This window comes from Pseudomonas carassii, assembly GCF_036324045.1.
Classification (GTDB): domain Bacteria; phylum Pseudomonadota; class Gammaproteobacteria; order Pseudomonadales; family Pseudomonadaceae; genus Aquipseudomonas; species Aquipseudomonas peradeniyensis.
In genome coordinates this window covers 1-57,671 of the sequence record NZ_JAZDCT010000004.1, presented here as the reverse complement: position 1 = coordinate 57,671, position 57,671 = coordinate 1, and the positions used below count along the sequence as shown (strand labels likewise).

Annotated in this window: 50 protein-coding genes and 1 pseudogene; 23 read left to right on the top strand and 28 right to left on the bottom strand. The window is 64.0% G+C overall.

The window, feature by feature from the left end; genetic code table 11:
- Positions 1-117: 117 nt before the first annotated feature.
- The gene (locus tag V0R62_RS04190; protein WP_028690221.1) at positions 118-318 is read left to right on the top strand and encodes a hypothetical protein; all 201 of its coding nucleotides are present in this window, start codon (positions 118-120) and stop codon (positions 316-318) included.
- A gap of 312 nt (positions 319-630) precedes the next feature.
- Positions 631-2,103 carry an inorganic phosphate transporter gene (locus V0R62_RS04185; protein ID WP_280083021.1) on the top strand — a complete coding sequence of 491 codons (1,473 nt, stop codon included), beginning with the start codon at positions 631-633 and terminating at the stop codon, positions 2,101-2,103.
- A gap of 106 nt (positions 2,104-2,209) precedes the next feature.
- On the opposite strand, the gene V0R62_RS04180 is transcribed toward V0R62_RS04185, so the two are convergent.
- Entirely contained in the window at positions 2,210-3,685 is a 1,476-nt protein-coding gene (locus V0R62_RS04180; protein WP_330102875.1) for a helicase HerA-like domain-containing protein, read from the bottom strand.
- Positions 3,686-3,857: 172 nt separating this feature from the next.
- On the opposite strand from V0R62_RS04180, the pseudogene V0R62_RS26740 reads away from it, so the two are divergent.
- The 4 genes and pseudogenes from V0R62_RS26740 to V0R62_RS04165 all read left to right on the top strand — a co-directional run.
- A pseudogene (locus V0R62_RS26740) lies at positions 3,858-4,874 on the top strand (HAMP domain-containing protein); the annotation flags it as partial.
- A gap of 93 nt (positions 4,875-4,967) precedes the next feature.
- The gene (locus tag V0R62_RS26735) at positions 4,968-5,732 is read left to right on the top strand and encodes a methyl-accepting chemotaxis protein (RefSeq protein WP_371263123.1); all 765 of its coding nucleotides are present in this window, start codon (positions 4,968-4,970) and stop codon (positions 5,730-5,732) included.
- Between the two features lie 159 nt (positions 5,733-5,891).
- A complete protein-coding gene (locus tag V0R62_RS04170; protein WP_330102874.1) occupies positions 5,892-7,013 on the top strand; it encodes a glycosyltransferase family 4 protein in 1,122 nt (373 codons plus the stop codon).
- Positions 7,006-7,770 carry a DUF2334 domain-containing protein gene (locus V0R62_RS04165; RefSeq protein WP_330102873.1) on the top strand — a complete coding sequence of 255 codons (765 nt, stop codon included), beginning with the start codon at positions 7,006-7,008 and terminating at the stop codon, positions 7,768-7,770. The genes V0R62_RS04170 and V0R62_RS04165 overlap by 8 nt, the downstream gene beginning before the upstream one ends.
- A 33-nt stretch (positions 7,771-7,803) precedes the next feature.
- On the opposite strand, the gene V0R62_RS04160 is transcribed toward V0R62_RS04165, so the two are convergent.
- A complete protein-coding gene (locus tag V0R62_RS04160; protein ID WP_330102872.1) occupies positions 7,804-8,034 on the bottom strand; it encodes a hypothetical protein in 231 nt (76 codons plus the stop codon).
- A 15-nt stretch (positions 8,035-8,049) separates the two neighbouring features.
- Entirely contained in the window at positions 8,050-8,901 is an 852-nt protein-coding gene (gene purU, locus V0R62_RS04155) for a formyltetrahydrofolate deformylase (protein WP_028690228.1), read from the bottom strand.
- A 300-nt stretch (positions 8,902-9,201) separates the two neighbouring features.
- Between purU and mvaT the strand changes: the two genes are divergently transcribed.
- Positions 9,202-9,579 (top strand): histone-like nucleoid-structuring protein MvaT, encoded by a 378-nt coding sequence (gene mvaT / locus V0R62_RS04150; RefSeq protein WP_028690229.1) that lies wholly within the window; start codon positions 9,202-9,204, stop codon positions 9,577-9,579.
- 75 nt (positions 9,580-9,654) lie between these two features.
- On the opposite strand, the gene sbcB is transcribed toward mvaT, so the two are convergent.
- The 3 genes from sbcB to V0R62_RS04135 form a co-directional block, all read right to left on the bottom strand.
- Positions 9,655-11,085 carry an exodeoxyribonuclease I gene (gene sbcB, locus V0R62_RS04145; protein WP_330102871.1) on the bottom strand — a complete coding sequence of 477 codons (1,431 nt, stop codon included), beginning with the start codon at positions 11,083-11,085 and terminating at the stop codon, positions 9,655-9,657.
- A 61-nt stretch (positions 11,086-11,146) separates the two neighbouring features.
- On the bottom strand, positions 11,147-11,506 hold the full coding sequence (locus tag V0R62_RS04140; protein WP_023631126.1) for a PilZ domain-containing protein: 360 nt from the start codon (positions 11,504-11,506) through the stop codon (positions 11,147-11,149).
- A 123-nt stretch (positions 11,507-11,629) separates the two neighbouring features.
- Positions 11,630-12,016, bottom strand: a complete 387-nt coding sequence (locus V0R62_RS04135; protein ID WP_050703897.1) for a tetratricopeptide repeat protein — start codon at positions 12,014-12,016, stop codon at positions 11,630-11,632.
- A 181-nt stretch (positions 12,017-12,197) separates the two neighbouring features.
- On the opposite strand from V0R62_RS04135, the gene pyk reads away from it, so the two are divergent.
- Positions 12,198-13,652, top strand: coding sequence for a pyruvate kinase (gene pyk, locus V0R62_RS04130; RefSeq protein ID WP_050703896.1), 1,455 nt, complete (start codon positions 12,198-12,200; stop codon positions 13,650-13,652).
- Between the two features lie 91 nt (positions 13,653-13,743).
- Here the strand turns inward: pyk and V0R62_RS04125 are convergent, their stop codons facing one another.
- Positions 13,744-14,664: an iron-sulfur-binding ferredoxin reductase gene (locus V0R62_RS04125; RefSeq protein ID WP_330102870.1), complete on the bottom strand. Its 921-nt coding sequence runs from the start codon at positions 14,662-14,664 to the stop codon at positions 13,744-13,746.
- Between the two features lie 332 nt (positions 14,665-14,996).
- On the opposite strand from V0R62_RS04125, the gene V0R62_RS04120 reads away from it, so the two are divergent.
- Positions 14,997-16,520: a fumarate hydratase gene (locus tag V0R62_RS04120; protein WP_280083034.1), complete on the top strand. Its 1,524-nt coding sequence runs from the start codon at positions 14,997-14,999 to the stop codon at positions 16,518-16,520.
- Between the two features lie 64 nt (positions 16,521-16,584).
- On the opposite strand, the gene V0R62_RS04115 is transcribed toward V0R62_RS04120, so the two are convergent.
- The 7 genes from V0R62_RS04115 to V0R62_RS04085 all read right to left on the bottom strand — a co-directional run bounded on the left by V0R62_RS04115 (position 16,585) and on the right by V0R62_RS04085 (position 22,265).
- On the bottom strand, positions 16,585-17,175 hold the full coding sequence (locus V0R62_RS04115) for a GNAT family acetyltransferase (RefSeq protein ID WP_330102869.1): 591 nt from the start codon (positions 17,173-17,175) through the stop codon (positions 16,585-16,587).
- A gap of 330 nt (positions 17,176-17,505) precedes the next feature.
- Positions 17,506-18,084 (bottom strand): DJ-1/PfpI family protein, encoded by a 579-nt coding sequence (locus V0R62_RS04110; RefSeq protein WP_062572944.1) that lies wholly within the window; start codon positions 18,082-18,084, stop codon positions 17,506-17,508.
- 74 nt (positions 18,085-18,158) lie between these two features.
- Positions 18,159-19,316 carry a phospholipase D-like domain-containing protein gene (locus V0R62_RS04105; RefSeq protein WP_330102868.1) on the bottom strand — a complete coding sequence of 386 codons (1,158 nt, stop codon included), beginning with the start codon at positions 19,314-19,316 and terminating at the stop codon, positions 18,159-18,161.
- Position 19,317: 1 nt separating this feature from the next.
- On the bottom strand, positions 19,318-19,899 hold the full coding sequence (locus tag V0R62_RS04100) for a YceI family protein (protein WP_330102867.1): 582 nt from the start codon (positions 19,897-19,899) through the stop codon (positions 19,318-19,320).
- A 44-nt stretch (positions 19,900-19,943) separates the two neighbouring features.
- Positions 19,944-20,240, bottom strand: coding sequence for an amidase (locus tag V0R62_RS04095; RefSeq protein WP_330102866.1), 297 nt, complete (start codon positions 20,238-20,240; stop codon positions 19,944-19,946).
- On the bottom strand, positions 20,237-21,313 hold the full coding sequence (locus V0R62_RS04090; RefSeq protein WP_330102865.1) for a serine hydrolase domain-containing protein: 1,077 nt from the start codon (positions 21,311-21,313) through the stop codon (positions 20,237-20,239). The genes V0R62_RS04095 and V0R62_RS04090 overlap by 4 nt, the downstream gene beginning before the upstream one ends.
- A 64-nt stretch (positions 21,314-21,377) precedes the next feature.
- On the bottom strand, positions 21,378-22,265 hold the full coding sequence (locus V0R62_RS04085; RefSeq protein ID WP_330102864.1) for an acyl-CoA dehydrogenase middle domain-containing protein: 888 nt from the start codon (positions 22,263-22,265) through the stop codon (positions 21,378-21,380).
- Positions 22,266-22,398: 133 nt separating this feature from the next.
- Here V0R62_RS04085 and olsB point away from each other — a divergent pair, with 133 nt between their 5' ends.
- Both olsB and V0R62_RS04075 read left to right on the top strand, forming a co-directional pair.
- On the top strand, positions 22,399-23,154 hold the full coding sequence (gene olsB, locus V0R62_RS04080; protein ID WP_330102863.1) for an L-ornithine N(alpha)-acyltransferase: 756 nt from the start codon (positions 22,399-22,401) through the stop codon (positions 23,152-23,154).
- Positions 23,154-23,936: a lysophospholipid acyltransferase family protein gene (locus V0R62_RS04075; RefSeq protein WP_330102862.1), complete on the top strand. Its 783-nt coding sequence runs from the start codon at positions 23,154-23,156 to the stop codon at positions 23,934-23,936. The genes olsB and V0R62_RS04075 overlap by 1 nt, the downstream gene beginning before the upstream one ends.
- A gap of 10 nt (positions 23,937-23,946) precedes the next feature.
- On the opposite strand, the gene V0R62_RS04070 is transcribed toward V0R62_RS04075, so the two are convergent.
- Positions 23,947-24,531 carry an acyl carrier protein phosphodiesterase gene (locus V0R62_RS04070; RefSeq protein ID WP_330102861.1) on the bottom strand — a complete coding sequence of 195 codons (585 nt, stop codon included), beginning with the start codon at positions 24,529-24,531 and terminating at the stop codon, positions 23,947-23,949.
- Positions 24,532-24,682: 151 nt separating this feature from the next.
- On the opposite strand from V0R62_RS04070, the gene V0R62_RS04065 reads away from it, so the two are divergent.
- Complete coding sequence (locus V0R62_RS04065; protein ID WP_084941921.1) at positions 24,683-24,985, top strand: ArsR/SmtB family transcription factor; 303 nt, start codon at positions 24,683-24,685, stop codon at positions 24,983-24,985.
- 24 nt (positions 24,986-25,009) lie between these two features.
- On the top strand, positions 25,010-26,059 hold the full coding sequence (locus tag V0R62_RS04060) for an alkene reductase (RefSeq protein WP_330102860.1): 1,050 nt from the start codon (positions 25,010-25,012) through the stop codon (positions 26,057-26,059).
- Positions 26,060-26,073: 14 nt separating this feature from the next.
- Here V0R62_RS04060 and V0R62_RS04055 read toward each other — a convergent pair whose 3' ends face one another.
- The 6 genes from V0R62_RS04055 to V0R62_RS04030 form a co-directional block, all read right to left on the bottom strand.
- The gene (locus V0R62_RS04055; RefSeq protein ID WP_330102859.1) at positions 26,074-28,221 is read right to left on the bottom strand and encodes an autotransporter outer membrane beta-barrel domain-containing protein; all 2,148 of its coding nucleotides are present in this window, start codon (positions 28,219-28,221) and stop codon (positions 26,074-26,076) included.
- Between the two features lie 123 nt (positions 28,222-28,344).
- Complete coding sequence (locus V0R62_RS04050) at positions 28,345-30,483, bottom strand: hypothetical protein (protein WP_330102858.1); 2,139 nt, start codon at positions 30,481-30,483, stop codon at positions 28,345-28,347.
- Between the two features lie 135 nt (positions 30,484-30,618).
- Complete coding sequence (locus tag V0R62_RS04045; RefSeq protein ID WP_330102857.1) at positions 30,619-32,817, bottom strand: hypothetical protein; 2,199 nt, start codon at positions 32,815-32,817, stop codon at positions 30,619-30,621.
- A gap of 299 nt (positions 32,818-33,116) precedes the next feature.
- Entirely contained in the window at positions 33,117-33,938 is an 822-nt protein-coding gene (locus V0R62_RS04040) for an ATPase (RefSeq protein ID WP_330102856.1), read from the bottom strand.
- Between the two features lie 87 nt (positions 33,939-34,025).
- A complete protein-coding gene (locus V0R62_RS04035) occupies positions 34,026-35,021 on the bottom strand; it encodes an NAD-dependent epimerase/dehydratase family protein (protein WP_330102855.1) in 996 nt (331 codons plus the stop codon).
- 49 nt (positions 35,022-35,070) lie between these two features.
- Positions 35,071-35,961 carry a LysR family transcriptional regulator ArgP gene (locus V0R62_RS04030; RefSeq protein WP_330102854.1) on the bottom strand — a complete coding sequence of 297 codons (891 nt, stop codon included), beginning with the start codon at positions 35,959-35,961 and terminating at the stop codon, positions 35,071-35,073.
- Between the two features lie 125 nt (positions 35,962-36,086).
- Between V0R62_RS04030 and V0R62_RS04025 the strand changes: the two genes are divergently transcribed.
- The 9 genes from V0R62_RS04025 to V0R62_RS03985 all read left to right on the top strand — a co-directional run bounded on the left by V0R62_RS04025 (position 36,087) and on the right by V0R62_RS03985 (position 49,843).
- On the top strand, positions 36,087-36,686 hold the full coding sequence (locus V0R62_RS04025; RefSeq protein WP_062572928.1) for a LysE/ArgO family amino acid transporter: 600 nt from the start codon (positions 36,087-36,089) through the stop codon (positions 36,684-36,686).
- Positions 36,687-37,038: 352 nt separating this feature from the next.
- Positions 37,039-37,635 (top strand): superoxide dismutase, encoded by a 597-nt coding sequence (locus V0R62_RS04020; protein WP_050703881.1) that lies wholly within the window; start codon positions 37,039-37,041, stop codon positions 37,633-37,635.
- Positions 37,636-37,956: 321 nt separating this feature from the next.
- Positions 37,957-40,008: a putative bifunctional diguanylate cyclase/phosphodiesterase gene (locus V0R62_RS04015; RefSeq protein WP_050703880.1), complete on the top strand. Its 2,052-nt coding sequence runs from the start codon at positions 37,957-37,959 to the stop codon at positions 40,006-40,008.
- A 159-nt stretch (positions 40,009-40,167) separates the two neighbouring features.
- Positions 40,168-41,505, top strand: coding sequence for an imelysin family protein (locus V0R62_RS04010; protein WP_050703879.1), 1,338 nt, complete (start codon positions 40,168-40,170; stop codon positions 41,503-41,505).
- Positions 41,506-41,818: 313 nt separating this feature from the next.
- Positions 41,819-43,240, top strand: a complete 1,422-nt coding sequence (locus V0R62_RS04005; protein WP_330102853.1) for a di-heme oxidoreductase family protein — start codon at positions 41,819-41,821, stop codon at positions 43,238-43,240.
- A 19-nt stretch (positions 43,241-43,259) separates the two neighbouring features.
- On the top strand, positions 43,260-44,324 hold the full coding sequence (locus V0R62_RS04000; protein WP_330102852.1) for an imelysin family protein: 1,065 nt from the start codon (positions 43,260-43,262) through the stop codon (positions 44,322-44,324).
- Between the two features lie 2 nt (positions 44,325-44,326).
- Complete coding sequence (locus V0R62_RS03995) at positions 44,327-45,424, top strand: DUF1513 domain-containing protein (RefSeq protein ID WP_330102851.1); 1,098 nt, start codon at positions 44,327-44,329, stop codon at positions 45,422-45,424.
- Between the two features lie 224 nt (positions 45,425-45,648).
- Entirely contained in the window at positions 45,649-46,791 is a 1,143-nt protein-coding gene (locus V0R62_RS03990) for an efflux RND transporter periplasmic adaptor subunit (protein ID WP_330102850.1), read from the top strand.
- Between the two features lie 13 nt (positions 46,792-46,804).
- A complete protein-coding gene (locus V0R62_RS03985) occupies positions 46,805-49,843 on the top strand; it encodes a multidrug efflux RND transporter permease subunit (protein WP_330102849.1) in 3,039 nt (1,012 codons plus the stop codon).
- 868 nt (positions 49,844-50,711) lie between these two features.
- Here V0R62_RS03985 and V0R62_RS03980 read toward each other — a convergent pair.
- The 5 genes from V0R62_RS03980 to colR form a co-directional block, all read right to left on the bottom strand.
- Complete coding sequence (locus V0R62_RS03980) at positions 50,712-50,942, bottom strand: hypothetical protein (protein WP_050703873.1); 231 nt, start codon at positions 50,940-50,942, stop codon at positions 50,712-50,714.
- Positions 50,939-51,640, bottom strand: coding sequence for a lipopolysaccharide kinase InaA family protein (locus V0R62_RS03975; RefSeq protein WP_110739823.1), 702 nt, complete (start codon positions 51,638-51,640; stop codon positions 50,939-50,941). Before V0R62_RS03975 ends, V0R62_RS03980 begins: the two co-directional genes overlap by 4 nt.
- A gap of 6 nt (positions 51,641-51,646) precedes the next feature.
- Complete coding sequence (locus V0R62_RS03970; RefSeq protein ID WP_330102848.1) at positions 51,647-52,327, bottom strand: class I SAM-dependent methyltransferase; 681 nt, start codon at positions 52,325-52,327, stop codon at positions 51,647-51,649.
- Between the two features lie 107 nt (positions 52,328-52,434).
- Positions 52,435-53,763 (bottom strand): sensor histidine kinase, encoded by a 1,329-nt coding sequence (locus V0R62_RS03965; protein WP_330102847.1) that lies wholly within the window; start codon positions 53,761-53,763, stop codon positions 52,435-52,437.
- Positions 53,753-54,436: a two-component system response regulator ColR gene (colR, locus tag V0R62_RS03960; protein WP_028689695.1), complete on the bottom strand. Its 684-nt coding sequence runs from the start codon at positions 54,434-54,436 to the stop codon at positions 53,753-53,755. Before colR ends, V0R62_RS03965 begins: the two co-directional genes overlap by 11 nt.
- A 179-nt stretch (positions 54,437-54,615) precedes the next feature.
- Here colR and V0R62_RS03955 point away from each other — a divergent pair, with 179 nt between their 5' ends.
- Entirely contained in the window at positions 54,616-55,350 is a 735-nt protein-coding gene (locus tag V0R62_RS03955; protein WP_330102846.1) for a phosphatase PAP2 family protein, read from the top strand.
- 131 nt (positions 55,351-55,481) lie between these two features.
- Here V0R62_RS03955 and groL read toward each other — a convergent pair whose 3' ends face one another.
- Positions 55,482-57,122, bottom strand: coding sequence for a chaperonin GroEL (gene groL, locus V0R62_RS03950; RefSeq protein WP_186714038.1), 1,641 nt, complete (start codon positions 57,120-57,122; stop codon positions 55,482-55,484).
- Positions 57,123-57,170: 48 nt separating this feature from the next.
- Entirely contained in the window at positions 57,171-57,464 is a 294-nt protein-coding gene (locus V0R62_RS03945; RefSeq protein ID WP_028689692.1) for a co-chaperone GroES, read from the bottom strand.
- Positions 57,465-57,671: the final 207 nt, after the last annotated feature.

The window sequence follows — 57,671 nt, the reverse complement described above, 5'->3', positions numbered from 1 at the left end:
TCGCCCTCCCACACCCAGTCATTGCAGTGCAACGATGTGTACGCATTGCCGATATTTCCACATCCTGCGTGTGTATTTAACGGCCGATGCCCAACTTCAACCTATTCAGGTATTACTGTGACGAAAGAAGAACTGCGCGCGGAACTCGAGCGCCAGGCTGAACGTTACAAGGATGTTTACGGTGGTGAAGTCACTACCTATGCCGCACAACCCGACCCGGAACGCAAACCCTGGCGTAAACGCGCGAGCATTCTCGACCAGGCCTTCGCCCAGGAAATCGAGAAGATCGAAAAGGAACTGCGCAGCGACGGCGACTGAAGCAGAACGATGCTATCGCGCCATCATGCAGCGGCGGTTGTAGCGAGGCATTCGGGGCAAAAATGCTCGATATGAAATGGAATCACACAAATTTCATACGACCGTTTAAATTGCGACTGTCTTGCAAAAATAGCCTCAAATCGCTGATTTTTCTGAAATTTATCGATTTTTTACGGCGATTTTGCGCTAAAGATCAACAGCACGGTGCGCGTGCAGGGTCGACATTTCCCTGCCATCGGTCAGTGGCGGGTGCATCGATTGCCATGGTTTTCTGGCATAATCCGCCCCCCCTAAGACCGCCAGACAACCTTCATGATCGATTTATTCAGCGGACTGGATGCCTGGGTTATCGTGAGCCTGACGCTCGCTCTGACCTTCGTGCTCGCATTCGAGTTCATCAATGGCTTTCATGACACCGCCAACGCGGTAGCCACCGTCATCTATACCAAGGCCATGCCACCGCACCTGGCCGTGTTCTTCTCCGGTGTGTTCAACTTCCTCGGCGTTCTGCTCGGCGGTGTCGGGGTGGCCTACGCCATCGTCCACCTGCTGCCTGTCGAACTGCTGATCAATGTGAACACCGGTCACGGCCTGGCCATGGTCTTCTCGCTGCTGGCCGCGGCCATCACCTGGAACCTGGGCACCTGGTACTTCGGTATCCCTGCCTCCAGCTCGCACACCCTGATCGGCTCGATCCTCGGCGTCGGCCTGGCCAACGCCCTGATCAGCGACATTCCGCTGGGCGACGGCGTCAACTGGCAGAAGGCGATCGACATCGCCATGTCCCTGGTGCTCTCGCCCATGGCCGGCTTCGCTGTCGCCGCCCTGGTGCTGATCGGCCTGAAATGGTGGCGCCCGCTGTCGAAGATGCACAAGACCCCGGACCAGCGCCGCAAGCTCGACGACAAGAAGCACCCGCCGTTCTGGAACCGCCTGGTGCTGGTGATCTCGGCCATGGGCGTGAGCTTCGTGCACGGCTCCAACGACGGCCAGAAAGGCATCGGCCTGATCATGCTGGTGCTGATCGGCATCGTCCCGGCCAAGTTCGTCCTCGACCTGAACAGCACCACCTACCAGATCGAGCGCACCCGCGACGCCACCCTGCACCTGAGCCAGTTCTACCAGCGCAACGCCGCCACCCTGGGCGAGTTCCTGGCACTGGGCAAGGCGCAGGCGAGCGACCTGCCGGAACAGTTCAGTTGCAACCCGCAGCAGACCGAGCCGACCATCGCCGCACTGCAATCGTCGCTGGCCGGGGTGACCGACTACCGCGCCCTGAGCGCCGAGAAGCGCGTCGAAGTGCGTCGCTACCTGCTGTGCCTGGATGACACGGCGAAGAAGGTCGGCAAGCTGCCGGGCCTACAGGCCCGTGAAAAGGCCGACCTGGAGAAACTGCGCAAGGACCTGACCGCCACCACCGAGTACGCACCGTTCTGGGTGATCGTCGCCGTCGCCCTGGCCCTGGGCCTGGGCACCATGGTCGGCTGGAAGCGCGTGGTGCTGACCGTCGGCGAGAAGATCGGCAAGCAGGGCATGACCTATGCCCAGGGCATGTCGGCCCAGATCACCGCGGCCTGCGCCATCGGCATGGCCAACGTGTTCAGCCTGCCGGTTTCCACCACTCACGTGCTGTCGTCGGGTGTCGCCGGTACCATGGTCGCCAACAAGAGCGGCCTGCAGGGCGGCACCGTGAAGACCATCCTGCTGGCCTGGGTGCTCACCCTGCCGGCAACGATGGGCCTGGCCGCCGGCCTGTTCTGGCTGGCCACCAAGGCCATTGGCTGAGTGGTACCGCAATAGAAGAAGGCGCCCTCGGGCGCCTTTTTCGTGGGTATTGTTCGGGCACCGGCCTCTTCGCGGGTAAACCCGCGAAGAGGCCGGGACAGGAATATCAACGCTTCCTGCCCCCCAACAACGACCCCATCAACCCACGCACCAACTGCCGCCCCAACTGATTGGCCGCTTGGCGCACCGCCGACTTGATGGCCTGCCCCGCCGCGCTCTGCAGGAACTCACCGGCCTTGTCGGCGAAGCTGTCTTCGTCGGCCTTGGCCTGGGGCACCGGCTCCACCGGCTCGCCCTTGCGCTGGTTGAGCATTTCATAGGCCGACTCACGGTCGATTGGCTTGTCATAGCGCCCGGCCAGGGGCGATGCCGCAATCAGCGCCTGCCGCTCGGTCGCACTCAACGGCCCGATCCGCGACTGCGGCGGCGCGATCAGTACCCGCTGGACCATGGCCGGCGTGCCCTTCTCTTCCAACGTCCCGACCAAAGCCTCACCAATGCCCAGCTCGGTCAGCACCCCCAGGCTGTCGAACGCCGGGTTGGGGCGGAAACCATCGGCCACCGCGCGCAGCGACTTCTGCTCCTTGGCGGTGAATGCCCTCAGGCCATGCTGGATACGCAGGCCCAGCTGCGCCAGCACCGCATCCGGCAGGTCGCCCGGCGACTGGGTGACGAAATACACCCCAACGCCCTTGGAGCGGATCAGCCGCACCACCTGCTCCAGACGATCCTGCAACGCCTTGGGCGTACCGTTGAACAGCAGGTGCGCCTCATCGAAGAACAGCGCCAGCACCGGCTTGTCGGCATCGCCGCGCTCCGGCAGCTGCTCGAACAGTTCAGCCAGCAGCCACAGCAGGAAGGTCGCATAGACCTTGGGCGCGTCATGTACAAGGCGGCTGGCGTCGAGCAGGTGGATACGCCCGCGTCCGTCGCCTTCAGGGCGCAGCAGGTCCTCCAGTTGCAGCGCCGGCTCGCCGAACAGTGCCTCGGCGCCCTGCTGTTCCAGGGTCGCCAGTCGGCGCAGCAAGGCCTGCGTGGAAGCGCTGGTCATCAAGGCGCTGTCCTCGCCCAACAGCTGGGGGTTGTCCTTCAGGTGCGCGAGCAGGGCCTTGAGGTCTTTCAGGTCGAGCAGCAGCAGGCCTTCGCGATCGGCCACCTTGAACGCCGCATACAAGGCGGCCTGCTGGCTGTCGGTGAGCTCCAGCAGGTTGCCCAGCAGCAACGGTCCCATTTCGCTCAGGGTGGTGCGCAACGGATGCCCCGATTGCCCCGCGATATCCCAAAGACTTACCGGATAAGCCTGGGGCTTGTGGTTCAGCCAGGGCATGCCGGCGATCCGCTCGGCCACCTTGCCCTGGGGCACCCCGGCCGCGCCGAGGCCGCACAGGTCGCCCTTCACATCCGCAGCGAATACCGCGACCCCGGCATCGCTGAACAACTCGGCCAGGTGTTGCAGGGTGACCGTCTTGCCGGTGCCGGTGGCGCCGGCCACCAGGCCATGCCGGTTGGCCAGGCGCATGGACTGGGATACCGGCTGACCATCAGGACCTGCTCCTACTACCATTCGTAAGGAATCTGACATCTTCTTTCATCCCCTGCTCAAGTTCCGTCGCGTGACAGCCGATATTTCAAAATGATTCTACCCAGAAAGACAGTAACAACCCGAAAAGGACCCACGGGAATTGTTGCACTGTTTTCCAACCGTGCTTTGTGCGAACGACCCGATAAAAAACCTTAGCGGACACGATCACGTTATGAATAAAAGCCTTCGTTTCAGCCACAAGATTCTTCTGGCGGCATCACTGATCGTGATACTCGCCTTCAGCCTCTTTACCCTTTACAACGACTACCTCCAGCGTAACGCCATTCGCGAAGACCTGGAGAACTACCTGGCTGAGATGGGCGAGTCCACCTCCACCAATATCCGCAACCTGTTCGAAGGGCGCATCAAGCTGGTCGAGAACGTCGCCCAGAACATTGCCCAGTACCCACAGAACACCGGCACCCTGCTTGGCCAGAACGCCCTCACCTCGAGCTTCCAGACCATCTACCTGGGCCAGCCCGACGGCACCTTCACCGTGCGCCCGGACACCAAGATGCCCGACGGCTACGACCCGCGCGTGCGCCCCTGGTACAAGGACGGCCTGAACGCCAACGGCCCGATCCTCACCGAACCCTACATCGACATGGCCACCAACGAGCTGGTCATCTCGATCATCAGCACCGCCTCGCGCTCGGTCGGCGTGGTCGGCGGCGACCTGGCCCTCGACGGCCTGGTGCAGATCATCAACTCGCTGAACTTCGGCGGCATGGGCTACGCCTTCCTGGTCAACGACCAGGGCAAGATCCTGGTGCACCCGGACAAGAACCTGGTGATGAAGACGCTGTCGGACCTGTTCCCGCAGAACACGCCCAGGCTGTCCAGCAACCTGACCGAAGTGACGCTCAACGGCGAAACCCGCCTGCTGACCTTCACCCCGGTCAAGGGCCTGCCGTCGGCCAACTGGTACATCGGCCTGTCGGTGGACAAGGACAAGGCCTTCTCGATGCTCAGCACCTTCCGTACTTCGGCGGTAATCGCCACGTTGGTGGCGGTGGTGATCATCATCGCCCTGCTCGGCCTGCTGATCCGCGTGCTGATGCAGCCGCTGCACACCATGACCCGTGCCATGTCGAACATTGCCGAGGGTGAAGGCGACCTGACCCGCCGCCTGGAAATCCACAACCACGACGAGTTCGGCATCCTCGGTACCGCCTTCAACCGCTTCGTCGAACGCATCCACGGTTCGATCCGCGAGGTGTCCTCGGCCACCGAGCAGGTCAACGAAGTGGCACTGCGGGTCATCAGCGCCTCGAACTCGTCGATGAGCAACTCCGACGAGCAGTCCAACCGCACCAACAGCGTCGCCGCCGCCATCAACCAGCTCGGCGCCGCTGCCCAGGAGATCGCCGGCAACGCCGCCCAGGCCTCGCAGCATGCCAGCTCCGCGCGGCTGCTGGCCGAGGAAGGCCAGCAGGTGGTGCAACGCAACATCGATGCGATGAATCGCCTGTCGGACCTGATCGTCACCTCCAGCGAGCATATCGAGACGCTGAACAACAAGACCGTCAACATCGGCCAGATCCTCGAAGTGATCACCAGCATTTCCCAGCAGACCAACCTGCTGGCGCTCAACGCCGCCATCGAGGCAGCCCGAGCCGGCGAGGCCGGACGTGGTTTTGCCGTGGTCGCCGACGAAGTGCGTAACCTGGCGCACCGCACCCAGGAGTCGGCGCAGCAGGTGCAGACCATGATCGAGGAGCTGCAGGTCGGCGCCCGCGAGTCGGTCGACACCATGGGCCAGAGCCAGCGTCACAGCCAGGACAGCATGGACATCGCCAACCAGGCCGGCGAACGCCTGGGCAGCGTCACCCAGCGCATCGGCGAGATCGACGGCATGAACCAGTCGGTGGCCACCGCCACCGAAGAGCAGACCGCCGTGGTCGACTCGATCAACATGGACATCAACGAGATCAACATGCTCAACCAGGAAGGCGTCGAGAACCTGCAGGCCACCCTGCGTGCCTGCTCGGACCTCGAGCAGCAGGCCGGCCGCCTCAAGCAACTGGTCGGCAGCTTCCGCATCTGATCCGCCGCCCGCTCCCCTCGCGGGAGCGGGCTTGCCCCGCGACAGGGCGCCCCGCCAAAACCCGATCGAACAAACTATCCTTCAGGTAGGTCAACCCTCAGGCGCGTCATCGCCGGTTCATAACCGCCGAATGACTCACCCGAGGACGATCCCGGAGGGATGCTGATCGTGCACATCGCCGACATCACCATGTTCTATGCCCCGGCCAGCGGCGGCGTGCGAACCTACCTTGATGCCAAACACCGCCGCCTAGACGCCATGCCCGGCGTTCGCCACAGCCTGCTGATTCCCGGTGCCAATGCCAGCCAGGTCGATGGTATCTACCACGTACCTGCTCCACCCCTGCCCTTCGGCAACGGCTATCGCTTCCCGGTGCGCCTGGCGCCCTGGTGCAAAGAACTGCGCCGCCTGCGGCCCGACCTGATCGAGGTCGGCGACCCCTACCTCACCGCCTGGGCGGCCCTGGAGGCGCGGCGCAAGCTCGATGTGCCGGTGATCGGCTTCTATCACTCCGACCTGCCCCTGCTGGTGAGCAACCGCATGGGCAACTGGTTCACCCCCAATGTCGAGGCCTATGTCAGCAAGCTCTACGGGCATTTCGACCGGGTCCTGGCACCCAGCCAGGTGATGGCTGACAAGTTGCGCAGGCTGGGCGTGGAGAACGTGCACGTGCAGCGCCTGGGCGTGGACCTGGCGCTGTTCAACCCCAACCGGCACGATCCCGGTCTGCGCGCCGAGCTGGGCATCGCCGATACCAGCCGCCTGCTGGTGTTCGCCGGCCGCGGCTCGCGGGAAAAGAACCTGCCGCTGCTGCTTGACTGCATGCACGCGCTCGGCCAGCCCTACCACCTGCTGCTGGTGGGCTCGAACATGCCGGCCAGCGTGCCGGGCAATGTCAGCGTGATCGATCACTTCTGCCCGCCCACACAAATCGCCCGTCTGCTGGCCAGCGCCGACTTGCTGGTGCATGCCGGCGACCAGGAAACCTTCGGCCTGGTAATCCTCGAGGCCATGGCCAGCGCCACGCCCGTGGTGGCCGTGCGTGCCGGCGCCTTCAGCGAAATCGTCGACGAACGCTACGGCCGGCTGTGCCCGCCCAACGATGGCCAAGCCATGGCCAAGGCTGTGCGCGAAGCGTTCGACAGCGGTGTGGACCAGTTGGGCCGTCAGGCACGCCAACACGTGGAGCGCCATTACAGCTGGGACACCGTGGTCAACGGCCTGCTCCAGCATTACCAGGCGGTGCTCGGCCACCCGCTGCCGGTGCGCGCCCATGGCTGAGGGCCGGGCCGCCACGCGCAGCCTGATGCTGGTGCTGCACGATATCGCGCCGGAAACCTGGCCGGACTACCAGCCCTTCGTCCAGGCCATCGACGCACTGGGCAGGGTGCCCATGACCTGGCTGGTGGTGCCGGACTTCCACCACCGCAACCCCCTGACGCGTTCACCCACCTTCTGCCGCTTGCTCGAGCGACGCCTGGCCCGGGGCGATGAACTGGCCCTGCATGGCTACTACCACGCCGACGATGGCCCCCCACCGCGCGGACCGGGCGAATACTTCCTGCGTCGGATCTATACCCACGAAGGCGAGTTCCATGGGCTGGACCAGGCAGACGCCCTGCAACGCCTGCAGGCCGGGCTGGCACTGTTCGAGACACAGGGCTGGCCGGTGGCTGGCTTCGTCGCCCCCGCCTGGTTGATGAGCGAAGGCACGCGCCAGGCACTGAGGCAGTTGCCACTGCGCTACACCAGCTCCCCGCGCCACCTGTACCGGCTGCCGGACTTCAACGCCTTCGAGGCCCCGGGACTGGTGTGGAGTGCCCGCAGCGCCTGGCGCCGCGGCCTGTCGAGAGTAGTCAGCGACTGGCAATGCCGCCGCTGGCGCGAAGCCGACACCCTGCGCCTGGGCCTGCACCCTGTCGACATGCGCCACGCCAGCGCACGCAATTACTGGCTCGATACCCTGCACCAGTTGCTGGCCCAGGGCCGTGAGCCACTGACCAAGTCCGCCTGGCTGGAGCGCCAGACCGGCCCATGAAGCGCCCGAGCTGGCGGACCGCTGCCAGCGCGCTTACCTGTTGACTCTATCTGCTGGCGGACGGACTGGTGTTCCTGTACCTGCTGGCGCGTCCTCGACTTGAGCGTCGTCGCCAGACGGGTTGAGTCGCCCCCAAAGCTCGGCGGCACCGGGGAACTCGGTGCCGTCGTCATCGCTCAACACCTCGGGGTCGAAGCGGGCCAGGCAGCCTTCGCCCAAGGTGGGTGGCGCCGAGGCGCCGGCCTTGTCACGCGGGTCTGCCATGCCATGGCCCTCGACTCAGTTGAACACCACGGTCTTGTTGCCGTGCACCAGCACGCGGTCTTCCAGGTGATAGCGCAGGCCACGGGCCAGGACCATCTTTTCCACGTCACGGCCGAAGCGCACCATGTCCTCGATGCTGTCGGCGTGACTGACACGCACCACGTCCTGCTCGATGATCGGGCCGGCGTCCAGCTCCTCGGTCACGTAGTGGCAGGTAGCGCCGATCAGCTTCACGCCGCGCAGTGCCGCCTGGTGGTACGGCTTGGCACCCACGAACGAGGGCAGGAAGCTGTGGTGGATGTTGATGACCTTTTCCGCGTATTCCTGGCACAGCTGCGGCGGCAGAATCTGCATGTAGCGCGCCAGCACCACGGCGTCGGCGCCGTACTCGGCGACCAGGCGCGAGACCTCGGCGAACGCCGGCTGCTTGTCCTTGGGGTCGACCGGCACATGGTGGAACGGAATGCCGTGCCACTCGACCATGCTGCGCAGGTCATTGTGGTTGGAGATCACGCAGGGAATCTCGCAGTCCAGCTCGTCGGTGTGCCAGCGGTGCAGCAAGTCGGCCAGGCAGTGCGACTCACGGCTGGCCATCAGCACCACGCGCTTCTTCTGCGCCGAGTCGGTGATCCGCCAAGTCATGGAGAACTCTTCGGCGATCGGGGCGAACGCCTCGCGGAAAGCCTCGATACCGAACGGCAGGGACTCGGCGCGGATCTCATGGCGCATGAAGAACCAACCGCTCTGCTCGTCGGAGTGGTGGCTGGCTTCGTTGATCCAGCCATTGTAGAGGGCCAGGAAATTACTGACTTTTGCCACGATGCCGACGCGGTCGGGGCAGGCAATCACCAGTCGATAGGTGCGCATGAGGGAGACTCCAGAACTTCGCAAAGGCGCATATTCTAGCGGCCTGCCGGGAAAAACGCAGTAAGCATCTACACCCTCGCATCCTCAGGTTCGAGGACACCGTCGCACAAGCCTATTCCCTTCTTCCCAAGGGGAAATGGCCAGTGGCCCAGACAAATTGTAAATTTTTCTTAACCTAATGACTGCGCAGTCAGTGCCTACTATTAAATGAGTGATCAATATTAAATTGTTTACTTGAGAGTTTCGCCTGTCTATTATTGCCCCACTGTCTCTCTCTGAACATGCATTAAGGAACACACCATGTCCCTGATCAACGAATACCGCGCCACCGAAGAAGCCATCAAGGAACTTCAAGCCCGCCTGGCCAACCTGTCGCAAGACGGCAAGCTGCAAAAAGAACTGGAGTTCGAAAAGAAGCTGCGCGAACTGATGGCCGAAAACGGCAAGTCGCTGCGTGACGTGATCGCCCTGCTCGACCCGGAAAGCAAACTGAGCAAAGCCCCGCGCGGCGCAGTCAAGACCACCGGCACCAAGCGTGCACGCAAGGTCAAGCAATACAAGAACCCGCACAACGGCGAGGTTATTGAAACCAAGGGTGGCAATCACAAGACCCTGAAAGAGTGGAAAGCCAAGTGGGGCGGCGACGTCGTCGAAAGCTGGGCTACCCTGCTGGACTGATTCGCCTGAAAGGCGCGTTGGTTTCAACATGAAAAACGCCGGCACTTGCCGGCGTTTTTTGTTTATCTGCACATTTCAAAGCTGGTACTGCACTTTCAGTTGCCGGACATGGGTTTGCCAGGCCTCCAGCACCTGCCGTCCCGCTTCGCTGGCGTCGCTCCAACTGCTCTGGCATGCCTGCTCGAAGTCCGCCAGGGTATTAGGCGCACCGCAAGTAGGATCAGTAAGCCGCTGCTGACAGAATGCATGCCAACGGGCGCGCTCTTGTTCATCAAGGGTGTCGGAAAAGTTTCGCGCGCGATAGCGGAACAGCAGTTCCGGCAGCCTCGGGTCATCGAACATCCATTGCCCATGTGCCAATTGCGCCGGATCCACACGCCGCACTTGTTCGCTCAGGCGCTTGTCCCGGTCACCGATAAAACCGTCATACAACTGTTGCTCCGGGTCTTCGCTGGGGGCAAAGCCTTCTTCCTGATAAATGATGTCCAGCTTGTCTCCCCAAATGGCCTGCTGATTGGCCAATTGCTCCGCCCGGGCCTGCAATGCCGACAACTCGAGCCCCAGGCGTTGTTGGTCGGCCGGGCGCAATACCGACAGTGGCGCCAATACCGGGCAGCGGTTGATATGCAGCAACTTCAGCGGTACCGGTAGTTCGCCCTGGGCCATGTCTTCGTGCCGCGTATACAGGCGCTGGCGCAATGCTTCTGCACTTTCCTGGAGCAGCGGCGAAGCATCTTGTTGCAAGTCGCAGACAATCAGCGCGTTGCGGTTGCGCGGATGCCAGGCCAAAGGCAGTACCACGCCGATATAGTTGCGCTGGGCCGAGAAACGTCCGGATACATGTACCAGTGGCTGCAATAGCCGAACCTGTTCCATGACCTTGTGCTTGCTGCGCAACTGGAACAGCCAGTCATACAACCGCGGCTGTTTCTCGCGGATCAAGCGGGCCAGGGCAATGGTCGCCCGCACGTCGGAAAGCGCCTCGTGGGCATGGCCGTGGTCGATACCATTGGCCTTGCTCAGCAGTTCCAGGCGCAGGCTGGTGCGCCCGTCCTGCTGTGGCCAGACGATCCCCTCGGGGCGCAGCGCATAGGCGGTGCGGACCACATCGATCAGGTCCCAGCGGCTGTTGCCGCCCTGCCATTCCCGGGCGTAGGGGTCGAAGAAGTTGCGGTAGAGGCTGTAGCGGGTGACCTCATCGTCGAAACGCAAGGTGTTGTAGCCCGCAGCGCAGGTGCCGGGACGGGCCAACTGATCGTGCACCCGGGTCATGAATTCGGCTTCGCACAGGCCCTGGTCGGCCAGTTGCCGGGGGGTTATGCCAGTCACCAGGCAGGCCGCCGGATGCGGCAGGATATCGTCGGAGGGGCGGCAGTAGAGGCTGATCGGCGCCTCGATCTCGTTGAGGTCAAGGTCGGTGCGCACGCCGGCCACCTGCAGCGGGCGGTCGCTACGCGGATTGATGCCGGTGGTTTCGTAGTCGTGCCAGAAAATGCTGGAGCTCACGGGGTCTTCCTGTATCGAGGTCGACCAGAGTCTAACGGCACGTGGCAGGGCTGGGCCAGCCTCAGGCGGAGGCGTTCATGGGCCGGAAGCTGAAGAAGTCGCGCAGGGAACGGACGAACTCATCGTATTCCTGCGGTGCCTGCAGCAGCATGAAGCCGGCATCGAAATGCCCCGGCGTCTCATCCTCGCGGCACCACAGGCAACTGGCCGTCAGGTTGATAAATTGCAGGCCACCGCCGGCGAGGGGTACCCGCAATTGCAGCTCGAAATCCGGCCCCACCAGCACCGGCAACTGGCTGATCAGCATCAGGCCGTCTTCCGAGGCGTTGCCCAGATAGCCGATCTGCTGGTCGGTGCAGCGGTTGAACACCTTGAGCACGCAAGGCAGCTGATGACGTTGTATGTGTCGCTCGATAAACATGATCGCAGTGAAATCCTGTACCCGGGGCCAGGAAGACAAGGTACTGGCGATGATCGTGACAACTCTCTAACAGATTAGCCCAGTCCGACGGACGGACTACATGAAATCATCGACACATTAGGATTAACGCCAAGGTGTAGTGTTCACGGGACTGGCCACCGTCGCCTCGCTGCCGCGCAGGTGCCCGAGCTTTTCCAGCGTCTGCAGACGGGCCTGGGCGCGGTAGGCGTACTCGTTGCGCGGGTACTGCTGGATCAGGTACTGGTAGGTCTGCGCCGCGTCGACGAAGAGCTTCTGCCGCTCCAGGCACTGGCCACGCAGCAGCGACACCTCTGGGTGGATGAACGGACGGGCGCGGCTGGTGCGGTCGACCTGCGACAGCTCCAGCATGACTTTCGCGCAATCGCCACGGTCGTAAGCGCGGTAGGCGTTGTTCAGGTGGTGGTCCATGGACCAGCGGGTGCAGCCGACGACACTGGCCGCCATGGTCAAAACGATCAGGGTGCGCATGGGAATTCTCCTTTGATGGGCAGTGTATCGGCCTTTCACGGCAAATCTTCACCGCCATTTGCAAGCATACCCGCACCGTTCAAACGCAACCCTCCTTCGTGCGTGGGTAGTGCAACGGAACAATGACTACAGCGCAATTGAGGAGTAGCCTTTCGCTGCGCTTCACTATAGGAGTCTGTGCATGACCATCCGCCGTACCAAAATCGTCGCCACCCTTGGCCCCGCCAGCAATTCGCCGGAAGTGATCGAACAGCTGATCCTCGCCGGCCTGGACGTGGCACGCCTGAACTTCTCCCACGGCACCCCGGACGAGCACAAGGCCCGCGCCCGCCTGATCCGTGACATCGCCGCCAAGAACGGCCGCCATGTCGCGCTGCTGGGCGACCTGCAAGGTCCGAAGATCCGCATCGCCAAATTCGCCAACAAGCGCATCGAACTGAAAGTCGGTGACAAGTTCACCTTCTCCACCGCCCACCCGCTGACCGAAGGCAACCAGGACATCGTCGGCATCGATTACCCCGACCTGGTCAAGGACTGCGGCGTCGGTGACGAACTGCTGCTCGACGACGGCCGCGTGGTCATGCGCGTCGAAACCGCCACCGCCGATGCCCTGCACTGCGTGGTGATCATCGGTGGCCCGCTGTCCGACCACAAAGGCATCAACCGCAAAGGTGGCGGCCTGACCGCGCCGGCCCTGACCGAAAAAGACAAGGCCGACATCAAGCTGGCCGCGGAAATGGACCTGGACTACCTGGCCGTGTCGTTCCCGCGTGACGCCAGCGACATGGAATACGCGCGCAAGCTGCGTGACGAAGCCGGCGGCAGCGCCTGGCTGGTGGCCAAGATCGAACGCGCCGAAGCGGTCGCCGACGACGAGACCCTCGACCAGCTGATCCTCGCTTCCGACGCCGTCATGGTTGCCCGTGGCGACCTGGGCGTGGAAATCGGCGACGCCGAGCTGATCGCCATCCAGAAGAAGATCATCCAGCACGCCCGCCGCAACAACAAAGCGGTGATCGTGGCGACCCAGATGATGGAGTCGATGATCCAGAACCCGATGCCGACCCGCGCCGAAGTGTCCGACGTGGCCAACGCCGTGCTCGACAACACCGATGCGGTGATGCTGTCGGCCGAAAGCGCCGCCGGTGCCTACCCGATCGAAGCCGTACAGGCCATGGCCCGTATCTGCTCGGGCGCCGAGAAGCACCCGACCAGCCAGAAGTCCAGCCACCGCCTGCACACCACCTTCGAGCGCTGCGACGAGTCCATCGCCCTGGCGGCCATGTACACCGCCAACCACTTCCCCGGCGTCAAGGCGATCATCGCCCTCACCGAAAGTGGCTACACCCCGCTGATCATGTCGCGCCTGCGTTCGCACGTGCCGATCTTCGCCCTGTCGCCGCACCGCGCCACCCAGGCCCGTGCCAACATGTTCCGCGGCGTCTACCCGATCGCCTTCGACCCGGCCTCGCTGCCGGCCGACAAGGTGAGCCAGGCGGCGGTCGACGAGCTGCTCAAGCGCGGTCTGGTCGAGCAAGGTGACTGGGTGATCCTGACCAAGGGCGACAGCTACCACACCATCGGTGGCACCAACGGCATGAAGATCCTGCATGTCGGTGATCCGCTGGTCGGCTGATCCCTCGGCAGTCCCTATCGCGGGGCAAGCCCGCTCCCACGCCGGTGTCGGCATTGTGGGAGCGGGCTTGCCCCGCGATACTTTTCAGCCCTCAAACATGCTCGGTAAATACGTCCGCAAATATCTGATTACGTGGCACCCCAGCAATGAACAGCCGTCGGGCAAAGCGCTCCACGCTCCCAGGTGACCCGCACACCAGCGCCATGGTCTGACGCGACATCAGCTTCAACCCAGCCAGCGCTTCATCCAGCTGCGCCGCCAACACCCACTCGACCGTCACTCCGTCCAGCGCCTGTAACGACTGCGCCAGATAGTGCCCCTCAGCGGTGTGTGCCATGTGCAGCACCCGAATTTCCCCCTGATGCCCCTGTCGCAACGCCTCACGCAGAATGCCCCATAACGGCGCCAGCCCGGTGCCCGCCGCCAGCAGCCAGAGCGGCCGCGCCTGCCAGTCCGGGTCGTAGTGCAACGCACCGCCCCTGAGTTCACCGAGCCTCAGCACATCCCCCAGGCGAAGCTGCCTTGCCTGGTCGCAGAACGCACCGGGACGGCGGCAGTCCAGGTGAAACTCGAGGAAGTCGTCCTCACCCGGCAGGCTCGCCAACGAGTAGGGGCGCGCAACGCCGCCGCTCCACAGCACCAGGTGCTGTCCGGCCTGGTAGCGCAGCGGCCGCTCCGGTCGCAGCCTCAGGCGCAGCACATCAGCGAACCAGTCCAGGCCGATTACCGTGGCCGGCAGGCCATCGCTTCGGGGGTCGAACAACGCCACCCGCAAGTCGCTGGCGACCGAGCACTGGCAGGCCAGGCGCCAGCCCTGCTCGCGCTTTTCCGCCACCAGCGCCTCGGGTTTCGCGTCGACGGGGATACCGTCCAGGCAACGCACCAGGCAGGCGTGGCAGCTGCCGGCGCGGCAGCTGTAGGGCACACTAAGGCCTGCCTCGTTTAGGGCATCCAGTAGGTTGCTGCCGCCAGGCACTGTCCATTGACGCTCGCCCACGCAAAGTTCGGGCATCCTCGGTTTTTCTCCGCACGCATTGTGGACTCCGGGGGCGCTTCGCACCCCTTTCGCGGCACAAGGCCGCTCCTACAAGGGTACGCGATCTCATGCAGGAATGGCCTTGCGCCGTGAAAACGGCTAAGGCTTTACAGCAAAAAGGATGCCCTTCCCCTGCCGACCTTGGTCCAGACCACGTGCAGGTGTTTCCGAAGGCGCGGCACGGTATACTGCCGCGCCTTTTTGTGCCGGCCCGACCAGCCGGCGCCTTGCCAGGCGTTCCTGACATACCGGTGTGCACTGTCGGAATGCCTTTTCGAATGTTCCCGTCTTTAAGAGGAGCGCGCTGCATGACCGTGATCAAGCAAGACGACCTGATTCAGAGCGTCGCCGACGCCCTGCAATTCATCTCGTACTACCACCCCGTCGACTTCATCCAGGCGATGCACGAAGCCTACCTGCGTGAAGAGTCGCCAGCCGCGCGTGACTCGATCGCCCAGATCCTGATCAACTCGCGCATGTGCGCCACCGGCCACCGCCCGATCTGCCAGGACACCGGTATCGTCACCGTGTTCATTCGCGTCGGCATGGACGTACGCTGGGACGGCGCCACCCTGAGCGTCGACGACATGATCAACGAAGGTGTGCGCCGCGCCTACAATCTGCCCGAGAACGTCCTGCGCGCCTCGATCCTGGCCGACCCGGCCGGTGCCCGCAAGAACACCAAGGACAACACCCCGGCCGTCATCCACTACTCCATCGTCCCCGGCGACAAAGTCGAGGTCGATGTCGCGGCCAAGGGTGGCGGCTCGGAGAACAAGTCGAAGATGGCCATGCTCAACCCGTCCGACTCGATCGTCGACTGGGTGCTGAAGACCGTCCCGACCATGGGCGCCGGCTGGTGCCCGCCTGGCATGCTCGGCATCGGCATCGGCGGCACCGCCGAGAAAGCTGCGGTCATGGCCAAGGAAGTGTTGATGGAGTCCATCGACATCCATGAGCTGAAGGCCCGTGGCCCGCAGAACCGCCTCGAGGAAATCCGCCTGGAGCTGTTCGACAAGGTCAACCAGCTGGGCATCGGCGCCCAGGGCCTGGGCGGCCTGACCACCGTGCTCGACGTCAAGATCATGGACTACCCGACCCACGCCGCCTCGCTGCCGGTGTGCATGATCCCCAACTGCGCCGCCACCCGTCACGCCCACTTCGTGCTGGACGGTTCCGGCCCTGCCGAGCTGGAAGCGCCGTCGCTGGACGCCTACCCGGAAATCGTCTGGGAAGCCGGCCCGAGCGCCCGTCGCGTCAACCTCGACGACATCACCCCGGAAGAAGTCGCCAGCTGGAAGCCGGGCGAGACCATCCTGCTCAACGGCAAGATGCTCACCGGCCGCGACGCCGCGCACAAGCGCATGGTCGAGATGCTCAACCGTGGCGAAGAGCTGCCGGTCGACCTCAAGGGCCGTTTCATCTACTACGTCGGCCCGGTCGACCCGGTCGGTGACGAAGTGGTGGGCCCTGCCGGTCCGACCACCGCAACCCGCATGGACAAGTTCACCCGCCAGATCCTCGAGCAGACCGGCCTGCTGGGCATGATCGGCAAGTCCGAGCGCGGCCCGACCGCCATCGAGGCGATCAAGGACAACAAGGCCGTGTACCTGATGGCCGTCGGCGGCGCTGCCTACCTGGTGGCCCAGGCCATCCGCAAGTCGAAGGTCCTGGCCTTCGCCGAGCTGGGCATGGAAGCGATCTACGAGTTCGACGTGAAGGACATGCCGGTCACCGTCGCGGTGGACAGCAAGGGCGAGTCGGTGCACATCACCGGTCCCGCGCTGTGGCAGAACAAGATCGCCGAGAGCCTGGCGGTGGAAGTGAAGTAAGCCTTCCGCTGTAGCAACGACGGCCCCATCGCGGGGCCGTCGTCGTTTCACAGCCCCCTGAATCTCAAACAGGCAGCGCCTTGAGCCAGAACGACATGATCTTGGCCGACTGAGCCTGCTCATCGAGGTCCCGCCAACGGTAGGCGGTACGCAGCGACGGCTCATGCAGAAAACCTCGGTTGCGCCAGAAACCCTGCAATGGCTTGTAGTCCGCCGGACGCCGCGGATGCCCGGAAGGGCGCTCCACCGCACAGAACGCGCAGCAGTCAAACTCGGCCAGCTTGTGCGCATAGGACTCGCGCTCGATGAAAAAGCGCACGCCGAGCCCCTGTCCACGGTAAGCCGGCAGCAGCACCGACTCGCCGAAGTAGTAGACCGACGCCGGATCGCGCCCCTGGGCGAGAAACGGTTGCTGCAGCTCGGGATCGACATCCACCAGCGGCAGGCCGGTGGCGGCGCCCACCACCTGGCTGCCGTCCAGCGCCAGCACCACCAGGCTGCGTCCGGACTCGGCGTAATTGGCCAGGTAATCGGCCTGGTGGCTCAGGGAACTGTCCAGGAGATAGGGAAACTCGCGAAACAGCGTCAGACGCAAGCGTGCGAGGTCATCGATGTAAGGCGCGATGGCGGCGCCATGGAGCAGACGTATTTCCATGCGGGGCGGTCGTCCTGTCGATGGGCATGACTGAGCTTCACCCTAGCATCCCCCCTACCCCACGGCCTTTCCCCTGCGCGACAGGTATTTCTCCATGACCGCTACCGAATGGCCGGCAACTACACGATCCCTGTAGGAGCGGCCTTGCCGAGGCGTCGGACCGGTCGGAAAGGGCCGCAAGGCGGCCCCGGCGATCTTTGCGTTAAGGCTGAAACCCTGGGGCCGCTTTGCGGCCCTTTCGCGACACAAGGCCGCTCCTACAGAGGGACAGTTTCCTTTGCGACAACGCAGCCCGGCTGGGCGATCTCCTACAAAACTAAACCATGACAATCAGGAGATACGGGTACCCAGCACTTTCAGAAACGCCGCCAGCCAAGCCGGATGCGCAGGCCAGGCCGGCGCGGTAACCAAGTTGCCATCCACGTGAGCCTGGTCCACCGCGATATCGATGAACCGCCCACCCGCCAGCCGTACCTCGGGCGCACAGGCGGGATAGGCGCTGCACTCGCGCCCTTCGAGCACGCCTGCTGCCGCCAGCAACTGGGCCCCATGGCACACCGCCGCAATGGGCTTGCCGGCCTGGTCGAAGGCCTTGACCAGCTCCAGCACCCTGTCGTTCAGGCGCAGGTATTCCGGGGCGCGGCCACCGGGGATCAGCAACGCGTCATAGCTTTCGGCACGCACCTGGACGAAGTCGTAGTTCAGGGCGAAGTTGTGCCCCGGCTTCTCACTGTAGGTCTGCTCGCCCTCGAAATCGTGGATCGCCGTGCGTACCGTCTGCCCGGCAATCTTCTCCGGGCACACGGCATGGACGGTATGGCCGACCATGGCCAGGGCCTGGAATGGCACCATGACCTCGTAGTCCTCGACGTAGTCGCCCACCAGCATGAGAATCTTCTTCGCCGTCATCGCATCCACTCCTTCGGTTGTCTGGGAACAATCCCTGCACGATAGTCCGCTTTGCCCGAGCGCGATATACGCGACTAGTCGCGTCGATCCAACAGGTTGGCCACCACCCGGTCGAGCCAACCCCACAGGCGCTGCTGGATCCGCCGCCACAATGGTCGCGCGTGCCAGCGCGCCAGGTCGACCTCCAGGCTCTGGGCGAAGTCGCGCTCGAAGCTGGCGGCCACCGCGGCGGTCAGCGGTGGGTCGAGGGCCTCGACGTTGGCCTCGAGGTTGAAGCGCAGGTTCCAGTGATCGAAGTTGCACGACCCCACGCTGACCCAGTCATCCACCAGCACCATCTTCAGGTGCAGGAAGCACGGCTGGTACTCGAAGATGCGCACCCCGGCGCGCAGCAGTCGCGGGTAGTAGCGGTGCCCGGCATAACGCACCGCCGGGTGGTCGGTGCGCGGGCCGGTCAGCAGCAGGCGCACATCGATGCCCTTCTGCGCGGCTCGGCGCAGCGAGCGGCGCACGCTGAAGGTCGGCAGGAAGTACGGCGTGGCCAGCCAGATACGCCGCTGCCCGCTGTTCAGGGCGCGGACCAGCGCATGCAGGATGTCCTTGTGCTGGCGGGCGTCGGCGTAGGCCACCCGACCCATGCCCTGGCCCTGAGCCGGGACCTGGGGCAGACGCGGCAGGCCGAAGCCCTCGGGTGGACGCCAGGCGGTGCGGCGCTGGTTGGCGTGCCACTGGCGATCGAACAACAGCTGCCAGTCGGTGACGATCGGCCCCTGCATGCGCACCATCACCTCGTGCCATTCGCTGGCCTCCTCGCCCGGCGTCCAGAATTCATCGGTGACCCCGGTGCCGCCGACCACCGCCAGTCGTTCATCCACCAGCAGCAGCTTGCGATGATCGCGATAGAGGTTGCGCAGGCCCCGGCGCCAGCGCAGGCGGTTGTACCAGCGCAGGTAGACACCCGCCGCCAGCAGACGCTCGCGCAGGGCCGTGGGGAAGGCCAGCGAGCCATAGTCGTCAAACAGGCAGCGCACCCGCACGCCGCGTCGCGCCGCCTGCTCCAGGGCCTCGACCACCGCCTCGGCGCAGGCGCCGCCCTCGACCAGATAAAGCTCCAGGTCAACCTGGAACTCGGCGCGCACGATCGCCAGCAGCATGCGCGGAAAGAACTCGGGGCCGTCGATCAGCAGTTCGAACTGGTTGCCATCCCGCCAGGGGAAGACCGGCCCCGGCATGTCAGCGAGCGGTGAAGATCAGCACCGCGCTCACCGGCACCGAGGGGTTGATCGACTTGAGCCCGGCCAGCTTGCGCAGGCTTTCCAGGCCCGGCAGCAGGCCGAAGTCCGAGGCGCGCAGGATCAGCGGCTCGAGGGTCACCACCTGGAAGCGCCGCTCGTCCAGGCGCGTGGCCAGCAGCAAGGTGTTGTAGCTGCGGGTCTGGCCATGCAGGCTGACGCTGACCGGCAGGCGCAGCTCCAGCTGCGCGCCATTGGCCAGGTCGTTGATCGGACGCAGGTCGATCTGCGCCTGCACCGTGGCCTCGGGGAACTGCTCGAAGGCGAACAGGTTGTCGCGCATGCGCTCGTCGCGCAGCGGGATACCGCTGCTGACGGAGTCCATCTCGATGCTCACTTCGGCCGCGCCCTTGCGGTCGACCTTGCCGTGCAGCACCAGGAAACGGTTGACCTCGGCGATATTGCCGTTCTTGCCGGTGACGAAGGACAGGCGCGAGGACTCGCCGTCCAGGTGCCAGTTGGCGTGAGCGGGCAGGCACAGGGCGAGCAGGAGGGCGGGCAGCAGGTGGGACGGCTTGAACATGTGAAATCCTGTAAATCAAGGCCGTCAACCTTACCCGCACGGTTTCACGGCAGCAAGCGGCAGCCCTCGCGCGCGCCCTGCCAGGCGGCCTGGTTGCGCCGGCCCAGGCCCTCGGCGGTGACCAGGCGCCGGGAGCCGTCCTCCTCCAGCAGGCCCAGGGGCAGGTACTGCTGCACATAGCCTCGGCAGTAGGTTTCAGCAAAGCCCATGACGAAGCGGCACGAGCAGTACTCCTTCGCCGAATAGGCCGAGAGAATGCCCGGGAAGTCCGCCAGCGCCTGGCGCTCATGCCAGGCCCAGGCCAACCCGGCCAGCAACAGCACGAGCACGACCCGCTTCATGCGCCCTCCCCGGCCACGGCGGCCAGCACCCGCTTGAGCAGTTCGTTGTGGCTGAAGCTGGCGTCGCGGTCATCGGCGTAGCGCACGATCACCAGCTTGCGCGAGGGCAGCACATAGAGCGCCTGGCCCCAATGGCCGAGCGCGGCGAAGGTGTCCGTTGGCGCATCCGGCCATGGCGCCGGCTGCCCGGGCAGCGGCTGGTTGAGCCACCAGTGGCCGCCGGGGTTGGCTTCGCCCGGCACTGGCTGGGCGGCGCTGAACAGGGTGCGGTTGAACGCCACCCAATCAGCCGGCAGCAACCGCCCCTCGCGCCAGCGTCCGTTGCGCTGCATCAGCAGGCCGATGCGCGCCAGGTCACGGGCAGTGAGATAAAGATAGGAGGAACCGACATAGGTTCCCGCGCCATCCCGCTCCCAGACCGCGCTGTCGATCCCCAGCGGGGTGAACAGGGCCTGCCAGGGGTAGTCGGCATAGCGCGCGGGGTCGAGCATGCCGCGCAGGCTGGCGGCGAGCAGGTTGCTATCGCCGCTGGAGTAGACGAAATGCGTGCCGGGGGCGCTGGCGGCGGGCATGGCCGCCGTGTAGGCCGCCATGTCGGCGCGGCCGCGGGTATAGAGCATGGCCACCACCGACGACTTCAAGGGCGCGTATTCGTAGTCCTCCTGCCAGGCCAGGCCGCTGGCCCAGTGCAGCAGGTCGGCCAGGCGCAGCCCGGAATGTCGCTGCAGGGCCGGGTAGTAGCGGGCAGCCGGGTCATCGAGCTTGAAGCGCTCCTCGCCGTAGGCCCCCCCCATGACCGTGGCCAGCACGCTCTTGCTCACCGACCAGGTCAGGTGCGGCGTGTCGGCGCGGGTTGGTTCGGTATAGCGCTCATGCACAATGCGACCATCGCGGATGATCAACAGTGCGTCGGTGCGAATGCCTCCGCGTTCGGCAGCGCGCGGCGCGAAGGCGTAGGTGTCGACGGCCTGCCAGTCGATGACGGCGTTATCGACTGGCCACTGCGCTAAGGGCCAGTCTTCGGCCAAGGCCGAGGCAGCGGTCATGGCCAGGGCAAGCATCACTGCCTTCATGGGGAGTCCTACAAAGGGCTGCTGTGCAGCCCAGATTCAAATATTTCCCCAGTTTCTCAGGCTTTCATGACAGTCCGGCGGCACTCCAGGCCTTGGCCAGGCGCTTGTCACGGGCCACGCCGGCCAGCGCCAGCAGACCCTGGTCGCGCTGCCACAATTGCGCCCAGTGCTCCGGCCCTGAGGCCAGCGCCTGGTCGATCTCGCTCCGCAAGGCCTGGAACTGGGCAAACAGGCCACCCAGCAGCACGTGGCAGGCCACGCTGTCCGGACATTGCCGGCTGCCCTCGGCACAGCCGGCCAGCAGCCCGATCAACCGCAGTCGCAGGTCCTGCGGCCAGGCGCATTCCTGGGCCACGCCATGCAGCCAGGCCACCAGCGCGGCGAGCACATAAAGGTCTTCAAGGGAGCGGAAGGGTTTGACGTAGGCGTCCCAGCCATCGCCGGCAAGCAACTCGCACGCAGCCTCCTTGAGCAGCAGCCGACCATGGCCGACTTCGGGCATCAACGGCAGGGTCGGCAAGGCCTCGAGGCTGACACCGGGCTCCCCCGGATAGACCACCGCCAGTTGCAACCGCGGCGCCTCGCCCGGCCCTTCATGGCGCGCCGCCACCAACAGCCATTCAGCGTCCAGCCCGGCGGTGACGAAGTCCTTGCTGCCGGTCAGGCGCAAGCCATCGAGGCGGGTGTGCATGTCCGCCGGGCGCACGCTGCGCCGCTCGGTGGCGCACAACGCCCCTAGGCTGGCGGGCGCGCTGGGCCACAGCACGCGCAGCGCCGCCTGGTAACCGAGCAGGAAGGCCAGGCCCGGCGTGGCCATGGCGCGCCCGCCCAGTACCGCCAGCTCGAACGGCGCAACCGTGCCCAGCCGTTCGAGCACCACCGCGTAGCTTTCTCCCAGGGTCGCCGCCAGCGGGTGGCGCAAGGGGTCGTTGAGTCGTTGCAACCAGGCCATCGCAAGCTCCTTGTGGGGGTGTCACGCAAGCATCACCAAAGATTCACAGGGGTGACACCGGGCGTACCTAGGCTGACTTTGCACAACAAAGCCGACCGGCCGCAACCCTTTGGCTGGCTTATGGAGACTCGCAATGACTCGGATCGCTCGCTCTGGCGACAACAGCACTGAACGCCGTCTGCAAGCCGAACGCCTGGTCGGCGCTGCGGCCCTGCAGGAAGCACAGGCCCTGCGTTTCAGGGTGTTCAGCGCCGAATTCAAGGCCAAGCTCAAGGGCGCCGAACACGGCCTGGACATGGACGACTACGACATCCACTGCCGCCACATCGGCGTGCGCGACCTGGCCACCGGCCAGCTGGTCGCCACCACCCGCCTGCTCGACCACCAGGCCGCCAGCAGCCTGGGCCGCTTCTACAGCGAAGAGGAATTCCGCCTGCACGGCCTGTTGCAGCTGCAGGGCCCGATCCTCGAACTGGGCCGTACCTGCGTCGACCCGGCCTACCGCAACGGCGGCACCATCGCCGTGCTCTGGAGCGAGCTGGCCGAAGTGCTCAACGAAGGCCGCTACAGCTACCTGATGGGTTGCGCCAGCATCCCCATGCAGGACGGTGGCGTGCAGGCCCACGCGATCATGCAGCGCCTGCGTGAACGCTACCTGTGCACCGAGCACCTGCGCGCCGAACCGAAGAACCCGCTGCCCAGCCTGCCGCTGCCAAACAACGTCATCGCCGAGATGCCGCCGCTGCTCAAGGCCTATATGCGCCTGGGCGCGAAGATCTGCGGCGAGCCTTGCTGGGACGAGGATTTCCAGGTCGCCGACGTGTTCATCCTGCTCAAGCGCGACGACCTCTGCCCGCGCTACGCCCGTCACTTCAAGGCGGCGGTCTGATGCCGCGCCTGCGGGCCACTGCCCGCCTGCTGCGGCTGCTCCTGGTACTGGCCCTGGGGCTGGCAATGGCCAGCATCATCGCCCTTGGCGAACGCCTGGGCCTTAAGACCTCCATCGAACGCCGCCAGCGCTGGACACGCCTGTTCATGGGCCGCCTGGTGGCCGCCCTGCCCTTCGACGTCAAGGTCAGGGGTGAACTGCCACAACGGCCGATGCTCTGGGTTTGCAACCATGTGTCGTGGACCGACATCCCGCTGCTCGGCATGCTCACGCCGCTGTCGTTCCTGTCCAAGGCCGAGGTGCGGCACTGGCCGGTGGCCGGCTGGCTGGCCGAGAAGGCCGGGACCCTGTTCATCCGCCGTGGCGGTGGCGATGCCCAGCGCCTGCGCCAACAGATCAGAGAACAGCTAGGCGAGCAACGTCCCCTGCTGATATTCCCCGAAGGCACCACCACCGACGGTCGCACCCTGCGCACCTTCCATGGCCGCCTGCTGGCCGGGGCCATCGACCAGGGCACGCCGCTGCAGCCGGTGGCGATCCAGTATCTGCGCGCGGGCCAACCCGATCCGATTGCGCCATTCATTGGCGAGGACGACCTGGTATCCCATCTGATGCGGCTGTTCGGGCAAGACCGAGGTGAAGTGGTGATCCAGCTGCTGCCTCCGATCGGCAGTGAAGGCCAGGAGCGCGCGGCGCTGGCGTTTCAGGCGCAGCAGGCGGTGCGTCTGGCGTTGTTCGGCATCGAGGATGTCGAGCCGCGCCGCCAGGCCAAGGCAGCTTGAACAGTTGACGTCAGCTGGACCGGCCTCGTCGCGCTGCCGCAAATGCCTGCAACTGCGGATAGAACTCGCGGAAGTCTGCCAGCAGTAGCTCGTACAGGCGCTCCAGCTCTTCCATCACCCCGTCCATCCCTTCGGGCCGCGACAAGCGCCGGGCAATACCGCCAAACACCTGCTCCAGGGTGGCGAAGTCGCCATAAGCTCCCAGCCAGTCATCCGCCGCCATGAACGGCGCGATCCGCGCCAGCCGGCCCGGCAGCTGCGGCTCGGCCAGCAGCACCTTGTAGAAGTCGCCGGTGAACTGCGCCAGTGGCTGCTCAGCGTACTCCCCCCAGTGCCTGGCCAGGCAATGATCGAAGAACACATCCAGCACGATCCCGGCGAAGCGTCGACGCTCGCGCGGGAAACGCGCCAGCGCCGCCAGCACCAGCGGGTGGCTGTCGGTGTAGCTGTCGATATGCCGGTGCAGCCGGATCGAAGCCTCCAGCGCCGGCGGAAAACGTCCCTCCAGCGTGCCTTTGACGAAGTCGCCATACAGGCTGCCGAGCAGTTGTTGCGGCGCCGGGCCGCCCAGGTGAAGGTGCGCGAGGTAGTTCATGGCGCCAGTCTAGCACCGCCGGCGCCTGTATCGTCATGAGCCGATATAGCCAATGACGCGCGCCTCAGAACCCTTTCATATTTGTATATCGCGATGCAGCGATTTATATTTCGCCCCATCGCGATATACCGCTGTACACCACGAGCCAACCATGCCCCTCGATCTCGACGAAATCATAAAAGCCCTGGCCCACCCGGTCCGGCGAGACATCCTCAACTGGCTGAAAGATCCGGCCGCGCAGTTCCCCGACCAGCACCACAGCACCGAGCACGGTGTGTGTGCCGGGCAGATCGATCAACGCTGCGGCCTGTCGCAGTCGACCGTCTCCGCCCACCTGGCCACCCTGCAGCGCGCCGGCCTGATCAGCAGCCAGAAGATCGGCCAGTGGCATTTCTTCAAACGCAACGAGGCGACCATCAAGGCGTTCCTCGAGCAAATGAGCCAAGAGCTCTGACCTGATCCACGCGAGGCTTCGCACATGACTACGCTATTCGACCCGATCACCCTGGGCGACCTGGAACTGCCCAACCGCATCATCATGGCCCCGCTGACCCGTTGCCGCGCCGACGAAGGCCGCGTGCCCAACGCGCTGATGGCCGAGTACTACGTGCAGCGCGCCAGCGCCGGCCTGATCCTCAGCGAGGCAACCTCGGTCACGCCGATGGGCGTCGGTTATCCGGATACCCCCGGGATCTGGAACGACCAGCAGGTGCGCGGCTGGCACAACGTGACCAAGGCCATCCACGGCGCCGGCGGGCGGATATTCCTGCAGCTGTGGCATGTCGGGCGCATCTCCCACCCGTCCTACCTGAACGGCGAGCTGCCGGTGGCTCCCAGCGCGATCCAGCCCAAGGGCCATGTCAGCCTGGTGCGCCCTCAGAGCGACTACCCGACCCCACGGGCCCTGGAAAGCGAAGAGATCGCCGATATCGTCGAGGCCTACCGCAGCGGCGCCGAAAACGCCAAGGCCGCCGGCTTCGACGGCGTGGAGATCCACGGCGCCAACGGCTACCTGCTCGACCAGTTCCTGCAGAGCAGCACCAACCAGCGCACCGACCGCTATGGCGGCTCATTGGAGAACCGCGCACGGTTGCTGCTGGAAGTCACCGACGCCGCCATCGAGGTGTGGGGCCCGGGCCGGGTGGGCGTGCACCTGGCGCCACGGGCCGATGCCCACGACATGGGCGACGCCGACCGTGCCGAGACCTTCACCTACGTGGCACGGGAGCTGGGCAAGCGTGGCATCGCCTTCATCTGCTCGCGGGAGAAGGAAACCGACGACAGCATCGGCCCGCTGATCAAGGCGGCGTTCGGCGGCCCCTACATCGTCAACGAGCGCTTCGACAAGGCCAGCGCCAACGCGGCCCTGGCCAGCGGCAAGGCCGATGCGGTGGCCTTCGGCATCCCGTTCATCGCCAACCCCGACCTGCCCGCACGCCTGGCCGCCGATGCGCCGCTCAATGCGCCGCGTCCGGAGACCTTCTATGCCAGGGGGCCGGTGGGGTATATCGATTATCCGCGGATGTAGGCTGTTGCAAGCGATCAGAAGTTGTAACGCAAGCCCAGGTTGACCCCGTACGGCTGCTCGATGTGCTCGCCATTGCTGTACTGGAACTCGCCATGCAGTTGCAGCACCTCGGACACCTGCGCCACCAGGCCCACGGCCAACTCGCCACGGGTACCGGACAGGTCGTTGGTAAAGTGGTTGTCGTTGATCTTCACCTTGTTGCTACTGATGAACTCATGGGCCGCCGCGACTTTCAGATAGGGCTGCAGGATGGCGCCGTTGTCCAGCGCCAGGCTGCGCCCTACCTGGGCACCGACCTTGCCGAGCACCGAGTTGGCGCCATCGCTCTGGGCGCGCATGCCATTGTCCAGCGTGTAGCTGTCATCATCGACCCACAGCGTGGACAGCTGGGTGAACGGCTCCACATACCAGCCATCCTCCAGCTTGAAGTGCCGGCCCCCCTCCACCGAGGCCCCCAGGCCATCGTTGTGGTACTCGCCCTTGGTGCGCTGGCCATCGCTCATCACCACATCGTTGCGGTTACGCAAGCGGTTGTACTTGAGCACCGCGTCGATGTAATAGCCGCTGTCGGCCATCCAACTGCTGTAAGCGCCGACGTAGTAGCTCTTGACCTTGCCTGACGAACCGAGGCTGAAGTCCAGGTCGGACTCGCTGTAACCGCCCATCACCCCGAGTAGCCAGTGGCCATCGTAGCCGGGCAACGCGCCGTCGGCACCAAAACTCACCCCATTCTGGTCCTGCTGATAGGCCACGGCATTGCCGGCCGACAGGTTGTAGCGATTGCCATAGCTGCGCATCCACAAGCCTTGCCCTTGCCCCAGGCGTAACTCACCCATGCGGCTGCGCAACGACGACAGCTCGCCATACCAGACGGTCGGCGCGGCACTGAACATGCCCAGCACCGCGCGGGCGCCCGGCGTCACGATCGGCTTGCCGTCGTCGTCGAGTTTCTGCACCAGATACCAGTTGTCCTCGCCTTCGCCCTTTTCCAGGGTGTAGGTGAAGGTACCGAAATCGATAGCGTGCAGCAGGCCGAAGGTCGCATCGCCACCGCCGGTCTCGACGACACGGTGCGGAGCCTGCCCCTCGATCGGGTCGGCGCCAGTACTGGCGATGCTCAGTTGATGATCGCCTGCGGCTGCGCCGGTGACCTTGAGCAGGTCACCAGTGCCATTGGCCAGGTCGACATCCATCACGAACACGCCGGAGCCGCTGAGGCTGTCGACTGTCAGGGTCTTGAAGCCCGCAACAGTATCCCTGTCAGTGAAATCGACCCTGCCATTGTCGAGCGTCAGGTCGCCGACCTCGCCATCCTGCGTCAGGATCCAGCGACCACCGCTGTTCAGATCCAGGCTCTGCACATTGACCAGGTTGCCCCGCAACGAGGCATTGTTCTGCAACAGCAGATTGGCGGTGCTGCCGGCTTCGACCACCACGTCGCCCTTCAGTTGGCTGTCGTCGACGGTGAAGTCGGCAGTCATGCCTCCGACAACCTCGAGGATAGTGCCGTTACCGCCGATCAACTGGCTGCCGTTGGCCACCAGGATGGTTGCCGTGCCCTTCGACCCGCCGCTACCCGCACTCACCAGAAGGGCACTCCGGGTTTTCCCCTCGACGATCGCTCCATCCAAGGTCACCTGCGAACCGCCACCGCCATTGGCCACCGACTCCTGACGCAGTTGCAGGCCATTGGTCTCGCCAGTGATCCTGACACCACCGGAGGCATTGAGGGTGGAGCCGGTGACGAAAGCGCCCGCCCGGGTATGGCCTGTGAGGCTACCGCCCACGATGTCGAGGCGCCCCCCTTGGGAAAGCGACGCGCCTGTCTGGCCGGTAATCGAACTACCCTCAGCGCTCAGGGTCGAGTTGCCGAGGCTCGAAACCCCGAACCCCGCGCCCAGGCTGGTCACGGTCGCCCCTTTGAGCGTGGCGTGGGTGCCATCCTCCACGATTATGCCTGTCTGATTCCCCAGAGCATTCACTTGACCGCCATCGACCACGACTGTCGAACCACTGCGAGCGATGATTCCGTAGGTGCTGCCACCTGCGGTGACCTCCAGGCTCGAACCATTTCTCAGCTCGTAATTGTCCGCCACCGGGGTACTGACCGTCTCGCTCTCGTTATCCAGCACCTTGGCCTCGGCCAGATCGGTACCGGACAAGGCGGCAACCATGCCCAGCGCAACACTCAAAGGGACACTAGAAATCGGGGGTTTCACATTGCTCTCCTACTCGTCGTCATCAACTTGAACGCTGCTCGGGTACCTCGGCACCGAGAAAACAGGTCACAGTCTCGACAGAAAGCTCGAAATCTTATGTAGGAATTTTCCGTAGATGCCTCGGATAACACTGCCAAATGAGCGTTGCCGGTAAGCTCTGGGCTCGAAGCGCAATACAGGAGAGAACTGCCTCCGCCCCCCCTCTCCCAAGATGGAGTAATTGGTGTAAACCGTTTTGCCCTTGTCCTGTTCAATCCAGCCCTGGTCGAGAAGCACAAGGCGATATTGACCGTCCGGGTACACGGTCCGACTGTCTTCGCGCAATTCACCCTGATCGACCTGCCAGTAAATCTCGACGACATCCCCGGCCTCGATACCGTCGTAACGGAGCGAGAACTTCGGCTCCTCCCCGCCAAACGACATGTAGACTGGCGCCTGCATCTCCAGCTGTTGAGGCAGGACTGTCAGTTCGAGAACATCCGACGTTTCCTCCTCCTCACGCTTGACGATGTAGCTGATGGACACTGTCTTGCCGATCGCATCCATCAGTACCGCCCGGGGTATTTCGAACACCAGGTCGTCCGCCGTCGATACCTGCAGCCAAGGCGATTGATAGGTGAACGTGCCCATCCAAAGGACCGCGACCTCGTCCCCAGTCATATCGGGGTACTTGGCCACGGTGACTTTCACATGGGTGGCGTCGATGAAGTCACGCTGGAAGTCCAACTGGTCGAGATCGTCACCAAAGGCCTTTTCGACCTCGGGCCGACGCAGAAGGTTAGGTATGCGCCAGTCCCTGGATGGCGACGGGGAGGCAGCTCCGCCCACGGAGATCACGGTATAGGACAATTCGAGCGTCCCGCCCCGCAGCGCCAGCACATGATCCTTGTCGACCAGGTGCTCGACATCCGCCAGCGCCTTGACCTCGATATCCCATTCATCGTCACTGGCATCCCCTCCGCCAGTGGTCCCCTTCCACTTCAGCAGTACCCGGTCCCCCAACGCCATGTGCTCATAGGCGGCAATGCGTACCGTGACACCCTCCTCCGGCAGCGCCTCAGGGTCCAGCCAGGATCCATCCACTCCATCCAGGCTGGGGGCCTCGAGCTCAAGGGTGCCAATGATGGAAATCGTAACGGGTTTCGAGTGACGCCTTGGCGTGCTGGCCAGTCGATAGACCAGCGTGGCACTGCCCTGCAGTACAGCGGCGGCATGGACGTTTTCCAACTCGAACCTGACCCCCTTCTCGAGGTCGATCGGTTCCAGATCATGGCGCTTGACGACGGGCAGCAACTCATCACCGTTGGCGGCCATGCCTGTCCACAGCAAAAACAGCGAGGTTTCGGGCTGCCAGCTGTCGTCGGGATCGATAACGACGCCGACCACCCCACCCTCCAGGGCATTGAAGTCCAGTTCATTGTCGTCATTGACGCCCTCCACCCGGGGAGGATCCAGAAACGGCGTGAGCTGCAGTTTGAGGGTGTTGTGGGGCAAAGACACTTCGGAGACGTTGCCTGCCCTGTCCGTCACCTGGTAGGTAAACGTGATCCGTACCCCTTCAAACAGTTTTTGCAACGCGTCCAGGCGCAGGTCCACGGGGGTGGACTCACTGGCACTGGCGACCGTGGTTTGGCCAGCGCTCGCCGTTACCACGCCGTCCGTCACGGTCACCTCGATCCGGTCACCGAGCTGCTTGCCGTCGTAACCGCTGACCTCCACCTGCAGCACGCCTTCAGTGAAGTCGGATTCGAGGATATGCCCCCTCTCCTCCAGCGCCTCGGGGAAAACCAGCCTGCCCAGCGCCCCAGGTGCCCCTCCCGGTGCCTGCTTGTCGATGCGAACCCACCGGCGCGGCCCCTGTTCCCATAGGTCGCTGAATTCCGGTTTTACATCGTAGCCCAGGCTGAACCGAGCCTCCTCGCCATCTCCCACCGCCCCCCAACTGCTGGCGGGTAGATACAACAGGAACCTGTGATCGGGGTTATCGGCTTCCTTCTCCGAGACTTCATGAAAAGCACCCGGCGTAGCGTCAAGACGCTCGGTCCCCCAAGTCAAGGCAATCGTGTCGTAGGGGAGAATGCCCGACCATGCGGGGACACTGACCTCAAGCGTATCGGCTTGCCTGTCGACAGGAAGCAACTCCGGCACCTCGTCATAACCATCATCCAGCAAGGCGCAGACATCGAAATCCTTCAGACCTGACATTTGCTTACTCTCTCTGGCTTTGCATCAGTGATGCGCGCGTTCACATTCCTGGCGCATCAGGTTTGCCCCGATAACCGCCTGCCACCCTCACGCATTGGCAACACGCGCCCGGGCGACAGGCGATCAACCAGAACGTCAAGGCACCAGGCAGGAGGGTTCGCTAGGCAACTTCACGGCCACCGGGACACGAATGTGGCCGGACCTTTTTTCGCCGTGCTTGTTCGTCGCCGTGTACTCGACCGTCGCAGCACCAGTGCAGACGATGAAGGCCCACCGTCGCTCGATCGACAGCTCGACAAAACCGAAGCCAGGGTCGTTCGGGTCCCCAGGATCACGGGCCTCGAGGTGATGCTCTTCGATCCTGATGAGTGGCAAGTCCCATTGCGCTTCAGGAATCGGGTTTCCTGGCGGCGGCCGCTGACGATCGTCGGCGGCGAGATGGACCACCAACTGGTCGTTCTTCTGGGCATTGCTGTAGAGCCAGATGCGTACTGGCAGGTCACGCGCCGCAAGATCCTTGTCAATCGCCCCGTACTGGTTCAGATCGGTGAACTTGAGCGGGGTCAGATCAACGCCCTCACCCGGCAGGTCCAACCCACGCACGACCTTGACCGATTCGGGTGGCGAAAGCGCTGTGTTTTCCTCACCGGCGGCATCAGGTGTCGGCGGGACGGTTGGTCGCCATGCGGAAAGAACCAGCCGGATGACCTCGGACAGGATCGACGCCTTGGCGCCGAGCACCGACGCAAGGTCGTAGGTTCTTGCTCCCCAGACCAACTGGAGCTTGTCGTTGTCCCTGGCGCCATCGCCAACCGCCCGGGTGACGGTGTAGGCCATTTGCACATCGCCGCTGGGTTCGCTTGCCAGCCAGGCGGGAAGCACCTTGCGGGTGATAGGGGCCGCGGCCGTCGCTTCGACATTGGACACGGGATCAAGATCGAAAAATCTTGTCCCCCATACCAGCTGCAGCTTGTCGCCTTCGGCCAGCACATCAGTGCCATCGGCTGCCTTCCAGGGGATGGTCAAGATTGCACCGGTCGCCACATCCTCAGGTGTCAGAATGTTGGCCTGGCCCGATACATCACCGATGATCTGCGCCTTCACCAGGTTACCGTGCCACGGGAGCCCTGGATCAGGGTCGGGCCCACCCGGCAAGCGCAGATCGACCTTGACCGTCGCGCTGCCAGCCGATGTACCAATCTTGCTACCGCTACGCCACAACTCGTAGCTGACCGATACATCTCCTTGCGCCGGCCCCTGACTGGTGAGCGGATAAAGCAGCATGATCTCCATCAGTGGATCCGGAGGTGTTGGCACCACGTCCACTTCATGCTCTTCAGACCGCTGCGCGCCCCACAGCACGACAATTTTGTCGCCAAGGCGGACACCGGTGACGGGAGGAATTACGACTTTGATGCCGGCACGGGCATCTTCGTCGAGCACCAAAGGATCCGTAGTCTGATCGAATCCCGGCACCTTGGGTGTATCCAAGACAGGAGGAATATCCCGTAACAGCAAGGAGAGAGAATTGTGGGGCACGGAAACGATCGAAACGTTGTCGGCTCGGTCGGTAGACTGATAAGTAAAGGTGATCGGCGTTTCGTCCGCCAGCGCCTGCAGTTTGGCCAGAGGCAGCAACAGGGGGGTCGGGTCCCTGCTGCTGAGCACTTCGAACGGGCCCGCCGTTTCCGTAGTGGTGCCATCGCTCATGGTCACCACGATCTTGTCACCACGCTCCTGCGCGACGTAACCCTTGGCCTCGATTCTTAGTTCGTCGCTCGCATTGAAATCTGTGACCAGGATACGCCCCCTGACCTCAATCTCGGTTGGGAACTCAAGCTTGGCCATGGTGCCCGGGTTACCGCCTGGGGGAAGTTTGTCGACACGAATTCTGCGTGTGGCGCTGTAGTCCCAGTTGTTCCCGAACCCCTGCCTTACGGCAAACCCCAGCTCGAACGTTTGATCGGTACCTTCTTCAACCTGATCCAGATATCTCACTGGCACTTCGAGCGGACATTCGAAGTCGGGGTTCAATACATCATCAAGCTCCACCTCGTAGGAAACACCATCCGCATCAAGCAGGTTGATTCCATTCCAGATCAGTGTGATGACGAAATATTCTTCGATCTCATCCCACCAAGGCACCCTCGTTTGCAAAGGCTGTCCAGAATTTGCCACCAACTCAGGAGGCGTGTCGTATCCATCGTCGACCAAGCCGTCAACAATCAATTCATTGAACCCATGGACACCACCCTGAGGTGAAATCACGACGGAACGCTTACCTGCCGACCGGCGTAGTTGACCGCCCTGCGGAGGGGAAACAGGTGTGTTCATGACACGCTCCCAAACTGGTTTACTTGCATGAATAAACGGATCCGGACAGACGTACACCCTGATCCTGAGCAGGCAATGGCTCGCACTGTTGGGCATTAGAATTAACAAACTCGAGCAATTACGACACCTGACAAAAATGCTAGGTGGCCACGCGCACGGAGCTTGTCAAAAACGGATGTCGCTGGTTTGCAGAGGAAAAAACAAAGGCGCCTGATACGAAGTACCCGGCGCCTTGACACTCTCTAAATGATTGTTGCTATCAATATCAAACTTCAGCAATGCCCTCGTGGAAGAACGAATCAAGGCCGTGCGTTGATCTGCTGCTGCAAGTTCTGGATCTGGCTTTGCAGGGTGCTGATGTTGCGGGTCACCTGACCACGGAAGGCATCGAACTCCTGCACCGAGGCTCCGCCGGCCGCCGCCGGTCGGTTATCCACCTGACTCTTCAGCACCAGCACATCCTGCTCCAGGCTCTCGATCGCCGCGCTCGGATTGCCCTGCTTCTTCAGCGCCGCCACTTCAGTGCTCAGGCTCTTGAGCTGACCATCCAGCTTACCGCCATCCACCTGACCCGACTTCAGCGCCGCCAGCTCGGCATTGACCGCCTTGAGCTGTGCCTGCAGCTGGCCCTGCAATTCGGTCACCGCCTTCTGCTGCTCGCGGGTGTCGGCCAGCACCTGTTCCAGGCGCTTGCCCAGGTCCCCTGCCTGCCCGGCGACGCCCTGCTGCTGCTTGTCCTGCTCGGCCAACGAGGCCTGCAACTGGCGGATCTGCAGCTTCAACGCCTCGCTGCCGGTGCTGTTGCTGGACTCGCTGGCATCGACCTTGCCGCTGATCGCCTGCAGCCGCCCGGCCGCTTCCTCGCTGATGCGGGCAAAGCTTTCCTGGGTCGCGACCAGTTGCTGCTCCATCAGGGTGATCTGCTGGAAGCTCCACCAGCCAAGCCCGCCCAGGGCGATGAACGAGGCGCCGAGCAAGGCCCACAGCGGGCCGTTGCTGCGTGGGCGCGCTGCCTTCTGGCGGCTGCGGGCTACATGGGCGGGCAGCAGTTCATCGTCATCAGGGGTGCCGGCACGCAGGGTGGGCACATCGTCAAAATCATCGTGGGCGTCATTACGCATGGGTGCATTCAACCGCGGTGGTAGCAAAGAGACATGAGTATAAACCGCCTGGGCGGCGCACTGATGACCATCATCCCGCCCACAGGTTCAGCGTTGCCCGGCCTGCGCCTGCCACCAGCCACAGAATTCATCCAGCGCGGACCACACATCGGCCTTGGGTCGGTAGTCGAGGTACTGGCGGGCACGGCTGATATCCAGGGTGAAATCGCTGCTCATCACCTGCACCGCCGTGCGGCTGAGGGTCGGCTGAGGGCGCCCGGGCCAGAGCAGGCAGGCGGCCTCGTTGAGCGCGGCCAGGCCATAGGCCAGGCTGGGGGAGCGGTAGCGGGTGACCTGTGGCAGTTGCATGCGACGCATCACGTAGTTGACCACGTCCCACAGCGGCAAGGGCTGACCGTTGCTGATGTTGTAGGCCTGACCGAGCGCCTGCTCCTCGGCGAACAACGAGCCGAGCAACGCCTCGTTGAGGTTGTGCACACTGGTGAAGTCGACCTTGTTCAGGCCATTGCCGATGATCGCCACGCGCCCCTTGGCCTGCATGCGCATCAGCCGCGGGAAAATGCTCGCGTCGCCGGCACCGGTGACGAAGCGCGGGCGCAGCGCCAGCACTTCCAGGCCGAACTCCTGGGCGCCGAACACTTTCTGCTCGGCCAGGTGCTTGGTCAGCGCGTAATGGTCATGGAAGCGGCGCGGTACCTGGTCCTCGCGGATATCCAGGCGTGAACGGCCGGTGAAGTAGATCGACGGCGACGACAGGTGCACCAGGCGCCGCACATGCTCCTTGATGCAGCCCTCGACCACGTTCTCGGTCAGCACCACGTTGCCCTGATGGAAGTCCTGGTAGCGGCCCCAGGTGCCCACGGCGCCGGCGCAGTGCACCACCGCGTCCACACCCTGGCACAGGCGCCGGGCCAGCTCGGCGTCGCCCAGGTCGCCCGGGATGAACTGCGCCCCGCGCTTGACCAGGTGCTCCACGCCCTCCGCCCGCCGGCCATTGACCCGCACCTCCAGGCCCTGCTCCAGGGCGAAGCGCGCAAAGCGCCCGCCGATGAAGCCGCTCGCGCCGGTGACCAGAATTCGCATGTAAGACTCCGCCTTGCCAGATTTCGGATGCAGCTGACGCCCGATGTGCCTACAAGGGCACCAGCCAGTGCCGCGCCGAGTGGCGCAGGTGATCGGTCAGCTGGGCGAGCAACTGCCCGCCGTTGCGCCAATGATGCCAGTACAGCGGCACATCGATGGGGGTATCGGCGCAGATTTCCACCAACTCGCCACGGGCCAGCTGTTCGGCCACCTGCCGCTCCGGTACCAGCCCCCAGCCCAGGCCAGCCTCGGTCATGCGCAGGAAACCTTCGGACGAGGGACACAGATGATGCAGAAAACCGTCCTGCACGCCCAACGACGCCAGGTAGCGATGCTGGAGAAAATCGTCCGGCCCGAACACGATCGCCGGAGCACGGGCCAACCGCTCGACCGCGAAGCCCTGGGGGAAGTAGCGCGCCATGAACGCGGGGCTGGCCAGCGCCCGGTAGCGCATCGACCCCAAAGGCAGGCTGCGCGCTCCGGCCACGGGACGTTCGCTGCCACACAGGCACGCCGCCACCTCGCCCGCGCGCATGCGCTTGAGTCCGACTTCCTGGTCCTCGACCACCAGATCGAGCAAGACCTGTTGCTGCGCGCAGAAAGCGCCCACGGCACCTGCCCACCAGGTCGCCAGGCTGTCGGCGTTGAGGGCGATGCGCAGGCGCTCGGGCATGCCCTCCTCGTCCAGCGCCGGCACCTGGCGCTGCAGGTCGCGCTCGAGCAGGCGCACCTGCTGCACATGGTTGAGCAACTGCCGCCCGACCTCGGTCGGGCTCGGTGGCGTGGCGCGCACCAGTACCGGCTGGCCGACCCGCGCCTCAAGCAGCTTGATGCGTTGCGAGATGGCCGATTGCGACAGCCCCAGCACCTGGGCGGCGCGCTCGAAACCGCCTTGTTCGATCACCGCGGCAAGGGCGGCGAGCAGCTTGTAGTCGAACATCGATTTCTCTAATGCCTGATCAGCTCTATTGGTTTTTCTTATACCGTCGCAGCCGCCACAATAGCCACATCTTTCTTGTTGATCCGCGCCGATGCCCGCATCGGTGCCAGTGGAGTGTTCCCGCTATGTGGCAAAGCTATCTCAACGGCATGCTGGTGGCCTTCGGCCTGATCATGGCCATCGGCGCGCAGAACGCCTTCGTCCTGGCGCAGAGCCTGCGCCGCGAGCATCACCTGCCGGTGGCGGCGCTGTGCGTGGTCTGCGACGCGCTGCTGGTCGCCGCCGGGGTGTTCGGCCTGGCCACCGTGCTGGCCCACAACCCCACGCTGCTGGCCGTGGCGCGCTGGGGTGGCGCGGTATTTCTGATCTGGTACGGCGCCAAGGCGCTGCGCAGCGCATTTTCCAAGCAGAGCCTGCAGCACCGGGAAGGCCAGGGCATGCGCTCACGCCGCGCGGTGTTGCTGAGCGCGCTGGCGGTGACCCTGCTCAACCCCCATGTGTACCTGGACACCGTGCTGCTGATCGGCTCCCTCGGCGCCCAACAGACCGTGCCCGGCGCCTATGTAGCCGGCGCCGCCAGTGCCTCGCTGGTGTGGTTCTCGACCCTCGCGATCGGCGCCGCCTGGCTGGCGCCGTGGCTGGCACGCCCGGCGACCTGGCGCATGCTCGACCTGATGGTGGCGGTGATGATGTTCGCGGTGGCGGCGCAGTTGATCTTCAACTGACGCACGTCCCTGTAGGAGCGGCCTTGCCGAGGCGTCGGACCGGCCGGAAAGGGCCGCAGCGCGGCCCCGGCGATCTTTGCATGCACGCTGAAATCCTGGGGCCGCTACGCAGCCCTTTCGCGGCACAAGGCCGCTCCTACAGGAATTGCGCATCGCCTGGAAGGGGCCGCCGGTCGGCCCCCGCCAACCGCTCTGGAACCTCTATTCCCCACAGATGTTGCGTGGTTAAGCGCCCGGGCCGGTGCTATGATCCAGCCCTCGCGTCGCAAAGAGTACAAACTCGCCGACGCTCATCAGGCCACCCGTGAGGCCTGGCGCAAACCGCAAACAGACCTGAATCAGGAGATCCACCATGGCTTTTGAATTGCCGCCGCTGCCGTACGCCCACGATGCCCTGCAGCCGCACATCTCCAAGGAAACCCTGGAGTTCCACCACGACAAGCACCACAACACCTATGTCGTGAACCTGAACAACCTGGTCCCAGGCACCGAATTCGAAGGCAAGACCCTGGAAGAGATCGTCAAGAGCTCTTCGGGCGGCATCTTCAACAACGCAGCCCAAGTCTGGAACCACACCTTCTACTGGAACTGCCTGTCGCCAAACGGCGGCGGCCAACCGACCGGCGCCCTGGCCGAGGCCATCACCGCCGCCTTCGGCTCGTTCGACAAGTTCAAGGAAGAGTTCACCAAGACTTCGGTCGGCACCTTCGGCTCCGGCTGGGGCTGGCTGGTGAAGAAGGCCGACGGCTCCCTGGCCCTGGCCAGCACCATCGGCGCCGGCTGCCCGCTGACCAGCGGCGACACCCCGCTGCTGACCTGCGACGTCTGGGAACACGCCTACTACATCGACTACCGCAACCTGCGTCCGAAGTACGTCGAGGCGTTCTGGAACCTGGTCAACTGGACCTTCGTTGCCGAGCAGTTCGAAGGCAAGACCTTCAAGGCCTGATTGTTCGCCTTGAATGCAAAAGACCCGGCCTGAGTGCCGGGTTTTTTGTTGCCTGGCATGACACCGTCGCATTCGGCAACGACATACCTGACAGAAATGTTTGCAACCGATCCGCGCGCTCTTGCTCAGACCGCATAGCGCGCTAACATCAACCTTCTGGAAAGTTGACGCAGCGCACTCAAGTCGCATGACCGTTCGACCGATACAGAGCCAAGGGCAATTCCGTCGACGGACAGGTTGCCTGCCGGGGTATCAGGTCGATAGTCTCCCGCCATGGTTGATGGCAAAATAATGGCATGCGCATGGATTAAGGAAACCCCATTGAAGCTGGAATTTCGAAACAGCTTATCGGTCAAGCTGCTGAGGGTCGTACTGCTCTCGGCGCTGGCTGTCGGCGTCGTACTCAGCTGTGCGCAGATCGTCTATGACGCCTACAAGACCCGCCAGTCCGTGAACAACGATGCCCAGCGCATCCTCGACATGTTCCGCGACCCATCGACCCAGGCGGTGTACAGCCTCGACCGGGAAATGGGCATGCAGGTGATGGAGGGCCTGTTCCAGGACGAGTCGGTGCGCATGGCCTCCATCGGTCACCCCAACGAAACCATGCTGGCGGAAAAGTCCCGGCCGCTGCAGGACATGTCCATGCGCTGGCTGACCGACCTGATCCTCGGCCAGGAGCGCACCTACACCACACAGCTGGTCGGCCGTGGCCCGTACAGCGAGTACTACGGCGACCTGAGCATCACCCTCGACACCTCTTCCTACGGCGAGGACTTCCTGATCAACGCCGTGATCATCTTCATCTCCGGCGTGCTGCGCGCCCTGGCCATGGGCCTGGTGCTGTATCTGGTGTACCACTGGCTGCTGACCAAACCGCTGTCGAAGATCATCGACCACCTGACCCAGATAAACCCCGACCGCCCCAGCCAACACCAGATTCCGCAGCTCAAGGGCCACGAGCGCAATGAGCTGGGTCTCTGGGTCAACACCGCCAACCAGCTACTGGCCTCCATCGAACGCAACACCCACCTGCGCCACGAGGCCGAGAACAGCCTGCAGCGCATGGCCCAGTACGACTTCCTCACCGGTCTGCCCAACCGCCAGCAGTTACAGCAACAACTGGACAAAATCCTGGACGACGGTGGCCGCCTGCAACGCCGCGTCGCCGTCTTGTGCGTGGGCCTGGACGATTTCAAGGGCATCAACGAGCAGTTCAGCTATCAGGTCGGCGACCAGTTGCTGCTGGCCCTGGCCGACCGCCTGCGCGCCCACAGCGGCCGCCTCGGCGCCCTGGCGCGGCTGGGTGGCGACCAGTTCGCCCTGGTCCAGGCCAACATCGAACAGCCCTACGAAGCCGCCGAACTGGCCCAGAGCATCCTCGACGACCTCGAGGCGCCCTTCGACCTCGACCACCAGCAGATCCGCCTGCGTGCCACCATCGGCATCACCTTGTTCCCCGAGGACGGCGACAGCACCGAAAAGCTGCTGCAGAAGGCCGAACAGACCATGACCCTGGCCAAGGCCCGCTCGCGCAACCGCTACCAGTTCTACATCGCCAGCGTCGACAGCGAGATGCGCCGCCGCCGCGAGCTGGAAAAAGACCTGCGCGAAGCCCTGCCGCGCAACCAGCTGTACCTGGTGTACCAGCCGCAGATCAGCTACCGCGACCACCGTGTGGTCGGCGTCGAGGCGCTGCTGCGCTGGCAGCACCCGGAACTGGGCATGGTCCCGCCCGACCAGTTCATCCCCCTGGCCGAACAGAACGGCAGCATCATCAGCATCGGCGAATGGGTGCTCGACCAGGCCTGCCGGCAACTGCGCGAATGGCATGACCAGGGCTTCAGCGAACTGCGCATGGCAGTCAACCTGTCCACCGTGCAACTGCACCACAACGAGCTGCCGCGGGTGGTCAACAACCTGCTGCAGGCCTACCGTCTGCCGCCGCGCAGCCTGGAGCTGGAAGTCACCGAGACCGGCCTGATGGAAGACATCAGCACCGCCGCCCAGCACCTGCTGAGCCTGCGCCGCTCCGGCGCCTTGATCGCCATCGACGACTTCGGCACCGGCTATTCCTCGCTCAGCTACCTGAAGTCGCTGCCGCTGGACAAGATCAAGATCGACAAGAGCTTCGTCCAGGACCTGCTCGACGATGACGACGACGCCACCATCGTTCGCGCCATCATCCAGCTGGGCAAGAGCCTGGGCATGCAGGTGATCGCCGAAGGCGTCGAGACCGCCGAGCAGGAGAGCTACATCATCGCCCAGGGCTGCCACGAGGGTCAGGGCTACCACTACAGCAAGCCGTTGTCCGCGCGCGAACTGACCAGTTTCCTCAAGCAGGCGCAACGCAACCAGGTTTCCGCCCTGTAAGCCCCGCCGATCTTGGCGATGCACCGCGAACGGGCGTTTGCATGAAATGCGCGCCCGACTCTTTACAGCAAATGCAAATCTTTCGCATGATGTGGCGGTTTCGCGTGCCACGGCGCACGGTCCACCCTTGGTCCAACCACACGACGCAGGAAACCAACAATGATTCGAATGCCTCTGGCCTCCGCCAGTCTGCTGGCCATCGCCATCGCTCTCGCCGGTTGCGGCGAAGGCAAGGACGACAAGGCCGCCGCACCGCAAGCCCAGGCACCTGCCGCCGCCAGCACCACCGCCGCGGCGCCGGGGGCTGTCGATGAAGCGGCCGCTAAGGCCGTGGTCAAGCACTACGCCGACATGGTCCATGCCGTGTACAGCGACTCGCTGAGCACCGCCAAGCAACTGCAGACCGCCGTCGACGCGTTCCTGGCCAAGCCCAACGACCAGACCCTGAAGGCCGCCCGTGACGCCTGGGTCGCCTCGCGCGTGCCGTACCTGCAGAGCGAAGTGTTCCGCTTCGGCAACACCATCATCGACGACTGGGAAGGCCAGGTGAACGCCTGGCCCCTGGATGAAGGCCTGATCGACTACGTCGACAAGAGCTACGAGCACGCCCTGGGCAACCCGGCGGCCAATGCCAACATCATCGCCAACACCGAGATCCAGGTCGGCGAAGACAAGATCGACGTCAAGGACATCACCCCCGAGAAGCTCGCCACCCTCAACGAGCTGGGCGGCTCGGAGGCCAACGTCGCCACCGGCTACCACGCCATCGAGTTCCTGCTCTGGGGCCAGGACCTCAATGGCACCGGCCCGGGCGCTGGCAACCGTCCGGCTTCCGACTACCTGGAGGGCAAGGGCGCCACGGGCGGCCACAACGACCGTCGTCGTGCCTACCTGAAAGCGGTCACCGACCTGCTGGTCAAGGACCTCGAAGAGATGGTCGGCAACTGGGCGCCGAACGTCGCCGACAACTACCGCGCCACCCTCGAAGGCGAGCCGGCCAACGACGGCCTGCGCAAGATGCTGTTCGGCATGGGCAGCCTGTCCCTGGGCGAACTGGCCGGCGAGCGCATGAAGGTCTCGCTGGAAGCCAACTCGCCGGAAGACGAGCACGACTGCTTCAGCGACAACACCCACTACTCGCACTTCTACGACGCCAAGGGCATCCGCAACGTCTACCTGGGCGAGTACACCCGTGTCGACGGCACCAAGCTGAGCGGCCCGAGCCTGTCGTCGCTGGTGGCCAAGGCCGACCCGGCCACTGACGCCACCCTCAAGGCCGACCTGGAAGCCACCGAGGCCAAGATCCAGGTGATCGTCGACCACGCCCTCAAGGGCGAGCACTACGACCAGCTGATCGCCGCCGACAACGCCGCCGGCAACCAGATCGTGCGTGACGCCATCGCCTCGCTGGTCAAGCAGACCGGCGCGATCGAGCAGGCCGCGGGCAAGCTGGGCATCGACAACCTGAACCCGGATACCGCCGATCACGAGTTCTGATCAGCGTCGCGGTTCAGCAGAGGCGGCCTTCGGGCCGCCTTTTTGTTTTCCAGCAATACCACCGTCCCCTGTAGGAGCGGCCTTGCCGAGGCGTCGGACCGGTCGGAAAGGGCCGCGAAGCGGCCCCAGCAATCTTTGCGTCAACACCGAAATCCTTGGGCCGCTTCGCGCCCCTTTCGCAACACAAGGCTGCTCCTCGCCGATAAGGCCAGCTGACACCGATTTCATCCAGCAATTGCAAATTGCTCTTATTCAAACATCCCTGGCCTGATAAGCTTGCACGCCGGTTTTTCGCCCATGCCCAGGATCCTCGATGTCCTTGCTCCGCCTAAGCCCCCTGCTGCTGGCCCTCGCCCTCGCCGCCTGTGACGACGCTCCGCGTTTCACTCAGGCCGAGCCCGGCGAAGCCCTCTCCGGCGGCAAGGCCACGGTGCAACGCAGCGACCGCAACGCCTATTCGCTGCCCTCGGCCAATCTCACCCCCGAGCGACGCCTGGATTTCGCCGTGGGCAACAGCTTCTTTCGCAACCCCTGGGTGATCGCCCCCTCCACCACCACCGCCCGCGATGGCCTCGGCCCGTTGTTCAACACCAACGCCTGCCAGAACTGCCACGTGCGCGACGGTCGCGGCCATCCGCCGGAGCCGGACGACAGCAACGCGGTGTCGATGCTGGTGCGCCTGTCGATCCCCGACCAGCCCTACTACGCCCGCGAGATCGAGCGCCTGGGCGTGGTCCCCGAACCGGTCTACGGCACCCAGTTGCAGGACATGGCCATTCCCGGCGTGGCCCCGGAAGGCAAGGTGCGGGTGAGCTACGACAACCACAGCGTCACCTTCAAGGACGGCCACCAGGTCGAACTGCGCCGCCCGACCCTGCAAATCACCCAGCTCGGCTATGGCCCGCTGCACCCGGACACCCGTTTCTCGGCCCGGGTCGCCCCGCCGATGATCGGCCTGGGCCTGCTCGAAGCCATCCCCGAGGCCGACCTGCTGGCCAACGAAGACCCGGACGACCTCAACCGCGACGGCATCCGCGGCCGCGCCAACCGGGTCTGGGACGATGCCCAGCGCAAGACCGTGGTCGGCCGCTTCGGCTGGAAGGCCGGGCAGCCCAATGTCAACCAGCAGAACGTGCACGCCTTCGCCGGCGACATGGGCCTGACCACCACCCTGCTGCCAAAGGACGACTGCACCGCGGCGCAGGTCGATTGCCTGGCCGCGCCCAACGGCGACGGTCAGGGTGGCGAGAAGGAAGTCAGCGACAACATCCTGCGCCTGGTCACCTTCTACACCCGCAACCTCGCCGTACCGGCGCGGCGCAACGTCGATGCGCCGCAGGTGCTGGCGGGCAAGAACCTGTTCTACCAGGCCGGCTGCCAGGGCTGCCACACGCCGCAGTTCACCACCGCCGCCGATGCGTCCGAGCCGGAACTGGCCGGCCAGGTAATCCGCCCCTACAGCGACCTGCTGCTGCACGACATGGGCCCGGGCCTGAGCGACGAGCGCACCGAGTTCGCCGCCAACGGCCAGGACTGGCGCACCCCGCCACTGTGGGGCATCGGTCTGAGCGAAACCGTCAGCGGCCACAGCCAGTTCCTCCACGACGGTCGCGCCCGCAACCTGCTCGAAGCCGTGCTCTGGCACGGTGGCGAGGCCCAGGCGGCGCGCGATCACGTACTGACCTTCAATGCCGAGCAGCGCGCCGCGCTGCTGGCGTTCCTGAATTCACTTTAAACCGCACAAGGAGCCGGGCATGTTCCGACCCAAACTGTTGTTCACCAGCCTCGCCGCCCTCGCCCTCGGCGCCTGCTCGCCGCAAGACCCGCAGGCAGTGACCTCCGCGGCTATCGCCAAGCAGGTGATCCTGCCGACCTACAGCCGCTGGGTCGAAGCCGACCGGCAGCTGGCCGCCAGCGCCCTGGCCTACTGCGAAGGCAAACAGTCCCTGGAGACCGCCCGCGCCGACTTCCTCAACGCGCAGAAGGCCTGGGCCGAGCTGCAGCCGTTGCTGGTCGGCCCGCTGGCCGAAGGCAACCGCCCGTGGCAGGTGCAGTTCTGGCCAGACAAGAAGAACCTGGTCGGCCGCCAGGTCGAGCAGTTGGTCAACGGCGAGCAGGCGGTCACCGCCGAGTCGCTGGGCAAGGCCAGCGTGGTGGTGCGTGGCCTGTCGGCCTACGAATACATCCTGTTCGACAGCAAGCCGGACATCGCCAGCGCCGAGCAGAAGGCCCGCTACTGCCCGCTGCTGGTGGCCATCGGCGAACACCAGAAGGCCCTGGCCGAGGAGATCCTCAAGGGCTGGAACAGCACCGACGGCATGCTGTCGCAGATGACCAAGTTCCCCAACCAGCGCTACGCCGACTCCCACGAGGCGATCGCCGACCTGCTGCGGGCCCAGGTCACCGCCCTGGATACCCTGAAGAAGAAGCTCGGCGCGCCGATGGGCCGGCAGAGCAAGGGAATCGCGCAGCCGCTGCAGGCCGAGGCCTGGCGCAGCCACTCGTCGATCAAGAGCCTGGAAGCCTCGCTCAAGGCCGCCCAGACCGTCTGGGTCGGGGTCGACAACCAGGGCCTGCGCGGCCTGCTGGGCAAGGATCAGGCGGCACTGGCGCAAAAGATCGACGACGCCTACGCTGCGGCGATCAAGCTGCTGGCCGACAACCAGAAGACCATGGGCGAGCTGCTGGCCGACGACGCCGGCAAGCAGACCCTCAACCAGATCTACGACGCGCTCAACGTCGTCCACCGCCTGCACGAAGGCGAGCTGGCCAAGGCGTTGAACATCCAGCTGGGCTTCAATGCCAACGACGGTGACTGATCATGCTGCGACGCCAGGCCCTGAAACTCGGTAGCGTGTTGCTCAGCGCCCTGACCCTGGGCGGCTGGAGCCTGTTCCGCGGCAAAGGCAGCGAACCCTTGCTGCTGTCGGCGCGCGACGACGGCGACGGCAAGCACTACGCCGTCGGCTTCCGCCTGGACGGCACCCAGGTGTTCAGCACCCAGGTGGCCCAGCGTTGCCATGCGATCATCAACCACCCGACGCTGCCGATCGCCTTGTTCGTCGCGCGCCGCCCCGGCACCGAGAGCTACCTGGTCGACCTGCGCGACGGCCGGCTGCTGCAGACCCTCGCCTCGCAACCGCAACGGCACTTCTACGGCCATGCGGTGATCCACAAGGACGGCGAGTGGCTGTATACCACCGAGAACGACACCAGCGACCCTGGTCGCGGCGTACTGGGCGTCTATCGGTTCGAAGGCGAACGCCTGGTGCACAGCGGCGAGCTTTCCACCTACGGCATCGGCCCTCATGAGGTGGCCTGGCTGCCCGATGGCGAGACCCTGGTGGTGGCCAACGGCGGTATCCGCACCGAGGCCGAGAGCCGGGTGGAAATGAACCTCGACGCGATGGAGCCGAGCCTCGTGCTGATGCAGCGCGACGGCACCTTGCTGAGCAAGGAGACCCTGGCCCAGCAGATGAACAGCGTGCGCCACCTGGCGGTGGGCGACGATGGCACCATCGCCGCCTGCCAGCAGTTCATGGGTGGCTCGGAAGAGACCGCCGAGCTGCTGGCGATCAAGCGACCGGGCGAGCCGTTCAAGGCCTTCCCGGTGCCGGAGCGCCAGCTGCAGTCGATGGCCCAGTACACCGCCAGTGTCGCCATCCACAGCGATCTGCGCCTGGTGGCCTTGACCGCGCCACGGGCCAATCGCCTGTTCATCTGGGATCTGGACAGCGGCGCGGTGAAACTCGATGCGCCGATGCCCGATTGCGCCGGGGTCGGGACGGTGAAGGATGGCTTCGTCGTCACCTCCGGGCAGGGGCGTTGCCGATTCTACGATTGCCGCAAGGCGGAGCTGATCGGCCAGCCTATGAACCTGCCTTCGGGCTTCTGGGATAACCACCTGCACCTGGTCTGATTGGCTGTAGAAGATATCGCAGGGCAAATCGCAGGCGTGCCGCCACTCCCACGAAGACGTGGGAGCGGCGGTGCGCCGATGCGACTTGCCCCGCGACTTGGCCGGCGCAAGTTTATCCCTCCCCTTTTCCACAAAACCGACAATACTTTCCCCCACCGCACGTGGGCCGGATCGCCCGTGGTCGTGCCCAGTGAATAACAAACCCACATCCAGGGAACCGGACCATGTTGCGCCGCCGCATGCTGATCATGTTGGCCGTCGTCCTGCTGATCGTATTGATCCTGGGGGGCATCAAGGCCTTTTCCATCTACCAGCAGGTGCAGATGTTCTCGCAGCCCCGGCCGCCGGTGAGCGTGGCTGCGGCCCAGGCCGAGCTGCGCCAGTGGCAGGAACGCCTGCCGGCGGTCGGTAGCCTCAAGGCCTATCAAGGCGTGGAGCTGAGCCTGGAAGTCGCCGGCACGGTAAAGTCGCTGCACTTCGAGTCCGGGCAACAGGTGAAGGCAGGCCAGTTGCTGCTGCAACTGGACAGCGACCAGGAGACCGCCCTGCTCGGCACCGCCCAGGCCGACTTGGGGCTGGCCAAGGTCGACTTTGGCCGTGGCAGCCAACTGGTCGGTGATTCGGCCATCTCCCGCGGCGAGTTCGACCGCCTCACCACCCAGTACCGGCGTAACCAGGCGGTGGTCGAACAGCTCAAGGCCTCGCTGGCGAAAAAGAGCATCAACGCCCCGTTCAGCGGCACCATCGGCATCCGCCAGGTGGACGTCGGTGCCTACCTGGCCAGCGGCACGGTGATCGCCACCCTGCAGGACCTGTCCAGCCTTTACGTCGACTTCAATGTGCCCGAGCAGGCGCTGCCGCACCTGAGCCTCGGCCAGCGAGTGCTGGCACAGGTGGCCGCCTACCCCGAGCAGACCTTCCCCGCCAGCCTCAGCGCGATCAACCCCAAGGTCGAGGAAAGCACCCGCAACCTGCTGGTCCGTGCCACCCTGGCCAACCCCGAGGGCAAGCTGCTGCCGGGCATGTTCGCCAGCCTGCAAGTGCTGTTGCCCGACCCACAGCCGCTGGTAGTGGTGCCGGAGAACGCCATCACCTACACCCTCTATGGCAACTCGGTATACCGGGTCAGCGAGAAAAAGGGCGAGGACGGCCAGCCCCAACGCGACGCCAACGGCCAACCGCAACTGATCGCCGAGCAGCTCACCGTGCAGACCGGCGAGCGTCGCGAGGGCTGGGTCGTGGTGCTCAAGGGGCTGCAGGCCGGCGATCAGGTGGTCACCGCCGGCCAGCTCAAGCTGAGTCCCGGCGCGGCGATCCGCATCAGCGCCGACACTGCCCTCAAGCCCACCGCGCCCGGCGCGAAGTGAACGGGAGGCGGCCATGGCGTTCACCGACCCGTTCATCCGCCGCCCGGTGCTGGCCTGCGTGGTCAGCCTGCTGATCCTGCTGCTCGGCCTGCAGGCCTGGAGCAAGCTGCAGATCCGCCAGTACCCGCAGATGGAAAACGCCCTGATCACCGTGACCACCGCCTACCCTGGGGCCAATGCCGAGACCATCCAGGGCTACATCACCCAGCCCTTGCAGCAGAGCCTGGCCAGCGCCGACGGCATCGACTACATGACCTCGGTGAGCCGGCAGAACTTCTCGATCATTTCGGTCTACGCGCGGATCGGCGCCGACACCGACCGCCTGTTCACCCAGTTGCTGGCCAAGGCCAACGAGGTGCGCAACAAGCTGCCCCAGGATTCCGAGGACCCGGTGCTGAGCAAGGAGGCCGCCGATGCCTCGGCGCTGATGTACATCAGCTTCTACAGCAACGAGATGAGCAACCCGCAGATCACCGACTACCTGTCCCGGGTCATCCAGCCCAAGCTGGCCACCTTGCCCGGCATGGCCGAGGCCGAGATCCTCGGCAACCAGGTGTTCGCCATGCGCATCTGGATCGACCCGGTGAAGCTGGCCGGCTTCGGCCTGTCGGCGGTGGACGTGACCAACGCCGTGCGCCGCTACAACTTCCTTTCCGCCGCCGGCGAGGTGAAGGGCGAGTACGTGGTCACCAGCATCAACGCCACCACCGAGCTGAAATCCGCCGAGGCCTTCGCTGCCCTACCGGTCAAGACCAGCGGCGACAGCCGGGTACTGCTGGGCGACGTGGCACGGGTGGAAATGGGCGCGGAAAACTATGACACGGTCAGTTCGTTCGACGGCACGCCATCGGTGTACATCGGCATCAAGGCCACGCCGGCGGCAAACCCGCTGGAGGTGATCAAGGAAGTGCGACGGATCATGCCGCAGCTGGAAGAGGAACTGCCTTCGAGCCTCAAGGTGTCCATTGCCTACGACGCCACCCTGTTCATCCAGGCGTCCATCGACGAGGTGATCAAGACCCTCGGCGAAGCGGTGCTGATCGTCATCGTCGTGGTGTTCCTGTTCCTCGGCGCCCTGCGCTCGGTGGTGATCCCGGTGGTGACCATCCCGCTGTCGATGATCGGCGTGCTGTTCTTCATGCAGATGATGGGCTACTCGCTGAACCTGCTGACGCTGCTGGCCATGGTGCTGGCCATCGGCCTGGTGGTGGACGACGCGATCGTCGTGGTGGAAAACATCCACCGTCATATCGAGGAAGGCAAGACGCCCTTCGACGCAGCCCTGGAAGGCGCCCGCGAGATCGCCCTGCCGGTGGTGTCGATGACCATCACCCTGGCCGCGGTGTACGCGCCCATCGGTTTTCTCACCGGGCTGACCGGTGCCCTGTTCAAGGAGTTCGCCCTGACCCTGGCCGGGGCGGTGGTCATCTCCGGGATCGTCGCCCTCACCCTGTCACCGATGATGTGCGCCCTGCTGTTGCGCCACGAGCAGAATCCCAGTGGCCTGGCCCACCGCCTGGACCTGATCTTCGACGCGCTCAAGGTGCGTTACCAGCGCCTGCTGCACGGCACCCTGAACAGCCGCCCGGTGGTGCTGGTGTTCGCCGTGCTGATCCTGTGCCTGATCCCGGTGTTGCTGATGTTCACCCGCAACGAACTGGCGCCGGAGGAGGACCAGGGGGTGATCTTCATGATGAGCAGTTCACCGCAGACCGCCAACCTGGACTACCTCAACGCCTACACCGACCAGTTCACGCCGATCTTCAAGCGCTTCCCCGAGTACTACTCGTCGTTCCAGATCAACGGTTTCAACGGTGTGCAGAGCGGGATCGGCGGCTTCCTGCTCAAGCCCTGGAACGAGCGCGAGCGCACGCAGATGCAGTTGTTGCCGCTGGTGCAGGCGGAGCTTGAGCAGATCGGCGGGCTGCAGATCTTCGGCTTCAACCTGCCGTCGCTGCCCGGCACCGGCGAGGGCCTGCCGTTCCAGCTGGTGATCAACACCGCCGGTGACTACCCGGCCCTGCTGGAGGTGGCCCAGCGGGTCAAGGAGCGCGCCCAGGCGTCGGGCAAGTTTGCCTTCCTCGACATCGACCTGGCCTTCGACAAGCCCGAGGTGGTGATCGACATCGACCGCGCCAAGGCGGCGCAGATGGGGGTGTCGATGGACACCCTGGGCAGCACCCTGGCGACCTTGCTGGGCGAGGCCGAGATCAACCGCTTCACCCTTGAGGGCCGCAGCTACAAGGTCATCGCCCAGGTCGAACGGCCGTACCGTGCCAACCCTGGCTGGCTGAACAACTACTACGTGAAGAACGAGCAGGGCCAGTTGCTGCCGCTCTCGACGCTGATCACCCTCAGCGACCGCGCCCGGCCGCGCCAGCTCAATCAGTTCCAGCAGTTGAACTCGGCGATCATCCAAGGGGTGCCGCTGGTGAGCATGGGCGAGGCCCTGGAAACCGTGCGCGCCATCGCCCGCGAGGAGGCGCCCGAGGGGTTCTCGCTGGACTATGCCGGGACGGCGCGGCAGTTCGTCCAGGAGGGCAGCGCGTTGTGGGTGACCTTCGGTCTGGCGCTGGCAATCATCTTCCTGGTGCTGGCGGCGCAGTTCGAGAGTTTTCGGGATCCGCTGGTGATTCTGGTGACGGTGCCGTTGTCGATCTGCGGGGCGTTGTTGCCTTTGTTCCTTGGGGTTTCGAGCATGAACATCTATACCCAGGTGGGGTTGGTGACCCTGATCGGGCTGATCACCAAGCATGGGATTCTGATTGTCGAGTTTGCCAATCAGCTACGGGATGAGCGGGGGCTTGGGGTACGGGAGGCGATTGAGGAAGCTGCCGCGATTCGCCTGCGGCCGGTGCTGATGACCACGGCGGCCATGGTATTTGGCATGGTGCCCTTGATTTTGGCCTCTGGGGCCGGGGCGGTCAGTCGGTTTGATATCGGGATGGTGATTGCTACCGGGATGTCGGTTGGGACGTTGTTTACGTTGTTTGTTTTGCCTTGTATTTATAGTGTTTTGGCGCATAAGGGACGGGTTGCTGTTCGTGGGTGATTGTTTTGAGTTTTGTATGCGCATTCATAGACGATGCCGACATTTAGTCACCTTTCCGCCCTTACGGCGGCCTACTTTTCTCGTGGAAAAAGTAGGCAAAACCGTTCCGCTCCGTTCATCCGGCCCCTGCGCTTCGCTCCGGGGTTCCCTCGCTCCGTTCTTGCTCCCGGGAGGACCGCGCTGAACGCCCCATCCAGGGGCGCAGCGCTTGACGGGCATCCATGCCCGTCACCTCCCTCCGCAAGAACTCCGCTCGGCCTCCTGAAGTCGCAATTGGTGTTGCCTGAACTACCGCGCGCTTAGAAGCAAGAGCAAGATCAAGAGCAAGAGATGCGAAGTTAGTTGTTTGACAGTTAGTTATGTATTGGCTGTTCCGGCCCTTTCGCGGGACGAGCCCGCTCCTACAGGGGTATATATAACGGCGACTATTGCGTGGGAGCGGGCTTGCCCCGCTAAACAATCGAGAGATCAACTAAAAACCAACTAGCGACAGCTGCGCCAGTCCAGGCGCCGCTCGTAACTTCGCGACTTCAGGAGGCCGAACGTAGGACTTGCGGAGGGAGGTGACGGGCATGGATGCCCGTCAAGCGCTGGGGCCCAGGATGGGCCCTGCAGCGCGGTCCTCCCGGGAGCAAGGCCGGAGCGTAGGGCCGGATGAATGGAGCGAGGATTTTTTGGTGACTTTTTGATCCTTCAAAAAGTTACCCGCCGTAAGGGCGGAAAGGTGAATAATCGTCGACATCGCAAATGAATGCGCATAAAGCTTCAAAAACAAACACCAACCAACCAACCAACCAACTATGAACCCCAAACAAACAAACGCCAGAGATCCATAAATAAACCCCTGGCGCAAAACACAAAACCCACGTCAACCAAACGGCCGCAACCCCTGCCTCATCCCAAACAAGAACAACAGAAGATCATGATCCGGCTCAGCCCGCCCCCGCTCTTCCCTGGCCACCCGTGGCAACGGACACACCCCACCGACCTCAGCCTTGCTGAAAACCGTAGGCCGCGGCTGCTCCCAGGCCGCCGCCGCCGCCGTGGTCACCGCCAACGCCGCGACCAGGAATAAAGCTCGAGCGATTTCTAGTTTCATTGCTCTAAACCTTTGACCGCGCTGCCAAACGCCATTTGGTAAAAATAGAGCAAGGTCTGCCATTCCGCCTCGTTGAACGACGAGTGGCGGCGCAGCTGCCGCAGGTCGTTAGAGGCCGCCCGCTGGCAACTGATCCGCCGCCGGCACTTCTCCAGGTCCAGCAACGCCACTTCCACCCGCGCCTGCTCGCCCTCACCCAGCACCTTGACGAACACATGCTTGCCATACAGGCAGCCATGCTGCCAATGCCCCAGGTGCATGCGCGCCAGGTTGTCCGCCAGGTCCTTGAGCATGCGCTCGTGCACCGCCTGCGGGTAATGCTCACGGGCCCCGGAGGCATGCCAGGCATCGAGGTCGACGAAACCATCGAGCGCCTCGCTGACCAGCAACGCCCGCCACTGATGATCCGCGTCCCGCTCGGCCCCGGCGTAGACGATTCGCGGTACCCGCACGCCCAGTTGCTCGAAACTGTTCAGCGCATCGAGTTCGCGCAGCACCGTGGGTCGCCCGAACGGATGCAACAGGCTGCGGTAGATGTGCCCGACCTGACGTTTGGCATACAGCAGATGCCCATCGCCGTCGCTCAGGCGCTGCACGCCACTCTCGCCGCCACGCCGCTGGTTGGGCTCTTCGACCCACTCCCCCTGCTGCTGCCAGTAGTAGTCGAACTGCCTGGACTGATTCTGGGCTACCGCCATCACTCATTACCCCTTGCGCAATACGTACACTCGCCACATGGCATAGAACGGCAGAAAGTCGAGTCGTTCCTGAATTCTGAATCCCGCTGACGCAAATTCTTCTTCAACTGTAGCCGCCGGTAACACGAAGCGGTTCTGATAGCTGTCCTGCGTCGCCCGGGCACTGCGCCTGGCTTCGAGCTTGCGACGTCGCCAGGCCTTGAAATTGCCATCCACCCACAGAGAGAGGATCACGCTATCTCTGCTAACCCTTTGAAATTCCGAGAGTATTGTCTTTCGGTGGGCCGGGTCGCCGATATGGTGGAACAGGCGCATGCAAAAGATGCTGTCGACTGCGTTGTCCGGCAGGTCGATGGCGAACGCAGAAGTCTGCAAAGGGCGTACCCGCGCAACCACCTCTGGCGGTTGTGACGCACAGGCTGTCTCGATCATCGCCGCCGAATTATCGGCACCGATGATCACGCGGTTGGCCTTTTCGGCCAGCAGTGGCCAGAAACGTCCGGCGCCGCAGGGCAGGTCGAGCACCAGACCAGGCTCGCCGGCCAGCGCCAGGGCACGCCGGGCCAATTGCTCGTCACGCTGGTGGGACAGGCGCCGAGCCAGGCCATCCTGGTGCTTGAGGAAGTACTCCCGAGCGTGATTGCGGTCGTACTTGTCCGAGAATTCGAGTTTGATGGGGCTACGCATTGGACATCTCCTGACTCCAGTGCGCTCACCTTAGGTAGGCAAGCGTTGGAATCAGGTCATGTCGATGTGAAAAATCTGTAAGCGCCAAATGCAGGTGTTACAGGACGTTAATCAGGATCCAATAGCCCATCCCGGCCTTCACCGTCCTGCATCACTTTGGTGCCCTGGCTCAGGTCCACCTGGAAGCGGCAGCCATGGGGCAGCGTCGCGGTCAGGGTGACGCGCCAGCCCTGATCGTCACAGATGCGTTGCACCAGCGACAACCCCAGGCCCAGGCCCTCGCCACGGCGCTCGTCGCCTCGCACGAACGGCCGGAACATCGCCTCGCGCTGTTCCTCCGGAATCCCCACGCCACTATCCTCGACACTGAAGCCGTTGGCCTCAAGGCTCAGACGGATATAGCCGCTGTCGGTGTAATGCGCCGCGTTGCGCAAGAGGTTACCCATCACCGACTGCAGGAACGTGGCGTTGTACAGCACCGGGCTGGCGCTGATCCGGCCGTCGTAGTAAAGCGCCAGGCCCTTCTGTTCGATGGTGTCGCGCCATACGCCGATCAGGTCGTCGCCCACCTCACGCAAGGTTGCCCGTGATGCGATGGCGCCTTCATCGCGCTGGGCACGGGCCAGCATCAGGAAAGTCTTCACCAGTTCGCGCATTTCCTCGGTCGCCCGGGCGATGCGTTCGACCTGGCTGCGCGCCCGCCCATCGAGGCCGGGGTTTTCCATCAGCAACTCGCACGAGGTCGCCAAGACCATCAGCGGCGTGCGCAGCTCATGACTGACGTCGCTGGTGAACAGCCGCTCGCGGGTCAGGGCATCGCGCAGGCGCCCCAGGGTGTCGTCGAAGGCGACGGCCAGTTGACCGACCTCGTCCGCCGCGTAGTCCGGCGCCAACGGCGGCGCCAGGCCCAGCAACTGGTCACGGTGGCGGACCTGGCGCGCCAGACGGATCACCGGCGCCATCACCCGCCGCGCCAGCAACCAGCCGAGTATCACCGCCAGGGCCAGACTGAGCACGAAGCCGACCACCACCACGGCGAACAGCACCCGCTCGCGCTCCTCGAAATCGCTCTGGTCCTGCAACAGCACATAGCGCCGGCCGTCGACGATCTCGACCATGGCATGGTACGAGAGCTGGTCGCGAAACACCTCGTGGAAGCCTGCCTCCAGGTGACGCAGGTCCTTGGGCAACTCGAAGTCATCGCGCCCGCCGCTGAAATAGAACAGCTGGTCGGGGCGTGGCCGGTGGCTCCAGTCGCTGACGCTGTCCATGCGCAGCAGGCGCTGCAGGTCACCGCCGAGCACCGACGAGATCAAGCGTTCCTCGACCAGATGCACCGTGGCGACGATGCCGAAGGCGAAGGCTCCGGCCACCAGCGCGCTCATCAGCGCGAAAGCGATGATGATCCGCTGGGCAAGGCTCTGCTTAAACTCCATCGCGTCCCTCGGCGAGGCGATAGCCGACGCCATGGACGGTATGCAGCAGGGGCTTGTCGAACGGCTTGTCGATCACCTGGCGCAACTGGTGGACGTGACTGCGCAGGCTGTCGCTGTCCGGGCAATCGTCGCCCCACAGCGCTTCCTCCAGCACCTCACGGCGCAACACATGGGGGCTCTTCTGCATCAGCACGGCCAGCAATTTCAGGCCAACCGGGTTGAGCTTGAGCAGGCGCCCCTGGCGGGTCACCTCCAGGGTATCGAGGTCGTAGCTCAGGTCGGCGACCTGCAGGGTACGCCGGCCACCGCCCTGGGCACGACGCAGTACCGCCTCGATACGCGCCGCCAGCTCGGACAGCGCGAACGGCTTGAGCAGGTAATCGTCCGCGCCCGAGCGGAAGCCTTGCAGGCGGTCGTCCAGCTGGTCGCGGGCGGTGAGCATGATCACCGGCGTGTCGCGCCGGGCATCCTCGCGCAGACGCTTGCACAGCGTGTAGCCATCGATGCCCGGCAACATGATGTCGAGCACGATCAGGTCGTAGTGTTCGGTCGCTGCCAGGTGCAGGCCGGACAGGCCATCCTGGGCACAGTCGACGGTGTAGCCCTTCATGCCGAGGTAGTCGGCCAGGTTGGCCAGAATATCGCGGTTGTCTTCAACCAAAAGAATGCGCATCGAGGTCTCCTGTGCGGCGCTTCGCCGGGCGCGGCAGGCGCAGCTTACGGCCAATGCCTGCATGGTGCCATGCCCTGGCTCGAAATCACCGAACTTGACAGTTTTTTCACCGATCATTCACGCACTCAGGATAGCGGGCACCTGACAATGCACGGTCTTTTCCATCCTCTGGAGTCACCATGCAGGCATCCGTGCGCCCTCGCCCGATCAACCCGTGGCTTTACCTGGGCATCCCTTTCGTCACCGCCATGGCCTTGATCCTGCTCGAATGGACATCGCTGGACATGGATGTGGCCAACCTGTTCTACGACCCGGTTGCCAGTCAGTTCATCGGTCGCCACAGCTATCTGCTGGAAACCATCCTGCATGACCGGGTCAAGCAGGGCGTGATCATCTTCGGGCTGCTGGCCGTGGTCGGCTTCGCCCTGAGTTTCTTCTGGCAGCGGCTGCTGGGCTGGCGCCGCGAGCTGGGTTGCCTGGTGTTGGCGCTGGGGCTGTCGACCGCCTTCGTCACGCCACTGAAGAAGGTGACCCAGGTGCAATGCCCATGGAGCCTGACCCAGTTCGGCGGCAAGGAAACCTACAGCAAGCTGCTGGAGCCGCGCCCTGCCACCGACAAGCCCGGACTGTGCTGGCCGGGTGGGCATGCCGCGACCGGATTCTGCCTGTTCGGCTTGTTCTTCATGCTGCGCGACCGCCGTCCGCGCCTGGCAAGGGTAGCGCTGGCGGTGGCCTTCGTGGCCGGCTCGGTACTGTCGATCGGACGGATGATGCAGGGCGCACATTTCCTGTCGCACAACGTGTGGACGGCGGTGTTCTGCTGGTTGATCGGGCTGGGGTCGTACTACCTGGTGCTGTATCGCCGGGGCCGCCTTACGGCCCTTTCGCGGCACAAGGCCGCTCCTACAGGGTAATGCGATTTCCTGTAGGAGCGGCCTTGTGCCGCGAAAGGGCTGCAAGGCAGCCCCACTGCACCTTGAGGTAAATGAAAAAGCCCCGGTTCTCGCGAACCGGGGCTTTCCTTGGCGCAGGGGGTAAGGCTGGCTTACATCATGCCGCCCATGCCACCCATGCCGCCCATGTCAGGCATGCCAGCAGCTGGCTTGTCTTCCGGCAGGTCGGCAACCATGGCTTCGGTGGTGATCATCAGACCGCCGATCGAAGCTGCGGCTTGCAGGGCCGAACGGGTGACCTTGGCTGGGTCCAGGATACCCATCTCGATCATGTCGCCGTATTCGCCGGTAGCGGCGTTGTAGCCGAAGTTGCCCGAACCTTGCTTGACCTTGTCAGCGACAACGCTTGGCTCGTCGCCGGCGTTGGCAGTGATCTGGCGCAGCGGGGCTTCGACGGCGCGACGCAGCAGGGCGATACCGACGTTCTGGTCTTCGTTGTCGCCCTTCAGGTTGACAATGGCAGCCAGGGCGCGAACCAGGGCAACACCACCGCCAGGCACCACGCCTTCTTCGACGGCTGCACGGGTAGCGTGCAGGGCGTCTTCGACGCGGGCTTTCTTCTCTTTCATCTCAACTTCGGTACCGGCACCGACCTTGATCACGGCAACACCGCCAGCCAGCTTGGCCAGACGCTCTTGCAGCTTCTCACGGTCGTAGTCCGAAGTGGTGTCGGCAACCTGGGCGCGGATCTGGGTGACGCGAGCCTGGATGTCGGCTTCTTCGCCAGCACCGTCGATGATGGTGGTGTTTTCCTTGGACAGGATCACACGCTTGGCGTTACCCAGGTGCTCCAGGGTGGCGGTTTCCAGGGACAGGCCGATCTCTTCGGAGATTACGGTACCGCCGGTCAGGACGGCGATGTCCTGCAGCATGGCCTTGCGGCGGTCGCCGAAGCCCGGGGCCTTGACCGCGGCAACCTTGACGATGCCGCGCATGTTGTTGACCACCAGGGTGGCCAGAGCCTCGCCCTCGACGTCCTCGGCAACGATCAGCAGCGGACGGCCGGCCTTGGCAACGGCTTCCAGTACTGGCAGCAGCTCACGGATGTTGGAGATCTTCTTGTCGACCAGCAGCAGCAGCGCGCCTTCCAGCTCTGCAACCATGGTGTCCGGCTTGTTGACGAAGTACGGCGACAGGTAGCCACGGTCGAACTGCATGCCTTCTACGACGGACAGTTCGTTTTCCAGGCCCGAGCCTTCTTCAACGGTGATCACGCCTTCTTTACCGACTTTTTCCATGGCTTCGGCGATGATTTCACCGATGGAGTTGTCGGAGTTGGCGGAGATGGTGCCGACCTGAGCGATGGCCTTGGAGTCGGCGCATGGCTTGGACAGGTTTTTCAGTTCGGCAACAACGGCAGCAGTGGCCTTGTCGATACCGCGCTTCAGATCCATCGGGTTCATGCCGGCAGCGACGGCTTTCAGGCCTTCGTTGACGATGGCCTGAGCCAGGACGGTAGCGGTGGTGGTGCCGTCACCGGCAGCGTCGTTGGCCTTGGAAGCGACTTCCTTGACCAGCTGGGCGCCCATGTTCTCGAAAGCGTCTTTGAGCTCGATCTCTTTGGCGACGGAAACGCCGTCCTTGGTGATGGTCGGCGCGCCGAAGCTCTTGGCCAGGACCACATTGCGGCCTTTCGGGCCCAGGGTCGCTTTTACCGCGTCAGCCAGAACGTTGACACCAACCAGCATTTTCTTACGGGCGGAATCGCCGAATTTTACGTCTTTAGCAGCCATGATCGTTTAATCCTTGGAATTCTTTGGAGTAACGGGAAGTCGGGGAAATCAGGCTTCGATAACGGCCAGGATTTCGTTCTCGGCCATGACCAGCAGGTCTTCGCCATCGACTTTCACGGTGTTGCTGCCCGAGTAAGGGCCGAAAACCACTTTGTCACCCACTTTCACGGCCAGCGCGCGTACTTCGCCGTTGTCCAGGATACGACCGGTGCCGACGGCAACGACTTCGCCGCGGTTTGGTTTTTCAGCGGCCGAACCCGGCAGGACGATACCGCCAGCGGTTTTCGATTCTTCTTCGCTGCGACGGATGACGACGCGGTCATGCAGAGGACGAAGCTTCATTGTCGATCTCTCCCAAATTGTGGTTTTCATCGGCCGGTGTCGACACCGGCGGGTTGATTCGATCCGGCCTTGCCGGGCGTGGCCCGCACAGGGCGAACCACCTATGTCATGTCTGGTGTCGCCACCAGAAACCTTGCGGTGACACATACATGAGGCCGGGATATTCGATTACAAGGCTTGCTACAGAAAAATTTTCATAAGGTATGA

Coding starts and splice junctions, on each gene's coding strand:
- V0R62_RS04185 (WP_280083021.1), top strand. CDS start 631: ATGATCGATTTATTCAGCGGACTGGATGCCTGGGTTATCGTGAGCCTG.
- V0R62_RS04180 (WP_330102875.1), bottom strand. CDS start 3,685: ATGTCAGATTCCTTACGAATGGTAGTAGGAGCAGGTCCTGATGGTCAG.
- V0R62_RS26735 (WP_371263123.1), top strand. CDS start 4,968: ATGAGCAACTCCGACGAGCAGTCCAACCGCACCAACAGCGTCGCCGCC.
- V0R62_RS04170 (WP_330102874.1), top strand. CDS start 5,892: ATGCTGATCGTGCACATCGCCGACATCACCATGTTCTATGCCCCGGCC.
- V0R62_RS04165 (WP_330102873.1), top strand. CDS start 7,006: ATGGCTGAGGGCCGGGCCGCCACGCGCAGCCTGATGCTGGTGCTGCAC.
- V0R62_RS04160 (WP_330102872.1), bottom strand. CDS start 8,034: ATGGCAGACCCGCGTGACAAGGCCGGCGCCTCGGCGCCACCCACCTTG.
- purU (WP_028690228.1), bottom strand. CDS start 8,901: ATGCGCACCTATCGACTGGTGATTGCCTGCCCCGACCGCGTCGGCATC.
- mvaT (WP_028690229.1), top strand. CDS start 9,202: ATGTCCCTGATCAACGAATACCGCGCCACCGAAGAAGCCATCAAGGAA.
- V0R62_RS04140 (WP_023631126.1), bottom strand. CDS start 11,506: ATGTTTATCGAGCGACACATACAACGTCATCAGCTGCCTTGCGTGCTC.
- V0R62_RS04135 (WP_050703897.1), bottom strand. CDS start 12,016: ATGCGCACCCTGATCGTTTTGACCATGGCGGCCAGTGTCGTCGGCTGC.
- pyk (WP_050703896.1), top strand. CDS start 12,198: ATGACCATCCGCCGTACCAAAATCGTCGCCACCCTTGGCCCCGCCAGC.
- V0R62_RS04125 (WP_330102870.1), bottom strand. CDS start 14,664: ATGCCCGAACTTTGCGTGGGCGAGCGTCAATGGACAGTGCCTGGCGGC.
- V0R62_RS04120 (WP_280083034.1), top strand. CDS start 14,997: ATGACCGTGATCAAGCAAGACGACCTGATTCAGAGCGTCGCCGACGCC.
- V0R62_RS04115 (WP_330102869.1), bottom strand. CDS start 17,175: ATGGAAATACGTCTGCTCCATGGCGCCGCCATCGCGCCTTACATCGAT.
- V0R62_RS04110 (WP_062572944.1), bottom strand. CDS start 18,084: ATGACGGCGAAGAAGATTCTCATGCTGGTGGGCGACTACGTCGAGGAC.
- V0R62_RS04105 (WP_330102868.1), bottom strand. CDS start 19,316: ATGCCGGGGCCGGTCTTCCCCTGGCGGGATGGCAACCAGTTCGAACTG.
- V0R62_RS04100 (WP_330102867.1), bottom strand. CDS start 19,899: ATGTTCAAGCCGTCCCACCTGCTGCCCGCCCTCCTGCTCGCCCTGTGC.
- V0R62_RS04095 (WP_330102866.1), bottom strand. CDS start 20,240: ATGAAGCGGGTCGTGCTCGTGCTGTTGCTGGCCGGGTTGGCCTGGGCC.
- V0R62_RS04090 (WP_330102865.1), bottom strand. CDS start 21,313: ATGAAGGCAGTGATGCTTGCCCTGGCCATGACCGCTGCCTCGGCCTTG.
- V0R62_RS04085 (WP_330102864.1), bottom strand. CDS start 22,265: ATGGCCTGGTTGCAACGACTCAACGACCCCTTGCGCCACCCGCTGGCG.
- olsB (WP_330102863.1), top strand. CDS start 22,399: ATGACTCGGATCGCTCGCTCTGGCGACAACAGCACTGAACGCCGTCTG.
- V0R62_RS04075 (WP_330102862.1), top strand. CDS start 23,154: ATGCCGCGCCTGCGGGCCACTGCCCGCCTGCTGCGGCTGCTCCTGGTA.
- V0R62_RS04070 (WP_330102861.1), bottom strand. CDS start 24,531: ATGAACTACCTCGCGCACCTTCACCTGGGCGGCCCGGCGCCGCAACAA.
- V0R62_RS04065 (WP_084941921.1), top strand. CDS start 24,683: ATGCCCCTCGATCTCGACGAAATCATAAAAGCCCTGGCCCACCCGGTC.
- V0R62_RS04060 (WP_330102860.1), top strand. CDS start 25,010: ATGACTACGCTATTCGACCCGATCACCCTGGGCGACCTGGAACTGCCC.
- V0R62_RS04050 (WP_330102858.1), bottom strand. CDS start 30,483: ATGTCAGGTCTGAAGGATTTCGATGTCTGCGCCTTGCTGGATGATGGT.
- V0R62_RS04045 (WP_330102857.1), bottom strand. CDS start 32,817: ATGAACACACCTGTTTCCCCTCCGCAGGGCGGTCAACTACGCCGGTCG.
- V0R62_RS04040 (WP_330102856.1), bottom strand. CDS start 33,938: ATGCGTAATGACGCCCACGATGATTTTGACGATGTGCCCACCCTGCGT.
- V0R62_RS04035 (WP_330102855.1), bottom strand. CDS start 35,021: ATGCGAATTCTGGTCACCGGCGCGAGCGGCTTCATCGGCGGGCGCTTT.
- V0R62_RS04030 (WP_330102854.1), bottom strand. CDS start 35,961: ATGTTCGACTACAAGCTGCTCGCCGCCCTTGCCGCGGTGATCGAACAA.
- V0R62_RS04025 (WP_062572928.1), top strand. CDS start 36,087: ATGTGGCAAAGCTATCTCAACGGCATGCTGGTGGCCTTCGGCCTGATC.
- V0R62_RS04020 (WP_050703881.1), top strand. CDS start 37,039: ATGGCTTTTGAATTGCCGCCGCTGCCGTACGCCCACGATGCCCTGCAG.
- V0R62_RS04010 (WP_050703879.1), top strand. CDS start 40,168: ATGATTCGAATGCCTCTGGCCTCCGCCAGTCTGCTGGCCATCGCCATC.
- V0R62_RS04005 (WP_330102853.1), top strand. CDS start 41,819: ATGTCCTTGCTCCGCCTAAGCCCCCTGCTGCTGGCCCTCGCCCTCGCC.
- V0R62_RS04000 (WP_330102852.1), top strand. CDS start 43,260: ATGTTCCGACCCAAACTGTTGTTCACCAGCCTCGCCGCCCTCGCCCTC.
- V0R62_RS03995 (WP_330102851.1), top strand. CDS start 44,327: ATGCTGCGACGCCAGGCCCTGAAACTCGGTAGCGTGTTGCTCAGCGCC.
- V0R62_RS03990 (WP_330102850.1), top strand. CDS start 45,649: ATGTTGCGCCGCCGCATGCTGATCATGTTGGCCGTCGTCCTGCTGATC.
- V0R62_RS03985 (WP_330102849.1), top strand. CDS start 46,805: ATGGCGTTCACCGACCCGTTCATCCGCCGCCCGGTGCTGGCCTGCGTG.
- V0R62_RS03980 (WP_050703873.1), bottom strand. CDS start 50,942: ATGAAACTAGAAATCGCTCGAGCTTTATTCCTGGTCGCGGCGTTGGCG.
- V0R62_RS03975 (WP_110739823.1), bottom strand. CDS start 51,640: ATGGCGGTAGCCCAGAATCAGTCCAGGCAGTTCGACTACTACTGGCAG.
- V0R62_RS03970 (WP_330102848.1), bottom strand. CDS start 52,327: ATGCGTAGCCCCATCAAACTCGAATTCTCGGACAAGTACGACCGCAAT.
- V0R62_RS03965 (WP_330102847.1), bottom strand. CDS start 53,763: ATGGAGTTTAAGCAGAGCCTTGCCCAGCGGATCATCATCGCTTTCGCG.
- colR (WP_028689695.1), bottom strand. CDS start 54,436: ATGCGCATTCTTTTGGTTGAAGACAACCGCGATATTCTGGCCAACCTG.
- V0R62_RS03955 (WP_330102846.1), top strand. CDS start 54,616: ATGCAGGCATCCGTGCGCCCTCGCCCGATCAACCCGTGGCTTTACCTG.
- groL (WP_186714038.1), bottom strand. CDS start 57,122: ATGGCTGCTAAAGACGTAAAATTCGGCGATTCCGCCCGTAAGAAAATG.
- V0R62_RS03945 (WP_028689692.1), bottom strand. CDS start 57,464: ATGAAGCTTCGTCCTCTGCATGACCGCGTCGTCATCCGTCGCAGCGAA.